The following is a 44,911-nucleotide window of genomic DNA, read 5'->3' on the forward strand; positions in this document are numbered from 1 at the left end:
CACGCCGCCAACCGCCCCCCTGCCTCGCCTCGTGGGCCCGGACATGCGTAAACCCGCCCGGGGGACGCGGGGCGGGCGGAACGAAACCGGTATCCATGAACTGCCTCTGCTTCATCCTGAGGCAAGGATAACCACTGATTCGTTAATAAATGGTTGAAAGGAAAGTCAGAGCAAAAATAGCCTTTGGCACGATACGCCGCCGGCAATCACGCCGGTTCCGCGTGTTTCCGGGTTACCCTTTCGCCGACCCTCCGACCGTCAATCCGCCAATCATCAGCGTGGGTTGGCCAACCCCGACCGGCACCCATTGTCCCTGCTTGCCGCAATTGCCGATTCCGGGGTCAAGCGCCATGTCATTGCCGACGGCGCGAATATGCTGCAACGCGGTCGCGCCGTCTCCGATCAGGGTCGCGCCACGAATTGAGTCTCCGATCTGGCCGTTATGCACACGGTAGGCCTCGGTGCAGGAGAAGACGAATTTGCCGTTGGTGATATCAACCTGTCCGCCGCCGAAGCCCACGGCGTAGATGCCATCCTTCAGATCGGAAAGGATCGCCGCGGGATCGGCGTCGCCGCCGGGCATATAGGTATTGGTCATGCGTGGCATGGGGGCATGGGCATAGCTTTCGCGACGGCCATTGCCGGTCGGCTCGACCCCCATCAGCCGGGCGTTCTGGCGGTCCTGCATGTAGCCGACAAGGATACCGTCCTCGATCAGCACGTTCCGGGCCGGAGGGGTTCCCTCGTCATCGACGCTGAGAGAACCGCGGCGGTCGGGAATGGTCCCGTCATCCACGACGGTCACCCCCGGGGCGGCCACGCGCTGCCCCATCAGCCCCGCGAATGCCGATGCTTTCTTGCGGTTGAAATCCCCTTCCAACCCGTGCCCCACGGCCTCGTGCAACAGGATTCCGGGCCAGCCCGGCCCCAGCACCACGTCCATCACCCCAGCGGGTGCAGGCACCGAGCGCAGATTCACAAGGGCGATCCGCAGGGCCTCATCTATGGCGGGCTGCCAATGCGCGGGCTCCATCAACCCGTTCAGCGATACGCGTCCGCCGCCTCCGTGATTGCCGGATTCGCGGCGATCGTTATTCTCGACGATGACTGCGACATTCAGTCGCGCCATCGGCCGGATATCGGTGACCAGTCCGCCTTCAGGGCGCAGGATCGTCACCTCCTGCAGTGACGAGGCGATGGAGGCGGTCACCTGTACGACCCGGGGATCCCTGGCCCGTGCATAAGCGTCGATTTCCCGCAGCAGCTCGATTCTCCGGGCGATCGGAATACCCCCCGCCGGGTCGATCGGGGCATAAAGCGACGTGGCCCGCATCGGTGCGGGATCAGCCAGTTTGCCGCCACCCGAGCCCACGGCAAGCCGTGCGGTTTCTGCCGCCCTTCGTAAAGATTCCTTAGTGATTTCAGTAGAATGAGCGTAGCCTGTAACCTCGCCCCGCACTGCTCTTAGGCCAAAGCCGCGATTCGCCGTATAGCTGGAATTGCGCAACCGGCCGTCATCGAACACCAGCGTTTCGGCGGTGGTTCTTTCGAAAAACAACTCGCCATCATCTGCGCCGGCAACGGCGTCCTGCAGGATTGTCAGGGCTTCGTCCCGATCAAGAGACTGGGCAAACGGGTCGAACTGGTCGCGATTCATGGGCGGGCAACTCCGTTGATGGCGGGCCGTGTAATTTTGTTCTTTCGCAGCGAGATGCGGTGAATTTCGCTTCAAATACCGATGTATCACTTGCCCGAGAGGCTGAGATATGGTCATAGAACGGTCTATGTGAAAGGGAAAGGGGCGGCCTTGCGCGGCCCCTGCGGCCATACCGGCCTCACCAAACGCGACGGGATGGAATGATGGCAAAAGCGATGATTCGGCGTGCAGCTGCAACAGTAACGGGACTGGCAGGAACAGGCTTACTGACCAGTGCGGCTTTCGCGCAGGATGTTTTGGGAGAGCTGCCGGTGATCGGCAAGCCGGTCGCCAAGGGTACGGGCTTTCAGCCCGCTGTGACCGAACTGGCGCGGGACCAGCAATGGCTGGATCATTTCGTGCTGATCATTATTGCGGTGATCACGCTTTTCGTCTGCGCTCTGCTGCTGATCGTCATCCTCCGCTACAACAGCCGTTCGAATCCGGTTCCGGCGAAATTCACCCATAATACCCCGGTCGAGATCGTCTGGACGCTGGTGCCCGTGCTGATCCTTGTCGTGATTGGCGCCTTCTCGCTTCCGGCGCTGTTCCGCAGTCAGGAAATGCCGCCGAACCCGGATGTGGTTATCAAGGCGATCGGTAACCAGTGGTACTGGTCCTATGAATATCCCGACAATGAAGTCAGCTTCGATTCGATCATGCTGACCAAGGAGGAACTGGCCGATAACGGTTACAGCGAGGATGAATACCTTCTCGCTACCGATACCGAGGTCGTGGTGCCCGTCGGCAAGACCGTTCTTCTGCAGGTCACCGCGAATGACGTGATCCACAGCTGGACCATTCCCGCTTTCGCGATCAAGCAGGACGCCGTTCCGGGCCGGATCGCGCAAGCCTGGTTCAATGTCGAGGAAGAAGGCGTGTATTTCGGTCAGTGCAGCGAGCTTTGCGGGATCAACCATGCCTATATGCCCATCGTCGTGAAAGCCGTCGCGCCCGAGAAATATATCGCCTGGGTAGAAGAACAGGGCGGTTCGCTCAGCGAAGAAGAGCAGGCTGCCCTGATGGATGATTCCGGGGTCGCAGTGGCCTCGGCCAACTGATCTCCTAATACAGAAACGCGCAGGAATGTCTGATACCCACGCATATGATCACACCCCCGAGGCAGAGTTCGGCGACTTTGTCGCGCTGCTGAAGCCTCGGGTGATGTCACTTGTGGTGTTCACGGCTTTTGTCGGGCTGTGGGTCGCGCCTGTGCCGATGCATCCTTTCCTTGTTTTCTGCTCGGTCCTTTTCATCGCCCTTGGGGGCGGTGCGTCGGGCGCATTGAACATGTGGTATGATGCAGATATCGACGCCGTGATGAATCGCACGCGGGGGCGCCCGATTCCTTCGGGTCGCGTGTCAGGGGGAGAGGCGCTTGGCCTTGGCCTTGGCCTGACGGTGATCGCGGTCATGATGCTGGGGCTGACGGCGAACTGGTTTGCCGCCGGGTTCCTGGCCTTCACCATATTCTTCTATGCCGTCATTTACACGATATGGCTGAAACGCTGGACGCCGCAGAACATCGTGATCGGCGGTGCCGCAGGGGCATTTCCTCCGATGATCGGCTGGGCCAGCGCAACTGGCGGAATCAGCGTCGAGTCGTTCCTGATGTTCGCGTTGATCTTCTTCTGGACGCCGCCGCATTTCTGGGCGCTCGCGCTGTTCATGAAAGAGGATTATCACAAGGCGGGCGTTCCGATGCTGACGGTCACGCATGGCCGCGCCGTCACTCGCCGCCATATCTTTGGCTATACGCTTGTATTGGCGCCTTTCGCGCTTTGGCTTGGGCTGACCTCGGTCGGCGGTCCGATCTATCTTGCGGTGGCCCTGGTGCTGAACGTGCTGTTCATTCGTGGCGGCTGGCAGATCATGCGCCGGAGCGAAGAAACGGCGATTGCCGATAATTACGCTGTCGAAAGACGGGTGTTCAAACTGTCGCTATATTACCTGTTCCTGCATTTCCTGGCCCTTATGGTCCAGCATTGGGTGGGGGCATGGTGATGCGGCAGTTTCAGACCGAACATGAACTGCACCGCCGCCGGCGCTCGCGCAATGTGGGGCTTGGGCTGGTGTTGGCCGCATTTGTCGCATTGGTTTTTGCTCTGACCGTGGTCAAGGTGCGTCAGGGCGACCTGATGGAGGCTTTCGACCATCAGCCGCGCACATCAATCGTGCCACAGGATGAGGCAAGCGAATGAACCGTGATACCCGCACCCTATTCGGCCTTGTCGCCGTCGTGTTGACGATGGGCGCGCTCGCATGGGCGGCCGTTCCGTTCTATAACTGGTTCTGCAGGGTCACAGGCTTTGCCGGAACGACACAGGTTTCAACCCAGGCGCCCGATGACGTGCTGGAGGAAGTCGTTCGTGTTCGCTTTGACGCTAATGTCGACGGCGATCTTGGCTGGACCTTCCGTCCCATGCAGACAAAGATGGATGTTCGCATCGGTGAGAATGCGATGGCCTTCTACGAGGCCGTGAACAATACAGACGAGACAATCACCGGTACGGCCAGTTATAATGTTGCGCCGGATGTGGCGGGATATTATTTCAGCAAAATCCAGTGCTTCTGCTTTACCGAGCAAACGCTGGAGCCGGGTGAACGGGTGGAAATGCCGGTCAATTTCTACGTCGATCCGGAAATGGTCGGCGATGCCGATGCAAGCTGGGTGCGGGACATCACACTGTCCTACACCTTCCACCGGACCGAACCGAAGCAGGCCGCGCTTGACGCGGAACCGGCAAGTAACGTCAACTGATCCGAGGAGCCGACGGGGACTCACATATGGCGCACGCAAAGAACCACGATTATCATATTCTTCCGCCCTCTATCTGGCCCGCTATCGGCGCGTTGTCGGCGTTTCTGATGCTGTACGGTGCCGTTGGCTGGATGCATGCCGATGAAGTGCATCTTTTCAAGATCCCGGTCTCGGGCCCCTGGCTGTTCCTGATCGGTCTTGCCGGTGTGCTGTATGTCATGTTCAGCTGGTGGTCCGATGTCGTCCGCGAAGGCGAAAGCGGTGATCATACGCCAGTGGTCCGCATCGGCCTGCAATATGGTTTCCTCCTGTTCATCATCTCGGAAGTGATGTTCTTCGTCGCCTGGTTCTGGAACTTCATCAAGAACGCGATGTATCCGATGGGCCCGGAAAGCCCGCTGAAGGATGGCGTCTGGCCACCGGAAGGTATCGTGACCTTTGACGCCTGGCATCTGCCGTTCATCAACACGTTGATCCTGCTGCTGTCCGGTGTGGCCGTTACCTGGGCGCACCATGCATGGGTGCATGAGGGGGATCGCAAGACCGTTATTCGCGGCCTCATCGTTGCGGTTGTTCTGGGCGTGTTCTTCTCGATCCTGCAGGCATATGAATACAGCCATGCCGCATTCGGACTGGCTGATACCGCCTATGCCGGCGCGTTTTACATGGCGACGGGCTTCCATGGTTTCCACGTCATCATCGGAACGATCTTCCTGCTGGTCTGCCTGATCCGCTTTTCGCGTGGACAAATGACCCAGGAGCAACATGTCGGGTTCGAGGCCGCGGCCTGGTACTGGCACTTCGTCGATGTGGTCTGGCTGTTCCTGTTCGCTGTGGTCTATATCTGGGGAAGCTGATCCCCGGCAGACAATTCCGACGGCGCGGGGTATCTTCCCGCGCCGTTTTCTTTTGGGCCAGGCCCTTTATCGAAGGCTTTTCCGTTATTCATGCGCCGCTATCTCTTTCCCCTGATCCTTGGTATCCTTGGATGTGCCATCCTGATCGCTCTTGGCGTCTGGCAGTTGCAGCGTCTGGATTGGAAAGAGGGAATGCTGGCCGAGATCCAGGCCAAGATCGACGCGCCGGCCGCGCCGTTGCCCGAAAATCCCGACCCTTCGATGAAATATCTGCCGGTCACGGTCAGCGGCACCACAAGCGGCGATGAGATCGATATCCTGTCTCATACCAAGGATCAGGGCGGCGGTTATCAGATCGTGTCGCGTTTCATCACCGATGACGGACGGGCGATTATGGTCGACCGGGGCTTCATTCCTCAGGAGGCGCGACATCAGAAGCGTGGCCCGGTGCGGATGGAGATTCGGGGGAATCTGCATTGGCCGGATGAGAAAAGCAGCTCCACGCCCGCGCCAAATCTGGAAGAAAACATCTGGTTCGCCCGCGACGTGCCCGCCATGGCCGAGATATTGAGGACCGAACCGATCCTTGTTGTCGCCAGCTTTGTCAGGGGCGATGCGCAGGGGGCAGAGCCGATCCCGGTCGCGATAGAGGGCATACCGAACAACCACCTGTCTTACGCGGTACAATGGTTCATGATCGCCGTTGTCTGGGCAGGGATGACAGCCGGGCTGATCTGGCGTATCAGACAGCGGACTTATTGAAGGAATGCGAATGCGTTACGTCTCGACGCGGGGACAAGCCCCGGTTCTGGATTTCGAGCAGGCTATGTTGTCCGGACTGGCCCGTGACGGTGGGTTGTATCTGCCCGAGTCCGTGCCGGAACTGACGGATATCGCTGCGCTCGAGGGGCTGCCCTATGAAGAGGTCGCGTTCCGGGTGATCCGGCCCTTTACCGGCGAATGCTTTACGGATGATGAATTGCGGGGCGCAATTTCCCGCGCATACGGGCGCATTAATCATGCGGCCCGGGCGCCACTGAAACAGCTAGCACCCGGTCATCACCTTTTGGAGCTGTTCCACGGCCCTACACTGGCCTTCAAGGATTTCGCGATGCAGCTTATCGCGCAACTCTTCGAGATTGCGTTGAAGCGTTCGGGACAGCGGATCACGATCGTGGGGGCGACTTCGGGCGATACAGGCAGCGCGGCGATCGAGGCGTTCAAGGGGATCGACAATGTCGAGGTCTTCATCATGTTCCCGCATGGCCGCGTCTCCGAGGTGCAGCGGAGGCAGATGACCACGCCCGACGCCGCCAATATCCATGCGCTTGCCGTCACCGGTCATTTCGACGATTGTCAGGCACGGCTGAAGGATTTGTTCAACGACCACGATTTCCGCGACACTGTCGGACTTGCGGGTGTGAACAGCATCAACTGGGCGCGTGTCGTCGCGCAGATCGTTTATTATTTCACCGCCGCCGTCAGCCTTGGCGCGCCGGGCCGCCTGCTTGATTTCACCGTGCCGACCGGCAATTTCGGCGATATTCTGGCCGGTTCATTCGCGCGTGAGATGGGCTTGCCGATCCGTCGTCTGATCGTTGCCACCAATCAGAATGACATCTTGCACCGGGCGCTAACCAGTGGTGAATACCGGGTCGGTACGGTTGAACCCTCGATCTCGCCCTCGATGGATATCCAGATCAGTTCCAATTTCGAACGGGCGCTGTATCTGGCTTATGGTAAGGATAGCGGGGCGATCCGGCAATTGATGGATGAGTTGAAATCCGGCGGTTTCACCATCAGTCAGGGCGCGTTGCAGGCTTTGCGCGAACTCTATGCCTCGGGCCGGGTCTCCGAGGATGAGACATTGGCGATGATCCGCACCATCCGCGAGGAAACCGGCGAGGTTCTCTGTCCGCATAGCGCCGTTGGCGTGGCCGTGGCCCGTCAGCATATGGAGCAGGGCGTGCCGATGGTGACACTGGCGACTGCGCATCCGGCGAAATTTCCCGATGCGGTCGAAAAGGCCGTCGGCTTCCGGCCTGCGCTGCCTCCGCATATGGCTGGTCTGTTCGACCTGCCCGAACATGTAACCCGGGTCGAGAATGATACCGAAGCGCTCAAATCCCTGATTCTTGAACGGAGAACGAATTGACCACCGATCCCCATCTTCGCCTGACGACCCTTTCCAACGGTTTGCGGATTGCCACACGGCAGATGCCGGGGCTGCATTCCACCGCCCTTGGCGTCTGGGTCAATGCGGGCGGGCGGAATGAGCGGGTCGAGCAGAACGGCATTGCCCATTTCCTTGAGCATATGGCCTTCAAGGGCACCAAAACCCGCAGCGCCTTGCAGATCGCCGAGACGATCGAGGATGTGGGCGGCTTCATCAATGCCTATACGTCGCGCGATGTGACCGCCTATTATGTGCGGGTGCTGGAGGCCGATGTCGATCTGGCTTTCGACGTGATCTCGGATATCGTGCTGAACCCGGTTTTCGACTCCCGCGAGATCGAGGTAGAGCGTGGCGTGATCCTTCAGGAGATCGGGCAATCTCTGGACACGCCCGATGATGTGATCTTCGACTGGCTGCAAGAGGCAGCCTATCCCGATCAGGCCATCGGCCGCCCGATTTTGGGCCCGGCAGAGAAGGTCAGCAGCTTTGGCCGCACCGATCTGGCCGGTTTCGTGGCCGAGAATTACGGCCCCGGACAGATGATCGTCGCAGCGGCGGGGGCGGTCGACCATGACCGCATGGTGAAACTGGCCGAAGCGGCTTTTGGGCATCTTGTTCCGATCCTTCAGCCACAGCGGGAAGCCGCTGTCTGGCAGGGGCGCGAGGTCCGGAACGTCAAGCAGCTTGAACAGGCGCATTTCGCCCTTGCGCTGGAAGGCCCGGGTTATCTTTCGCCGGATTTCTATGCCGCACAGATATTCTCGGCCGGGCTTGGCGGAGGCATGTCCTCGCGCCTGTTCCAGAAAATCCGGGAAGAGCGTGGCCTGTGCTATACGATCTTTGCGCAGGCGGGTTTCCATGACGATACGGGCATGATGACGATCTATGCGGGCACCGGCGGCGATGATGTCGCCGATCTTGCCCGGCTGACCATCGATGAGATCAAGCGCGCCGCCGAGGATATGTCGGAAACCGAAATCGCCAGAGCCAAGGCGCAACTTCGCGCCGGATTGCTGATGGGGCTGGAAAGCCCCTCGGCGCAGGCAGAACGCATTGCGCGGGTGCTGGCGATCTGGGGCCGGGTGGCGGATCCGGCCGAAGTGGCGGAACGGGTTGCGGCGGTTACCCTGAACGATGTTCGTGATCATGCGTCGCGCCTGATCGCCCGGGCGCGCCCGGCATTGGCGCTTTATGGTCCTGTATCCTCTGCTCCTGCGCGCGAGGAGTTGGCGGACAGACTGGCTGCGTGATGCTGTTCAGGCGACGTCCCATCCGGCTGGAAACAGAACGGATGACGCTGCGTCTGCCTGCGCATTCCGATTTCAAGGCATGGCGCGACCTGCGGGTGGAAAGCCGTGATTTCCTGACCCCTTGGGAGCCGGTCTGGTCACCCGATCACCTGACGCGCAAAAGCTTTACCAATCGGGTTTATTGGGCGGCACGGGCAAGCCGGAACGGGACCGCCCTGCCATTGTTCCTGATGCGTCGGGACGGGGCCATCCTGGGCGCGATCACGCTGGACAATATCCGTCGCGGGCCGGCACAGATGGGAACCATCGGCTATTGGGTCGGGCAGGGCTTTGCGCGGCAGGGCTATATGCGCGAAGCGATCGGCGCCCTTGTCCATCACGCTTTCACGACGCTGGACCTGTCCCGGATCGAGGCGGCATGCCTGCCTGAAAACGCCGCATCGCGCGGCGTGTTGGAGCGTTCGGGCTTCAAATATGAAGGCGTCGCGCAAAGCTATCTGCAGATCAATGGCCGCTGGCGAAACCATGTGCTTTACGCCAATCTGCGTGGCGACAGGCGGGGGCGTAGCGAAGCGCGTTGACCGCCGCCCGACCAGCAAGGAGATGAACATGACCCTGAACCCCGCCGATGACAGGCTGGCTGCACGCCTTCCCCAAGGAGTTCTGCGGGAGGTCACGCCCGCCTATACCGAAGAGGCGCGCGGGTTGTTCATCGGTCAGGCGGGGCTGGTTGCCGCGCCCCGGGATAGCGGCGAAGTGGCCGCAATCCTGCGAGTCTGCGCCGAAATGCGGGTGCCAATCGTGCCGCGTGGCGGGGGAACCGGGCTTGTCGGTGGGCAGGTCATGCCTGATGGGCCTGCGCCGCTGGTCCTGTCACTTGAGCGCATGAATGCGATCCGCGAGATTTATCCGGATGAGAACGTGATATTGGCCGAGGCGGGCGCTACGGTGCAGCAGACCCGCGATGCGGCGGCCGGGGCGGGGCGGCAGTTTCCCTTGTCGCTTGCGTCGCAGGGAACGGCGCAGATCGGCGGGGTGCTTTCCACGAATGCGGGCGGCGTGAATGTCCTGCGCTATGGCAATGCGCGGACCTTATGTCTTGGCATCGAGGCTGTCCTGCCATCGGGCGAGATCATGCGCGACCTCAAACGGTTGCGGAAGGATAATACCGGCTACGATCTGCGCGATCTTCTGATCGGGGCCGAGGGGACGCTGGGAATCATTACCGCCGCCTCGCTGGTCATGGCGCCGGTTCCGGCCGAGTCCGGCGTGGCCATGCTGGTTGTGGAAAGCCCGGATGCGGCGCTGCAGCTTCTTTCGATCGCGCAATCGCGCATGGCCGGGGGAGTGTCCGCGTTTGAACTGATCTCGGGCGTGGGGCTTGATTTCCTGCAAGAGCATTTCCCAAATCTGCGGCAACCCTTTGCATCGCCTCCCGAATGGGTCGTGCTGATCGAGGTCGGCCTGCCTGCGGGCCTTGCCGCCGATGAGGCGTTGGAAGGTCTGTTCATGGCCGGATCCGAAGCGGGGCTGGTCAGTGACGGCGTCATCGCGCAATCCGGGCAACAGGCGGCGGAACTGTGGAATATACGCGAAGATATTCCCCACGCGAATCGCGCGGTGGGTGCCATCGCCAGCCATGATATAAGTCTGCCCTTGTCCGAAATCGCCGGTTTCATCCGGGATGCGGGTGCCATGCTGGCGGATCGCGGCGATATGCGGATCAATTGTTTCGGCCATCTGGGTGATGGAAACCTGCATTACAATCTGTTTCCGGCCCCGGGCCGAACACGCGCGGAATATGCCGATATCCGCAGCGGGTTATCTTTTGCCGTGCATGAAATGGTGCTTGCGCGTGGCGGTTCATTCTCGGCCGAGCATGGGGTAGGGCGTCTGAAGGTTGCCGATCTGGAACGCTGGGGCGATCCGACCCGACTTGCCGCGATGCGGGCAATCAAACAGGCACTCGATCCGTACGGGATTATGAATCCGGGGGCGGTATTATCTGCATCACGCTGAACAGATGCGACGTGCTTTATTCCCGCATGTCACGGTCGGTACTGTCATTTTCCGTGCCGTTTCCGACAAGGCTGCGCTCGGCTGAAGCGCCATAGGTCGCCCAGTTCTGATCCTCGCCGCAATCCGGCAATTCATCGGCGCGCCAGCTCAGATGCATATGGGATTTGGCGATCATCAGGCCGGTGATCGGCGCGGTCACAAAGAGGAACAGCGTGATCAGTAATTCATGCCAGCTTGGATGTTCTCCGAAAAAGGCGAACCAGGCAAGCGACGCCAGAAGAACACCGCCGACGCCAAGTGTCGCGGCCTTCGTCGGCGCGTGCAGACGGGTCATCTGATCGGGAAGTTTGACCAGCCCGTAAGAACCGATCACCCCGAACAGACCGCCAATGACCAGAAGGGCACTGATAAGGATTTCCGCAATCATGCTCATGTCCGTTCCCTCATTCGATCACATCGCCGCGCAGGATGAATTTCGCATAAGCCACGGTCGAAACGAAGCCGACCATGGCCAGAAGCATCATGATCTCGAAATACATCGTCGTATCATGCAGGATCCCGAACAGCGCGATCACGGCGATCATATTGACGGTCATCGTGTCCAAAGCCAGAATCCGATCGCTGACCCCGGGGGCGAACAAGATGCGATACAGGCAGAACAGAAGGCCAAGCCCAAAGCAGCAGAAGGCGAAATAAAGCGCGTATTCGATCATCCGAAAATCTCCATCAGCCGTGCTTCGTAACGGGTCTTGATATCCTCGATCACCGATTCCGGATCGGGGGCGTGCAGACAATGCACCAGCAGGGCATGGCCATCCTGTGACAGGTCCGCACTGACTGTTCCGGGTGTCAGGGTGATCGTCGCGGCCAGCACGGTAATCGCTTCGGGCGAGCGCAATTCCAGAGGAATGGTGACCCATGCCGGTTGCAGATCGCGGTTGGGTTTGAACAGCACGATCATTGCCACCTGGATATTGGCGACGACGATATCCCAGAATACCAGTGTGATATAGGCCAGCAGCTTGCGCGGATTGCGGATTCTGGCGCGGTCCGGCCAATAGGGCTCTGTCAGGGCAGGGATGGCAATGCTGAGGATCACCGCAAAAACCAGTGAACCCCATGCAAAGCGATTGACCAGCAGCATCCAGACCAGAACCAGAAGCGCCGACAGATAGGGGTGAGGAAAGATGCGGCGGATCATCTGGCGCCCTCCTGCATGCGCAGCACGGAATCATAATAGAGTTCGGGCTGGGTCAGTTGCTCGGCCATGTGCTGAAGATAACCGGTCAGAGGTCCGGCGAAGACCGTCATGGCCACACTGCCCGCCAGCAATCCGCCAACGGCAAGAAAGGCCAGCCACGGTGCCGCGGAATCATCGACATCCTGAATCGGCTCGTCGGATTCCAGCTTTGTCGGGATCGGACCTCGCACGGGGCGCTCGCCTTCGTCGGTGTCGTTTCCGGGTTCCGGATCTAGTTCATGTGCCTTCCAGAACAGGATCGAGCCGGCGCGGCCGAAGCCGACCAGCGAAATCACCGAGGTGACAAGGATCACGGTCCAGATCACTGCCACCCAGGGATCCGTGGCGGTGGCCCGGATGATCAGCAGTTTGCCAAGGAAGCCCGATAGCGGCGGCAATCCGACAACGGCAATCGCCGTGACGAAGAAAAGCGCCGAGACAAGGCCGGTATTGCGGATCGCGGGGCGTTGGCGCAGCCAGAAATCGCCTCCGCGACGGGCGGCGACAAGATCGACGACCAGAAACAGCGCCGCCGCCGCCAGCGTCGAATGCAGCATGTAATACAGCCCCGCTGTCAGCCCCTGCACGTCAAACCGCGCGATCGAGATAACTAACGTCCCGATCGAGGCGATGGCGGCAAATGCTGCAAGCCGTGTCAGGCTTCGTGTCCCCAGCACCCCGAGCTGTCCCAGGATCAGGGTGATGAGGGCGGCGGGCAGCAGAAGATCGGTGGCGATGGTCTCGACCACGGAATCGCTTGGAAAGACCAGCGTGAAGAACCGGATGATCGCATAGATCCCGACCTTGGACATGATCGCGAACAGCGCTGCGACCGGCCCGGGGGCATTGGCATAGGTCGAGGGCAGCCAGAAATGCAGCGGCACGATGGCCGCCTTGATCGCGAAGACCAGCATCAGCAGCACCGCGCCGGTCCGCAGCAACGCGGTATCCTGTGGCTCCATCATGGCGACACGCTCGGCCATGTCGGCCATGTTCAGTGTGCCCGTCACCGCATAAAGCGTGCCGAGCGCGGCAAGAAACAATGCCGATCCGGCAAGATTATAGCCGATATACTGTACCCCTGCGCGCAGACGCATCGGGCCGCCGCCATGAGTCATCAGACCATAGCTGGCGATCAGCAATATCTCGAAGAACACGAACAGGTTGAAAGCGTCGCCCGTCATGAAGGCGCCGTTGATGCCCATCAGCTGGAACATCCAGAGCGAGTGGAAATGCCAGCCTTTGCGATCCCAGCCAGAGCCGATACCGTAAAGCTGCACGATCACCGCCAGAATGCCCGTCAGCAAAAGCATCAAGGCCGCCAGCTTGTCCAGCATCAGTACGATACCGAAGGGCGCGGGCCAGTTGCCCAGCCGATAGACGATAACCTCTCCGCCCGCCGCCATGACGTTCAGCTTGATGGCGACGATCAGTGTCAGCAGGCTGCCGATGACCCCGAATACCCGCTGTTGCAGCAAATCGTGACGCATCCAGAGGATCATCAATGGCCCGAGAATGGCCGGGACGAGAACCGGAGCGATCAGCCAGTGGGGTGTCATGCGCGCTCTTCCTCGGGCTGGTCGTTAACGGTCTTGAGAGGAGGCATCTCCCTGTCATCCGGGGGCATGTTGATATGATCGTCCCCACCCTCGATAAACGCGCCCAAAGACATCATCACCACGACAGCGGTCATCCCGAAGGAGATCACGATCGCAGTCAGAACCAGAGCCTGCGGCAGCGGATCGGTATAGGCGGCGGCATCGCCGTCATGCAGGATCGGCGGCAGGTTCACGACCAGCCTTCCCGTCGCGAACAGGAAGGTATTGATCGCATATGTGATCATGGTCATGCCAAGAACCACCGCAAAGGTACGTAGACGCAGGATAAGGTAAATTCCGGCGGCCATGCAGGCGCCGATACCGCTCGCGACGAGAAGCTCCATCAATGGGCTCCTTTCTGTTCTTCACTCAGGTCAATATCCATTGGTTTTTCGTTCACGGTCTCTCCGGCCTGCCGGGCGATCCGGCTTAGCGAGTTCAGGGCAAGCATCACCGCGCCCACGACGCAAAGGAACACGCCAAGGTCGAAACCCATCGCCGTGGCAAGTTCGAATTCTTCAAGGAAGGGCAGTTTCACATAGCCATAGGCAGAGGTCAGGAAGGGCTTGCCGTTGAACCATGCGCCGATGCCGGTCACGCCCGCGGCAACCACGCCGGCACCGATCAGGGCATGAAAGGGAATGTTTTGCCGGTCCTGCGCCCATGCATAGCCCGAGGCCATATATTGCATCAGAAGGGCAATGGCGACGACCAGACCGGCGATGAATCCGCCACCCGGCTGATTATGGCCGCGCAGGAAGATGAACAGGCCGACGACCAGAGAGATCGGCAGGATTACCCTTGTGGCGATCACCAGCATCATCGGATGCCGATCTCCCGCGCGACGCTGATCGTGCACCCAGTTTTTCAGTCGCGCCGAGGATTTGCCCTGTAGCAATGTTTGCGTCAGTGCGAAAATCGCAAGCGCTGCAATGCCCAGAACGGTTATCTCGCCAAATGTATCATAGCCGCGAAAATCCACGAGGATGACATTGACGACATTATCGCCTCCGCCCAGCTTATGACTGTTTTCAAGCATATAGCCCGAGATCGAGTCAAAGGCGAAATCGCGTCGCAGAATGGCATAGCACAGCCCGCCAAAGCCCAGCCCCGCCAGCGTGGCGATACAGGCGTCCCAGCCGCGGCGATGCGTGCTTGTCTCTATCAGCGTGCGCTTGGGCAGGAAGTTCAATGCCAGCAGCAGCAGGATCACCGTGACCACCTCGACCGAAATCTGGGTCAGAGCAAGGTCGGGGGCCGAGAAATAGGTGAAGAAAATCGAGGTGATCAGCCCGACAATGGCGATCAGCACAAGCGCCAGCAGCCGTACCCGGTGGAAAAACACCATGCTGCCGGTCGCGAACATTGCCAGCAGCCAGCCGATGAAGGGTACCGGGCCGACGGGCAGCATGGGCCGCGTAAGCGGTCCCGCATCGCCCGTGTACCAGGCCAGAGCGCCCGCAAACAGCGATGTCAGAGTAAAGAATGACAATGCACGGGGCATCGAGCCGTTATTGAACTTGTCCGTGATCCAGCGTCCCGCCAGCACCGATGCCTGCACGATGGTATCGAAGATCACCTTTGCTTCCGGGCGCGGCGCCGATTCCCATGATTTCAACGCGGGTTCATGCCGCCTCAGCAGGATGATACCGCCCGCTATGGCGATCAGCGACATGATCAGTGCGGCATTCAGCCCGTGCCATAATGCGAGATGGGCATGTTCGGATTCTCCCGTCACGGCGCTTGCAGAGGCATCGACAAGCCAGCCGGCCATCGTATTCGGGAACAAACCGATCAGCACGACCAGAACGGTCAGCAAGGCCGGGCCGGCCCACATGCCGAACCCCGGATCGTGGGGGTGGTGGGGATAATCGTCCCGCTCGGGGCCGGTGAAGACGTGAAAGACGAAGCGCAGCGAATAGCCGACCGAGAACAGCGCCGCCACGGTCGCCACCACCATGAAGAACAGCCGCGCGGTCTCCAGATGGCTTGCCTCGTACAGCATCATCTCCTTGGACAGGAAGCCGTTGAGCGGCGGTATCCCGGCCATGGACAGCGCGGCCACCGTGCCGATGGCGAAGGTTACGGGCATCAGTTTGCGCAACCCTCCAAGACGCCGGATCGAGCGGGTTCCGGCCTCGTGATCGACGATCCCGGCAGTCATGAAAAGCGCGGCCTTGAAGGTGGCGTGATTGATGATGTGGAAGACGGCGGCGATGGCAGCTTCCCGGGTGCCGAAGCCCAGCAGCATGGTGATCAGCCCCAGATGACTGACGGTCGAGAAGGCCAGCACCGCCTTGAGATCGTCCTTGAACAGCGCGATCACAGCGCCGATCAGCATGGTGACCAGACCTGTCGTCGCGACGATCCAGAACCATTCCGGCGTACCTCCCAGCACTGGCCATAGCCGCGCCATCAGGAACAGGCCCGCCTTTACCATGGTTGCGCTGTGCAGATAGGCCGAAACCGGCGTGGGTGCGGCCATGGCATGCGGCAGCCAGAAATGGAACGGGAACTGGGCGGATTTGGTAAACGCGCCCAGAAGGATCAGGATCAGGGCAGGCAGGTACCATTCGCTTGACTGGATCGCCTCTTTCGACCGAAGAATATCGCTGATGTCATAGCTGCCCGCGATCTGGCCGAGGATCATCATCCCGGCGATCATCGCCATGCCGCCCATGCCGGTGACGGTTAGTGCCATGCGTGCGCCCTGGCGACCTTCGGGAAGATGCCGCCAATAGCCGATCAGCAGGAAGGACGACAACGATGTCAGTTCCCAAAACACCAGCAAAAGCAGGATGTTATCCGACAGAACGATGCCCATCATCGCGCCCTGGAACAGCATCAGATAGGTGTAGAATTTGCCGACCGGATCCGTGCGCGACAGGTAGAATCGGGCATAGGCGATGATCAGCAGCCCGATCCCGAGAATGAGTGTTCCGAACAGCAGCGACAGCCCGTCGATCCGAAAATTCGCATTAAGCTGGATCATCGGAAGCCATTCGATACGGGCGGTGATCACCTCGCCCCGCATGACGGCCGGGATATGCAGAAGCAGCCCCAGAAGTGCGACCAATGTCACTGTTCCGCAAGCCATTGCGGCGACCGAGCGACCAGAGCGAACCAGCAAACCTGGCAGCAATGCCCCGATGAAAGGCAGCAGGGCGATGAGGGCTGGCGACATGGGTCCTCGTTCCTGTTGGTGTTTGTTTATGGGTTCTTTGCCTTTGTGTTTCCAATCAGGGACAAGGAGTCAAGTAAATGACCCGAGAAACGGTAACTTCCCCTAGGCGATGTTCCCGTTTCGTGCTAGTTCTTGAAAAAAGAGAAGGGGCAGATATGCGAGTTCTGGGCATCGATCCCGGGTTAAGGAATATGGGCTGGGGCGTGATCGCGGTGGACGGGCCGCGTTTGCGGCATGTGGCGAACGGGGTGATCCGCACGTCGGGATCCTCGGATGCCGGCGATCTGGCGGCGCGACTTCTGGTGTTGTTTCAAGGGCTTTCGGCAGTTATTTCGGAACATGGACCTGACGTTGCCGCGGTCGAACAGACCTTCGTCAACAAGGACGCGGTCGGGACGCTGAAACTGGGGCAGGCACGCGGTATTGCCTTGCTGGCACCGGCGGCGGCCGGGATCACGGTCGGGGAATACGCGCCGAATGCGGTCAAGAAAACCGTGGTCGGTGTCGGCCACGCCGCAAAGGAGCAGGTGCAGCATATGGTTCGCGTTCAATTGCCCGGTGTACAGTTCGACGGACCTGATTCCGCGGATGCCCTGGCCATCGCAATCTGCCACGCGCATCACCTGCAAGGGCGCTCGCTTCGGGTAGCAGCGATGCGACAAGGTGTCGCATGATTGGTCGTGTCGCCGGAATCATTCTCCATCGCGCTCGGGATCATGTGCTGATCGACGTGCGCGGAGTGGGATATATCGTCCATGTCAGCGATCGTACCGCAATGAATCTGCCTCCGGTCGGGCAGGCCGTCGCGCTTTATACCGAATTGCTGGTGCGCGAGGATTTGTTGCAGCTTTTCGGGTTTCCGACATTGCTTGAAAAGGAATGGCACCGTCTGCTGACCTCGGTGCAGGGGGTGGGGGCCAAGGTCTCGCTTGCCATGCTTGGCACGCTTGGGGCCGAAGGATTGTCGCGAGCGATTGCGCTTGGCGATTGGGCGGCAGTGCGCAAGGCGCAGGGTGTCGGCCCCAAGCTGGCGCAACGTGTCGTTCTGGAACTGAAGGACAAGGCGCCGGCGATCATGGCGCTTGGTGGCGATCTGACAGTCGATGCCGGAGCGGAGGCGGCGGCCGGTCCGGGTATCGAACCCGACCAACTCGCCACCAATCCGATTTCACAGGACGCAGCCAGCCCAACCCCTCCGGCGCAACCCGCCGGAGGAACAGCCAGGGCCGCGGCCGAGGCTCTGTCGGCGCTTGTCAATCTGGGCTATGCCCATTCCGAGGCCGCCTCTGCCGTGGCCGAGGCCCAAGCGCGGGAGAATGGGGCCGATACTTCCGGTCTGATCCGTGCGGCACTGAAATCGCTCGCTCCGAAAGGATAACATGAGCCAGCCCGATCCAACCCTGCGACCCGAACCCATGGAGGGCGAGACCGAGGATCGCGCCCTGCGCCCGCAAGCACTGACCGAATTTATCGGACAGGCCGAGGCGCGGGCCAATCTGCGGGTCTTTATCGAAAGCGCAAAGATGCGCGGCCGGGCAATGGACCATACCCTGTTCTTTGGCCCACCCGGATTGGGTAAGACCACTCTGGCACAGATCATGGCGCGCGAACTTGGCGTGAATTTCCGCATGACCTCGGGTCCGGTTCTGGCCCGTGCGGGCGATCTTGCGGCGATCCTGACCAATCTGGAAGCGCGCGACGTGCTGTTCATCGATGAGATTCATCGTATGAACCCGGTGGTGGAAGAGGTGCTTTACCCGGCGATGGAAGATTTCGAACTTGATCTGGTTATCGGCGAAGGGCCGGCGGCGCGGACCGTGCGGATCGAATTGCAACCCTTTACCCTTGTTGGGGCGACCACCCGGCTTGGCCTGCTGACCACGCCCTTGCGCGATCGTTTCGGCATCCCGACGCGGCTGCAATTCTATGAGACCGAGGAACTGGACCTGATCGTGCAGCGCGGTGCCCGGAAACTGGGGATCGAAGCCGACCCCACAGGCACGCGTGAGATCGCTCGCCGCGCCCGTGGCACGCCTCGCATTGCAGGGCGTTTGCTGCGCAGGGTGATCGACTTCGCTCTTGTCGACGGAGACGGGCGCCTGACTCGTGACATCGCGGATTCCGCGCTAACGCGGCTTGGCGTGGATGATATCGGCCTGGATGGGGCGGATCGGCGCTATCTCAAGGTGATCGCCGAACATTACGGCGGTGGGCCGGTCGGGGTCGAGACGCTGTCGGCGGCTCTGTCCGAAAGCCGCGATGCGATCGAAGAAGTGATCGAGCCTTTCCTTCTGCAACAAGGGCTGATCGCGCGGACCCCACGCGGAAGGCAGCTTGCGCCGCGTGCGTGGCGGCATCTGGGACTGGCGGCGCCGGTATCACCCGGCCAGTCGGATCTGTTCGAGGAGTAATCCCTGAAGCGGGCTCGGTCGCATCCGATTCGGGAAAGACCCGTTTTCGAGATTGTCTTCTGACGAAAGCCGGGCCGTTCAGGGCGTCAGCCCTTCGGGATCAGGCAGACCGTTGGCGCGGGCTGTCGCGGTCAGGGTATTCGCCAGCAGGCATGCGATCGTCATCGGACCGACGCCACCGGGAACCGGAGTGATCGCGCCTGCAACTTGCGACGCCGTGGCGAAATCGACATCCCCGACAAGGCCGTCATCGGTGCGGTTGATGCCGACATCCACGACGGCCGCACCGGGCTTGATCCAGTCCCCATGCACAAAATTGGGGCGGCCGACGGCCGCGACGACGATATCGGCCTGACCGCACAGCTCGGGCAGGTTGCGCGTGCGGGAATGCGCAATCGTCACCGTCGCACTGTCACGCAGCAAAAGCTGGGCCATCGGCTTGCCCACGATATTGCTGCGTCCGATGACCACCGCGCTTTTGCCCGACAGATCGCCCAGCAGGTCGCGCAGCAGCATCAGGCAGCCAAGCGGGGTACAGGGGACCATGGCTTTCTGCCCGGTGGCCAGTCTTCCGACATTCAGAATGTGGAAACCATCGACATCCTTCTCGGGCCGGATCGCATTGATGACTGCCGCTTCGTCCATATGCGCGGGCAGGGGAAGCTGCACCAGAATCCCGTTCACAGCAGGATCGGTGTTCAATTGCTCGATCAGGGCAAGCAGCTCGGCTTGCGGGGCTTCCGCGGAAAGGCGATGGGCGAAGGAATTCATGCCGGTTTCGCGGGTCTGCTTTTCCTTCGAACGCACATAAACCTGACTTGCCGGATCTTCGCCGACCAGCACCACGGCCAGACCGGGCGTGATCCCCTGCGCTATCATCGCGGCTGTCTGGAGTTTGATCTGTTCACGTAAACCAGCGGCAAAGGCTTTCCCGTCGATCACTTTGGCAGTCATTCGCTGTCTCCCTTCAGGTGGCGGTTTTCCTGTGCAATGGCGGCTTCGACAAGCTGGCGCCAGATCGAGCCGATCAGATTCGGGTCCAGCCCATTCTCGGCCGCATGTCGGCTTGCATTCGCGATGACCTCTTCGACACGCCAGTCGATACGGGCGGGCAGGTTCCGGACCGCCTTGATCTGTGCGGCACGGTCGATCATGGCGCGGCGACGGGCAAACAGGCGGATCAGCTCTGCGTCAAGCGCATCGATTTCCGCGCGCAGCGCGGGCATGTCGGGAATGTCATCGATCTCTGTCATCGTGACAAGGACATGCAACGGCAGAGCGGCGGTTGCAAGAGAGACGGGGTAATACTTTATGGTTCCTATGCCCGTGGCCCGGCGTTAACATCCCATTGCGTGCAGCAGATCAAAAGGAGATCGCAATGCCGACGAATAATGTTCTTTACCGCACCAGCGCGACCGCGACAGGGGGCGGGCGCGACGGCAGGTCACAGGTGGATGATGGCAGTTTCACCGCGGATCTGACCGTCCCGAAGGAACTGGGCGGGCCGGGTGGCGACGGGCTCAATCCCGAAAAGCTGTTTGCAACCGGCTATGCTGCCTGTTTCATGGGGGCCATGCGGCATTATGCGGCCTCGAAAAAGATCAAGGTTCCCGAAGATGCCAGCGTTCAGGTCAGCGTCGGGATCGGCCCGCGCGAGGATACGGGCTTCGGGCTGGAGGTTCAGATCACCGTCAGCCTGCCGGGAGTCGAGCAGGCAGTGGCCGAAGATCTGATCGCGGGCGGACATCAGGTCTGCCCTTATTCCGATGCGACGCGGGGATCGTTGCAGATCACACCGAAACTCGCCTGACAAGATGATGGCAGGATGCGGGTTCAGCTTTTCGCGGCGACCCGCATCCTGATTGAATGCCTGCCGCGTTTTCCCGAACCCGCCCGACTTCTTCACTTAGATATCCCGCCGTCGCGGGGCGCCTCTCAATAACGAGTCCGATACGGCCTGTTCTCGGAATATTGTGATAACGCAATGAAAAGCCCCGGCCTTTTGAAAGCCGGGGCTCGCATTGTTCGGGATAAGGAAGATCAGGCAGGGGCCGGGGTGCCGCCGGGCGCGGATTTTCCTGCCTTCGGAACAGAACTGACGGACGGCACCAGGCTGCCCGGTGCATCATCATCGTCGCCATCCAATGCATCGCCACGGATGATCTTGCCGATCTCTTCGCCGGTCAGGGTCTCGTATTCCAGAAGCCCTTTGGCGAGCTTCTCGAATTCTTCTTCCTTTTCGATCAGGATGCTGCGGGCTTTCTGATAACCTTCCTCTATCAGTTCGCGGACTTCCTGTTCGATCAGTTCCTTGGTCGCGGCCGAGATCGAAAAGCCGCCGGTCGAGCCGTTATACCCCTCATGCGCCTCGGCATAATCGATATTGCCGACCTTGTCCGACATGCCCCACCGCATGACCATGGCGCGGGCAAGCTGGCTGGCTTGCTGGATATCGCCCGCAGGCCCGTTGGACACGCCTTCTTCACCATATTTCAGGATCTCGGCGGCCTTGCCGGCCATGGCCATGGCCAGTTTCTGTTTAACCTCGTCCTTGTGATAGTTCAGCCGGTCCATCTCGGGCAGGCTGACCACCATGCCAAGCGCGCCGCCGCGCGGGATGATCGTCGCCTTGTAGACGGGATCGCATTTCGGAAGAGAAAGGCCGACGATCGCGTGTCCCGCCTCGTGATAGGCGGTCTTTTCCTTTTGCTCGGGGGTCAGCACCATGCTGCGCCGCTCGACCCCAAGCATGACCTTGTCCTTCGCGTTCTCGAAATCGACCATCGAGACGAAACGCCGCCCGATCCGCGCCGCCATCAGGGCAGCCTCATTCACGAGATTCATCAGATCCGCACCCGAAAAACCCGGTGTGCCACGCGCGATCAGGCGCAGGTCGACATCGGGACCGACCGGGACTTTGCGAGCATGGACCGAGAGGATCTTCTCGCGGCCCTTGATATCGGGATTCGGTACATGGATCTGCCGGTCGAAGCGCCCCGGGCGCAGCAATGCCGGATCCAGCACATCCTTGCGGTTCGTGGCGGCGATGATGATGATACCTTCATTCGCCTCGAACCCGTCCATTTCGACAAGAAGCTGGTTCAGGGTCTGTTCGCGTTCGTCATTGCCGCCGCCGATGCCGACCCCGCGCGAACGACCCACGGCGTCGATCTCGTCGATGAACAGGATGCAGGGAGCGGATTTCTTGGCCTGCTCGAACATATCGCGGACCCGGCTTGCGCCGACACCCACGAACATTTCGACGAAATCGGAACCCGAAATGGTGAAGAACGGCACGCCAGCCTCGCCCGCGATCGCGCGGGCCAACAGGGTCTTACCGGTACCCGGAGGGCCAACCAGCAGCGCACCTTTCGGGATTTTCCCGCCAAGACGGCTGAATTTCTGCGGATTGCGGAGGAATTCGACGATTTCTTCCAGCTCTTCCTTGGCCTCATCGATGCCGGCCACATCATCGAAAGTGACACGCCCATGCTTTTCGGTCAGCAGCTTGGCGCGGGATTTACCGAAACCCATGGCTCCGCCGCGACCACCGCCCTGCATGCGGTTCATGAAGAAGATCCAGACGCCGATCAGCAGGATGAAGGGAAGATAGACCCCCAGGAGAGACATGAAACCCGATTGTTGCTGTTTGACGACATCGACCTTGACGCCCTTGTTGATCAGCTTGTCGGCGATTTCTTCGCCCACGGGGCGGATGGTCGTGTATTGTTGCTGATCACTACCCATGATCGACAATTCTTCGCCGTCAATGGTGACAGATGTAACCTCGTCCTTGTCGACGCGCTCGATGAAGTCCGAGTAGCTGATTTGCCGGGCATTCATATTCGCGGCGCCGTCGCTGAACAGGTTGAACAGCGCCACAATCATCAGGAACAGAACTACCCAAAAGGCGAGGTTACGTGCATTGCCCAAATCGGGTCCTCCGGCAAAAATCGGTTCTAGATGAAAATAGGGATTATTGGCGGAGGTTCAATGTACCAAAAGCAGTCTGCGCAAATCAGTCGCATTCCGAAGCGGCTCTGCGATGTATCGGTCGCAATCCCGCAAGAGAGGTGCGGCGATCAATTTCGTACCGTTCCAAACGGCCGGACTCGAGGCGGCTTCGTCTCTGCTTAGACTGCTATCACGCCAGGGCAGGTCGATAAGCGGGGCAAATCCAAGGGCCGCGATGTGTTCGCCCTTTTGCAGTCCCTTGATATTCCACCGGTTATCCCAGTCCGGGCCATGACTTTCGCCAGCTTTTTTTGCTGCGGCGGGTTCACGGATCAATCGCAGCATATCCTTCATCGGCTCGATCAGGACACCGTCCAGCGTGACGCGGTTATGCGCGGCAATGGATTCGAGCGCATTCAGAACCGTTTGACGACGGGGGGGATAATTCGCGCCGGTGATCCAGCGACAGCCCGCAATCAGAAGCCGCCGGAAAATTTCAGGCGGTGCATCTTGCAGGGGCGCATGGGGAAGATGCAACGAGCCGTGACCGATAATCGCCTGTTCCGCCAGCCGTGCCGTATAGTGGTTAAGTGCCGCGCGCGCCTTGCCGAGATTCGTGGCTGAAAGCGCAATAGCTTGCGGATCCAGCGCCAATGCCGTCATTGCGTGGCGGATCCGGACGCGGTCATAGTCGGTATTCTCGTTACTGGGATCGTCAATCCAGTCAAGCCCGTGATCTGTCAGCCAGCGGCGCAATTCCTCTCTGGTGGTTTGCAGCATCGGGCGCAGCCAGCGAATGTCGTGAAATTGACGCGTTTCGGCCATGCCGGAAAGCCCATCGATACCCGCCCCGCGCGCGAGCCGCATCAACAGGGTTTCAGCCTGATCATCTGCCGTATGGCCAAAGGCGATGGCGGGCAGATCATGCCTTTTCGCCCAATCCGACAGCAACCGCATGCGCCCTTCACGCGCATTCGCCATAAGATTGCCGCCTTCCGATGTCTCACGCTGCCAAAGCAACACGTCATGGCGCAATCCCAGTTTCGCCGCGTTTCTGGCAACCTTCTGCGCTTCGGATGCGCTTTCCGCCCGAAGACCGTGATCCACCGTGGCCACCTGGATCCGACGACCGGCGGCCCAATTGGCGATCATATGCATCAATGCGGTTGAATCTCCGCCGCCTGACACCGCCACGCCCAGGGCGGGCAGGTCCTTCGCCTGACGATCAAGCGCCGCGCATACCCGGGATTCGAGATCGGCCGGAGATGCAGTCACCTATCGCCTCATTCCTGGTTTACCAGATCCGCAGCCGCCTCGGGGTTTACTGTCGCGTCTTGTTCGGCTCCCAGCACCTTGCTGGCGCAGTCAAGCGCCGTCAGGCGGTGTTCGGCCTCCTGGGATTGCGCGGTACCCGGAAAGCGTGCCGGGATTTCGGCAAGATACAGGCAGGCAGCGACAGGATCGCCATCGGCCTCGATCACCCGGGCGATGCCCAGCAGACTATCCGCCGCCCGGGAACCGTCGGGATCGGCGGTGAAACCTTCAAGCCATGCCGTCGCTGCGGCCCGGGGCTGTCCGATATTGTCCAGCGCCGTTCCCCGCAGATAATAGGCTTGTGCGGTCAAAGGTCCGCCTGCATGGTTTTGCGCCACCGCCGCGAACATATCTGCCGCGCGCCGGAACTCGCCCGCATTCAGGGCCTTGTAAGCGGCATCGAAATCCGCCTGCTCTTCGGAAGACGCCGTGTCATTTTCCCCGTCAGGCGCTGTTGCGCCATTGCCGACCTGTGGAATAATCTCGACCCCGGTACCTTCCGCGCCCGTATCTGGCGCCATCAGGGCACCAAGATCGCAGGTTTCGTCCATCTCGCACAGACGGAATTCCAGATCGTCCATGCGTGCGGTGCTTTCCCTGATGACCGTCCGGATGCGATTCTGAAGCTGTTCTGTCTGATCGGTCAACTGGTTAAGACGGTCTTCCATGGCATTCATGCGATCGATGGCATTCGCGCCGCCGGCCTCCTGATAGCCCTCGGATCCGGCGGCGCTCAACTCGCCGCGCAGGCTTTGCAACTGATTGCGCAGATCCGAGATGGTGGCCCGCAATCCGGCAAGGGTCGGCTCCTGTGCTTGCACAGGCAATACCGTCATCGCGATCAAAAGCGCGGCGGCGGCGGTTTGCTTGATCACGATCCAACCCCGGATGCACTGACTACGGTAACGGCCCGCCGGTTTTTCGCGTAGCAGCTTTCTTCCGAACAGACCTCTGCCGGGCGTTCCTTGCCGAAACTGAGTGTGCGGATGCGGCCCGATTCGACACCATTGGCGACCAGATATTCCTGTACAGCGCCTGCCCGCCGCGCGCCCAGTGCAAGGTTATATTCGCGGGTGCCGGTCTCTTCGGCATGCCCCTGCACGACAGCCGAGAATTCCTGATGCTTCGTCAGCCATTCGGCCTGACGGTTGAGAATCGCGCGGGCCTCGGAATTCAGGGCGGTCTGGTTGGTCGCGAACAGGATGGTGTCGCCAACCTGGCTCGAAAAATACTGGGCGGTCGCCTCTCCGGTAAGAGCGCCGCTGGCCAGGTCACCCTGATACAGCGCTCCGTTGCCCAGATTGGCGTAAGGGTCCTGAACCTGCTGGGCAGGAGGCTGCTGCGCGCAGGCGGCAAGCATAACGGCTGATAGTGTGAGAGGAAGAAGATATGGTTTCATTGCAGGGTTCCTATGGCAACAAGGGACCCCAGGATGGGTCCGACGCGGCAGAATTGAGTTCGAGCGGACGCATATTCCGTCCACTGATATCAACCGAGTGGAGGCGCGGCTGTCCATTTCCGCCCGGTGTCACTCGGGTAAACATGATGACTCGTCCATTGGGGGCCCATGTCGGACCTTCGTCAAGAAACGAATCGGTCAGGGTTTTCTCTTCCGAGCCGTCGCTGCGCATGACGGCGATATGAAAACGATCCCCGAGCTGCTTTGTAAAGGCAATCATGTCGCCTTTCGGGGACCAGGTGGGATCGCCATAGCGGCCTTCGCCAAAGCTGATGCGGGTCGGCTCTCCGCCCTCTATGGGCACGACATATAGCTGCTGAGTGCCCGAGCGGTCCGATTCAAAGACGATACGCTTGCCATCGGGACTGAATGAGGGCGAGGTATCTATCGCATGGGTCTTGGTCAACGGACGCCCGGTCCCCGTCGCGGCGTCCATCAGCCACAGATCGGTATCGACGCCATTATCCTGCGCAAAGGCGATCCATCGGCCATCGGGCGAAAAGACCGGCGAAAAGGCCATGCTGTTGCCGCCCTGCGTCAGAGGTCGCGAGGAAACGCTTGCGACATCAAGAATCTGAAGCTGCGGAAAACCGCTTTCAAAGCTGGTATAAACGATCTTCTTTCCGTCAGGGGAAAATTGCGGCGCCAGCACCAGCGATGAACTGTCTGTCATCCACAGGATATTCGCGCCGTCGTAATCCATGACTCCGATCCGCTTGATACGGGCATCCTTCGGACCGGTTTCCTGCACGAAGGCCACCCGGCTGTCGAAATAGGCGGATTCGCCGGTCAGCCGGGAATAGATCTGGTCTGCAATCTTATGGGCTGCGCGCCGCCAGTCGCCCGAGCGCGCGACGAATTGCATTCCGTCGCCCAGCGGCTGGCCGGCGAAAATGTCGAACAACCGGAACTTGACGTTGATCTCTTCGCCCTGACCGCTGACATCGGCGGTGACCAGCGCTTGCGCATTGATCGCCCGCCATTCCTCATAGGCGACGGCATCGTTGAAATCGTCATGGCTGGAGACATGCGCGTCCCGGGCGATCTCGCGGAACAGGCCGGTGCCGGTCAGGTCATCGGCGACAACCTGCCGAATTTTTCCGGCGAGATCGGAATCGCCGTAGAAATCGGGGATGGCGATGGCAACCGGATCGGTTACGCCGTCGGTGATTTCGATTCGCAACGGTCCGTCCTGCGCCAATGCGGGCAGTGCAGTCACGGCGGCAGCGCCTGTCAGGCCAAGCGCAAGAACGAGGGCAGGGGTCAGATTATGGAACATGCTTTCCTCTTTAACGTCATTGACGGATGGGAAAAAGGGCGAGTCATGGCTGTTCCCCTTGTTCAAATCGTATTCCATCCGGGCGAAAATCAACGATCACGTTGCGCCAGCGGCCGTATTTCTCGCGCGGTAGGGGAAAACCCGCCCGTCCGCAATTCAGAATCGCGCGACGTGCGGTTTCATATGCGATCTGTGTCGAGGTCTGCGACGAGCCGCCCTGCGAATCGATAAGCTGAAGGCTGTTCAGTTCGGGGCGACCGTCAGGCGACATCTGGAATTCGATCGATACCGCCACGCGCGAGGCATCCACCGAAAGCGCGCCACGTTGCCAGCATCCTTCAAGCGCGATCCGAAAACCCTCGCGTTCTGACATGGAAAGGGGCTGGCCAAGCGGCGCAGCCCCCGTTGTCGTTTCGCTCGCATCCGACTGCTGGTCTGTCCGCTCATCCGGTTCCGGCAAGGGGGTCGGCGTGATCGGGGTCGGTGTCAGCTGGTTCGGCTCGGGGGGCGGATCCTGCCGGGGTTCGGCGGATTGATTCTGCGACATGGCGTCGGAAAGCGCAGCGGAAAGCGGATCCTGTTCCGCCGAAGCACCGCTGCCACCCTCGATGCGCTGGACATTGCCACCGGCCGTTTCACCGGTAGAAGCCGTATCTTCGCCCTCCGATCCGGATTCGCCTTGCTGTGCCTCGCGCAGGGCATCCTCGACCGACTGGCGGCTTTCGGCTTCCCGTTCGGCCTCGCGGGCGGCGTCCTCGGCGGCTTGCCGTTCTTCCTCCCTGCGAGCTTCTTCTTCGGCTTGCCGCCGTTCTTCCTCGGCCCGTGCTTCTGCCGCTGCGGCTTGCCGTTCGGCCTCTTCCCGTTCCGCCTGTTCTGCCGCGCGGCGTTGCTCTGCTTCCCGTTCGGCTTGCTCGGCGGCACGGCGTCGTTCGGCTTCCTGCGCCGCTTCTTGGGCGGCCTGGCGTTCTTCTTCCCGCTGCCGGGCTTCTTCCGCGGCCTGTTGCCGTTCCTCTTCGGCGCGCCGCGCGTCTTCTGCGGCTTGCCGTTCAGCGGCTTCCCGTTCGGCCTGCTCGGCGGCGCGTTGCTGTTCTTCTTGCGCGGCCTGTTCCGCCGCCCGCCGTTCTTCTTCGGCCTGCGCGGCTTCCTGGGCGGCTCGCCGTTCCTCGGCCTCGCGTGCTGCCTGGGCTGCTGCCTGTTGCGCGCGTTCAGCCGCCTGCTGGGCTGCAATCCTCGCATTATAATCTTCGACCAGCCCATCGGGGCGGTTGCGCGGGCGTGTGGAACTGTCCAACGCCAGTGCCGATACGGGTGCGCTGGGCTCTATAGTTTCATCCTGTTCCGAGGGTTCCGGGCGTGCCGGCTGCTCGGGCGCCTGCGGCTGTGTACTGGCCGCGGGTGCGGCGGGCGCCGCCTCTTCCTGCTCGGGTATATCGGGGGCATCGGGCAGATCGGTGGCGACATTGACCGGTTCACGATTCTCGAAATCGCTCAGGTCAGGTTCGGCCTCCGATGCATCGGGCTCCGCGAGTTCCTGCGCTTCGGATTCTGAATTCGGCGCTGGCGTCTCTTCGGGTGCCTCTGCCTGAGTGCTTTCAGTTTCGGGTTCGGTGATTTCCGTGACCGCCGTGGCATCCGGGTTAACCGGCCCTGCGCCGCGAGAGGCGGCGGCATATTGCTCGAATTCGGCGCCGCTCATAGTTGCGACCTCGGTCATGCGCACCGGCTGCGAGGGCTGCGGCCGGAACAGAACACCGCCCAGCAACGCCCAGAGGATCAGTGCGGCATGCGCGATCCCCGAAATCCACCATCCGATGCGTTCTTCCCGGTCGGACATGTATCAGCCGTCCATCCGTGGGCCGCCGGTATCGGTCACCAGAACGATATTGGTGAAGCCGGCAGCGTTCAAAGCCCCCATGATCTGCACGACGCGCGCATAGGGAATACCGCCATCGGCGCGCAGGAAGATCTTGTCGGATTGCCGCTCTTCCAGAACCGAGCGAAGGCGCGTCAAAATCTCGTCATCCGCGACCGGATTATTCATCAGCGTGACCTGCCCTTCGGCCGGAATCGAAATGACCAGAGGCTCTTCCGGTTCGGACGGCACGGCCGTTGCGGCAGTGCGGGGCAGGTTCAGCGGCACGCCTGCCGTCATCAGCGGTGCCGCGACCATGAAGATCACCAGCAGAACCAGCATCACATCCACAAAGGGCGTGACGTTGATCTCTGACATCGGGGCGTTGCGCCTGCGCCCGCGACCCTTGCGCGTTACCCGTTTGACGACATCCGCCATGGCTCAGCTTTCATCCATCTGCCGCGACAGCAGGGTCGAGAATTCATCGGCAAACGCTTCCCAGTTGCCAACGACCCTTTCGGCATCGCCCGACAGCTTATTGTAGAAGATCACCGCCGGGATGGCGGCCAACAAGCCAAGCGCCGTGGCCAGAAGCGCCTCGGCGATGCCGGGTGCGACGACGGCAAGGCTGGTATTCTGCGACATGGCGATTCCTTCGAACGCGGTCTTGATCCCCCAAACGGTGCCGAACAGCCCGATAAACGGTGCCGTCGCGCCGACTGTGGCAAGGAAGGACAGGCCGCGGAACAGCCGGGTTTCCTCGCGCTGGATCGCTACATTCATGGCACGGTCGATGCGCTGTGCGCCCCCGGGGATCAACGCTCCGTCATCGCGGTGACTGCGCCGCCATTCGGTCATGCCCGCCGCAAAGATCCGTTCGGACGCACCCGAAGGCGTTTCGCCCAGCCGGTCATACAGATCGTCCAGGGGTTCGCCCGACCAGAAGGAGCGGTCGAACCGCGACGCCTCACGTTTCGCATTGGCGAAGGTCAGGAATTTCTGAATAATGATCGCCCAGCCCCAGAAAGAGGCAATGATCAGGATGATCATCACGATCTTTACGGTCAGAGAGGCGCGGAAAAACAGCGCCATCAGCGAAAAATCAAGGGCCTGCGCGGCCTGAATGGGTTCCATTGTCACTGCCTCATATGGATCGGGCGCGTTTTGGGCCTTCTAGCGCCTGTTTTACAGGAGTTTTACCCCCCACGACAACACAATGCTGTCAATCTCCCGTGTCGGACGGGATCATCGGATCGCAAGCCGGTGTGCCGCGATTTTCTCATATGCTGGCCGCAGCTTATCCGCCAGACGCGCCAGGTCGCCACCCAGTTCCGGCAACGCCCCCTCGGCCCCGGCAAATCCGGTCGAGCGGTTGACCGCGTCATACCATACCTCACCCCAGACCCCATCCTCGGAATGCGGGCCGGGCTGCCATGACAGCATGCTTTCGCGGAATACGATGCCGATCCCGTCGCATAGCGCCTTCAGGGCAGGCGCGGGGGCGCGGCGGATATCGGCGCTGTCGATGACCAGAGGGACGGGGCCACGGGCGGCCATCTCCTGAAACATCTCCCATTGCCTATCGAAACCCAGTTCGTCCGGATCGGGCAGCCCCCGCTTGGCCGCAAAAGAGGCGGCGACCCGTTCGGGTTCGCGGATCAGGAAGACATTGGTCATCGCGGCGGTCCAGCCCAAATCCATATCGGGCAGCATATGCTGAACCATGTGCTTCTGATATTGGATCGGCTGCCCGCAAGGTTCCGTGGTCAATCCGGGCAGAACCTCGCGCCAGTCGGCTGGCTGGCTGGCGATCACCTTGTCGCGGACGGGATGGGGCAGACCGGTCCGGATCAGGTAATGCGCATAAAAGGGTTCATCCACGCAGGCACAATCGCCGCGTGCGCCGAATGATCGCATCATCGCGGTAGACAGATTCCGTGGCCCAGACCACATGGCGATCCGGTGCGGCTTAGTCATTCGTATCTTCCTTCAGGGCCGTGATCAGGGGCGCCGGCAGCCGGGCAGGGCGGCCGGAGGGGCCCAGGCAGACGATGGTGACGCGGGCGGTGAACAGAATCCGGCCATCCCGCAGCACCGCCTGATCCAGAACCACCCGTGCCGGGGTCGCGGTGACGGTTTCGGTCGTAACCTCCAGAAGATCATCGAATTTCGCCGGGTGCAGGTAGTCGGCCTCGACCCGCCGCACGGCAAAGACATGCCCGGTATTGTCCTTAAGCGCCGCCTGATCCAATCCGAGTTGCCGCAACCATTCAGACCGGCCGCGCTCGATGAATTTCAGATAATTGGCGTAATAGACGATCCCGGCAAGATCTGTGTCTTCGTAATAGACCCTTATGGTCAGGCGATGTGCCATATCGGTTCCTTTCGGTCTGCGCAGCCTGTTTTGCCGTTCACTCTGCATATTGTGCAATGACGTCGAACACAGAAAGCGAAAAATCGCGCCTAATCATTCGGATGAGCAGCCATATTTCAATGTCACAAAACAGACGCATTTACGCGCCGCATTTCAGAAGGAGAAGAAAAAATGAAAGTCCTTACAGCGTCTTTGCTTGCCTTGGGTCTTGTCGCCAGTGCCGCTTCGGCGGGCCAGTACCCCGGAACCAGCAGGAATTCGACTGTCGAGCGCCCGGCACCGAATACCCAGCAGATCGAGGTCAGAGCCGGCTCCGTTCTGACGGCGCCCGAACTTAAAAGGGCCAATCTTGCAGCAGAGGACCTGATCACGGTGACGAGTTTCCCAAGCCCGGAAAACGCTCGGTTAACCAACGAGCGCTAATTCCTTTCGCGAGGCATCCGTAATTGTACGGGTGTCTCGTGTTCGGCTGCCTGTGACCGATACCGCCCGCTTTGGGCGGTATTTTTTTGTCGTGATCTTGTCAAACCTGCCCTGCGGAAACATTTCCCTAGTCATGGACACGACCGTTCTTCGCACATTCATCAGCATCCTTGACGAAGGCAGCTTTTCCGCAGCCGCCAGACGCATGGGAATTTCCCGCAGCCTTTGCAGCAAATATATCTCTGATCTCGAGTCCGATCTGGGTGCAAGGCTGTTGACGCGCACGACGCGCGCACTGCGTCCGACCGCGCTGGGGACCGAATATGCCCAGCATATCCGAGAGGTCCTGAACAAGCTGGACAACGCGAATGAAATGGTGCGCAGCGCCTCGGGTCACCCGGCTGGGGCGCTCAAGATCGGGGCGCCGTCAGCCTATGTCCATAAAGTGTTTCATCCGCATATCCTGCGTTTCATGGACGATCACCCCGATATCCAGATGGAGATGGTGCTGGATGACGGCGTCACCAATCTGGTCGCGGGCGGTTTCGACGCGATGATCCGCATCGGCATTCTGGGGGATTCCACTCTGCATGCCCGCAAGCTGCATGAAGCGACGATCCTGCTGGTTGCCTCGCCCGATTATCTGGACCGGCAGGGTATTCCGGAAAGCCCCGCGGATCTGTCCCGCCACAGCTGCCTGCATTACACCAATCTTCGCGGATCGGGCACATGGCCCATGCGCTGCGGCGACCAGACCTTTCATCAGAAGGTTCAGCCGGTCTTTTCGACCAATAATACCGAACTGCTAAAGTCTTTGGCCGTCAGTGGAAAAGGGATTGCGCTTCTGCCGCGCTTCATCGTGGCAGAAGATCTCGCGGCGGGCCGGCTGGTGCAACTGCTGACCAATTTCACGCTGCCGGATATCCCGGTGAATCTTGTCTATCCGACGGGCAAGCTGATGACGGCGGCGATGCGCAGTTTTCTGGACTTCACCACCCAACTGCGTCTGCTCTGAAACGGGTGTTTCCGGCTCAGCACTGCGCCATACGCGCGGCCAGACGCATTGCATGGGCGGGCTGATCCGTGGCGACCGGCAGTACCGGGTCATAGGCCGCCCGGATCAACGCGGCCAGTTCCGGCGAAGGTGCGATCTCGCGGGCGAAACTCAATGCGCTGCGCATCATGAGCGCCTCGGCAAGTGCGGCCGGATGCGCTTTGGCTAATGAGCCGGACATACGCAGAAAGATCATGCAGGCCCGGATGCCCCCATCGGGATCAAAGCGGAACAGACGATATTGATCGGCCTTTCCGCCTTGCAGTCGGGCAGGCAGGCCGGGTTGTCCTGTCAGATGGTCAAGATCGGGAACGCCATCCATCTCTGCCCAATCCCGCATGAAAAACAGCATCAGATTGCTACCCATCTCGGGATCGGTATCGATGACCGGATGCCTTGCATGCGCATATCCCGCGCGGATCGCACTGCGAAAAATATCGAGACTTTCATCCGCCAGCCCAAAAATCACCGGTGCAACCGGCCGTCCCCAGCGGGCGCAAAGAAAGGCTCCGTCCTCGCCTGTGAACAAGGTGGCGATCCGCTCGGGTGTCATGCCTGCCAAAGCCTTTCTACTTCATGAAAATATCCCGGGGGGAGCCATCGTATAAACCATGACGGGGGGCAACGCCCCCCGTTTGACAGCCCAGGATGACGGCCAGTCACAATGTCAGCTGACGATCGTCGCCTCGGTCGCCGCGCGAAGCTCGTCTTCCGTCACGCCATCGGCGGTCTCGACGATCTTGAGCCCGCCCGGGACGACATCCAGAACCCCCAGATTGGTGATGATCCGGTCGACGACTCCCTTGCCGGTCAGCGGCAGGGTGCAGGTTTTCAGCAGCTTGGATTCGCCGGCCTTGTTGGTGTGGTCCATGACCACGATCACCCGGCCCACGCCTGCGACCAGATCCATCGCACCGCCCATGCCCTTGACCAGCTTGCCCGGAATCATCCAGTTCGCCAGATCGCCATTCTCGGCCACTTCCATCGCGCCAAGGATCGCCGCGGCGATCTTGCCGCCGCGGATCATCCCGAAACTCATCGCGCTGTCGAAATAGGATGTCCGCGACAATTCGGTTATGGTCTGCTTGCCGGCATTGATCAGGTCGGGATCCTCCTCGCCCTCATAGGGGAAGGGGCCCATGCCAAGCATGCCGTTTTCGGATTGCAGGGTAATGTCCTTGTCGCCGACATAATTTGCCACCAGCGTCGGAATCCCGATGCCGAGATTCACATACATGCCGTCTTCCAGCTCTTGTGCGGCACGTTCGGCCATCTGGTTGCGATCCCACCCTTTCATCTCACTGGGCATTACGCGGTCTCCTTCTTGCGGGTGGTACGCTGCTCGATGCGCTTCTCATGCTGTCCCTGCACGATCCGGTGCACATAGATGCCGGGCAGGTGGATCAGATCGGGATCAAGGCTGCCGCGCGGCACGATTTCCTCGACCTCGGCCACGCAGACACGCCCGCACATCGCCGCCGGAGGATTGAAATTACGCGCCGTCTTGCGGAATACCAGATTGCCTGTGTCATCGGCTTTCCACGCCTTGACGATCGACAGATCGGCGAAAATGCCGCGTTCGAGGATATAATCCTCGCCGTCGAAACTCTTGACCTCCTTGCCCTCTGCGATCTGGGTGCCGACGCCGGTTTTGGTGTAGAAGCCGGGAATGCCCGCACCGCCCGCGCGCATCCGTTCGGCCAGCGTACCCTGTGGGTTGAATTCAAGCTCCAACTCACCGGACAGGTATTGCCGCATGAATTCGGTATTCTCGCCGACATAGGAGGACATCATCTTGCTGATCTGCTTCGTGTCCAGAAGCTTGCCCAGCCCGAACCCGTCGACGCCGCAATTATTGCTGGCCACGGTCAGATTCCTGACCCCGCTTTTGACGATCGCGTCAATCAGCAATTCGGGAATCCCGCAAAGGCCGAAACCTCCGGCTGCGATCAGCATCCCGTCCTTCAAGAGGCCATCAAGCGCCTCGTCCGCATTGGCATAGACCTTTTGCATCGGTCCTCCTTTGATACATCGCTGCGTTGTATCTTAACTGACGGGTCCGCACGGCCAAGTCAATCTGGCGCGGCCGGAATCACCAAGCCTGTCAGACGTTAACATTTTCATATGTGAAGAATTTGCTTGAGCGGGCATCGCGCGAGCAAGTGGAAAGACCCGGTTTCAGGGCAAGATTGCCAGCCACATCCAGATGCTTAGGATCGACAGCGCGGTGCCGATCAGCACCGTGGAAGCGGCGACGCGACGGGCTGCTCCGTAGAAATTGGCGAAGAGATAGGCATTGACGCCCGGCGCCATCGATGCGGTCATGACGCCGGAGCGCATGCCCGCCGTATCGAGTCCGACAAGCGAGCCAATCCCGAAGACAATGGCCGGATGCAGGATCAGCGAGCAGGCGCAGCACATGACGATTGCGGATATGTCTCCTTCCGGGCGATAGCGATACAGGACTCCCCCAAGGCCGAACAGGGCCGCAGGCAGTGCCGCATGCGAGATCATCCCGACCGCCTCCCAGAAGCTGTCGGGCATGACGAGTCCGGCATGTATCAGCAGGTTCATCGCAAACCCGCAGAGTATCCCGATAACCATCGGCGTGCGCAGCGTTCCCGACAAGGCACGCAAGGCCACCCGGCCCAGGGACATCCCGCTGCCCTTGGCGCGGGTGAACTCCATGAAGCTGATCCCGAATGTGTAAAACAGCGGCGAGTGCAGCGCGATGATGGTCCAGTTCCCGGCAAGCGCTTCGGGGCCATAGGCGCGTTCGGTGATGGGAATTCCCAACAGCACCGTGTTCGAGAACAGACAGGTGAAGCCGATCACCACGCAATCCTGAGGCGCGCGTTTAAGCAGATATTTCGCGGCCGCCCATCCTGCGAAAAAGCTGATCCATGCGCCCAGGTAGAATGAAATCAGCATGGATGGACGGAACTCTGCCCCCAGATCCAGCCGGGCCATCGATGAAAACAGCAGGACCGGAACCGCGAAATTCTGGGCGAATATCATCAGCCCGTCCACGGCGCTTTCGCTGAACCATTTTCTCCAGCTGACAAGATAACCGAAACCGACCACCAGGAAGACCGGCAGGATGATCGTCAGAAGCGCGTTCACAGCAGCGCGGCCATTGTCGCGGGAAGCTTGGGATCGTCGGACAGGGTTTCAAGCACCATCCCGTCATGTGCGGGAACAACGTGATCCGGGGTCTCCGCCATGACCCTATCGTAATCCATGTCGATATGCATATTGGTCAATACGCCACGCCTACAGCCGGAACGCGTGATCCATTCCAGCGCCTGCGCCATATGGGCGTGGCTGGGATGCGGCTGAGGACGCAGCGCGTCGATCACGAAGATATCCGCGCCCTCGATCAGCGTCCATGCCGCGGCGGGGATCTCTGAGACATCGGGCAGATAGACCAGACCGCCGATGCGAAAACCCAGCGCAGTGATGCCGCCATGCTGCACCCGGAACGGGTGGAAGGTGATCGAACCTCCCGGCCCGTCGATGGTGACCGGGCCATCGATCGGATGCAGCTCTGCGATCGGGGGATAATGGCTTCCCTCGGGCGCCGCGAAGATATAGCGGAAACGCTCCATCAGGGCTTCGGTCGTCGGTTGATCGGCCCAGACCGACATGATGCGGCGGGCATTGTAAACCGGTTGCCGCAGATCATCGATGCCGTGGATATGATCGGCATGGGGATGGGAATAGATCACCGCATCCAGTGTGCTGACCCCGGCATCCAGAAGCTGCGCTACCAGATCGGGACCGGTATCGATCAGCACCTGTGTCACACCCTTGTCCCCATGCCGTTCGACCAGCAGTGAACAGCGTCGGCGGCGGTTCTTTGGGTTGTTCGGGTCGCATGCCCCCCAACGCCCCCCGATTCGCGGCACCCCGCCCGACGAGCCGCAGCCAAGGATGGTCGCGCGGATCACGCCTTGCCTCCGACGGCCTTCCAGAACAGCCGGTCGAAATTCTCTGATGTCTGGCGGGCGAAATCAGGGTAATCCATGCCGAACAGCCCGGCCCCGACTGCGGCGGTTTTGGCGGTATAGGCCGGTTCGTTCCGTTTGCCGCGATAGGGCGGCGGGGCGAGATAGGGGCTGTCTGTCTCGACCAGAATGCGGTCAACAGGCGCGGCGGCAAAGATCTCGCGCAGGTCCGCCGATTTCGGAAAGGCGGCGATTCCGGACATGGACAGATAGAAGCCAAGATCAAGCGCCGCCTGTGCAAGTGCCGGCCCCGAACTGAAGCAATGCATGACGCAGGTGAAGGCACCGGCGCGGTATTCATCCGACAGGATGCGGGCCATATCCTCATCGGCGGCGCGGGCATGGATGATCAGCGGCAGGCCGGTGCGGCGCGCGGCCTCGATATGGATGAGCAGGCTTTCCTGCTGAAGCTTCGCGCTTTCGGCGGTGTAATGATAATCAAGGCCGGTTTCGCCGATGCCCACGAATTTGGGATGATCCGCCAATGCGACCAGTTCCCCGACCGTCGCCATCGGCTCTTCCGCTGCACTCATCGGATGGGTGCCCGCAGCATAGAACACTTCGTCATAGGCTTCCGACAGGGCGCGGACCTGCGGCTCGTTCCGCAATCGGGTGCAGATCGTGACCATGCGGGTGACGCCGGCCTCGCGCGCGCGGGCGACCAAAGCGTCGCGTTCGCCGTCGAAATCGGGAAAATCCAAATGGCAGTGGCTATCGACGATCGGCGAGGCAGGGGCCGCTTGGGTCATGGGGCAGGTCAACTCTTGGCTGGGCGTGCGGATTGCGCAGGCGGCAGATGCGCCAGTTCCGTCAGCATATCCATCACCAGAGCGGCAGGGTCAAGGTTGACCGCCCGTCCCGCGCGGGCACGTGCCGACAGCCTTGCCTGCGCATCGGCCCAGTCCCGCGCTGCGAGATCATCGGGCGAAATCCGTGTCAGCAGAGCGCCTTCGCCATTTGCCGCCTGCGGAAGCGGCGCGCCCATCAGCCCGGTGCGGGCGGTCCGGGTCAGGAAGCGATCCAGCAGAGTAGTCGTCAGATCGAAGGGATCGCCATTGGCATTGGCTCGCCCCGCCGCCTGATCGGACAGTTTCGCCGCCGCCAGCCGGTCCAGCCGGGGCAGGGTGGCGAACAGGTCGACAATCTGCTGATAGCGGGCGAGCCCGTCCTGCCCGGAAAGCCTGAGCGCCTCGCCGACGGAACCATCGGACAGTGCTGCCAACGCCTCGGCATCTTCCTTTACGTCCAACCCGCCCAGCACATCGGTCATCAGCTCCGGCGTCAGCGGGTTCAGGCGCAGCAGCCGGCAACGTGATCGGATGGTCGGCAGAAGCCGCGCGGGTTGATGCGCGATCATCAGGATCAGCCCGTTTGCAGGGGGCTCTTCCAGCACTTTCAGCAACGCATTGGCGGCAGCGGTATTCATCTCGTCGGCGGCGTCGACAATGGCAATGCGCCAGCCGCCTTCGGAGGACGACAGATGAAAGAAAGACAGAAGTTTCCGGATCTCGTCCACGGTGATCTCGGTCCGCAATCGGCCCGCCTTGTCATCCCAGGGGCGGCGGACCAGTTGCAGCCCCGGCTCGGACAGCGCGCGAATCCGGCGCGCGGCGGGATCTTCCTCCGCGACGCTGAGATCGCCGCTTTCTGCACCCGAGATCAGCCAGCGGGCAATCGCCCAGGCAAGCGTGGCCTTGCCAACGCCGCGCGGCCCGGTCAGCAGCCATGCGTGATGCAGCCGCCCTCCCTTGGCTGCCTCGATAAAATCGGCGATGGCGTGATCCTGACCGACGATCCGGTTGGTCATGCGCGGATGCGGCGCGCCAGGAACCCGGTCGGGTTCGGGGATATCCTGCGGATCCGTACTCATAACGCGGCCCGGACGCGGGCGGCGACATCAGCGATATTGCCGCTGCCGTCGATCAGTCGTACCCGTTTGGGATATTCCCGCGCCAATGCCCGGAACCCCGTCGCCAGCTTTTCCTGAAAATCGAGGCCAAGGCTTTCGAAGCGATCCTCGGTTCCGCCACGTGCCTTGCCGCGGGCTAAAGCGGTTGCCGGGTCGATATCGATCACGAAGGTCCGGTCCGGTTCGGTCATGATCATCAGATCATGCAGCCGGTCAACCAGTTCGCGCAGGTCACCACGCGCCACGCCCTGATAAATCCGGGTCGAATCCGCGAAACGATCCGTAACGACGACTTGCCCTTGTTTCAGCGCCGGAAGGATCCGGCGTTCAAGGTGATCGCGGCGGGCAGCGGTGAACAGCAGGCATTCAGTCTCGGGTGACCAGCGCTCGCCTGCACCCTCGACCAGAAGCCTGCGGATTTCTTCGGCCCCGACGCTGCCTCCGGGTTCGCGGGTCAGCACGACATCACGTCCCTCGGCCCGCAACGCATCTGCCAGCATTTGCGCCTGAGAGGATTTCCCGCAGCCGTCGATTCCCTCGAAGCTGATGAACATCAGCCGCCCACGGCGTCGATGGCCTTGGAGCCCAAACGCAGAACCGCGCCTTTCATCCTGCCCATGAAACCCGCTTCCGGCACATCCTGCGCGGCAAGCAAAGGCGTGACCGCGTTCTTGGCCCCCGGAACCGTCACTACAAGCTGCCCCAGTTGATCACCCTTGGCGATCGGCGCGGGAATGGGGGAATTGTATACCGCTTCGACCTTCACCTGATCCTGAGCACCTGCCGGAACCAGCACATTCGCCCCGTCCTTCGTCGTCAACCCTACTTTGGGCAGGGTACCCAGCCAGACCGGAGCCTCGATCACGGTTTCCCCCGCCGGAACCAATGTCTCCATCGTGAACTGGCGGAATGCCCAGTTGACGATCCGTTCCGCCTCTTCGGCGCGGGCGGCATCGCTTTGCAGTCCGGTGATGACGAAAATGACCCTGCGACCATCCTGAACAGCCGACCCGACCAGCCCGTAACCGGCCTCCTGGGTGTGGCCGGTTTTCAGGCCATCCGCCCCGATGCCCAGCTTCAATAGCGGGTTACGATTGAACCGATTCGCCGGCGCGCGATTGTCGAACGGGAATTCGGTCAGGGCGAAATTCTTATAAAGCTCGGGGAAATCGCTGATCAGATGCATCGCCAGAATGCCCAGATCATGGGCGGTCATGCGATGTCGCGGATCGGGCCAGCCCGAGGAGTTGGCGAAGACGGAATTGGTCAGCCCCAGTTCCTTGCCCTTTTCGGTCATCTGCCGGGAAAATGCCTCTTCAGTGCCTGCCAGTCCTTCGGCGACGACCACGCAGGCATCATTGCCGGACAGAACGATGATTCCCTTGATAAGCTCATCGACGGTCGGCCGGTCCTGCTCGTTGAGGAACATGGTCGAACCGCCCATCTGTCGCGCCTTTGTCGAAACCGGCAGGCGGGTATCCGGTTGCACCCGCCCTTCGTGGATCGCCTCGAACAGCATATAGGTCGTCATCAGCTTGGACATCGATGCCGGGGGAATCGGCTGGTCGGCATTCTTTTCCATCAACACCGTGCCGGTCGCCATGTCGTAAACCCACGCCGTTTGGGCATTCGTATCGAATGCCTGAGCCGGAGCGGACAAAGCCAGCAGGGCAATTAGCTTCAGCAGGAATGCGCGCATGGGATGTCCTTTGCCAGTTACGTATCGATGGTTACTATATGGGCGATCATGCCGCAACGCGGCTGCGCTATTCGCGCCCTGATTTGAACGGATTTTTATCGCGACGATATGAAGCGATCCCGTTCGATACGAATCCCCTCCGGGCGATTATGACCTTTCACCGAATTACCTCCTTTGGAATCGGTGATACCACCCAGCTTCGAGATTGCAGAGGGCGCGTCATTCGGTCGCAGCAGGTAACCGGGCGCCACGCCTGTCCGAGCGCCGGGAATCTTCATGAGCGATTTTTTGCTGACCGCTCTGTCCCCCTGCTTTTGTTCACGAAAACGTTAATCTCGACCCGTAATATCGTCTATGTGGGGCAGAAGGTAAAAATTTACCACTTCCGCGGGAAAGATTCGCGTTATGGTAAACATCTGCTCACCCATACTTTGAGGAGGCTGCCATGCCCCATTTTTCGTGCTTTGGCATCAATAGATATCCGACGCGCCTTTTCGCGCCGGATGACGTCATGTCCGGCAACCCCTGGGCCGAATTCGAGGAAGAACTGACCAGACTGGACGCTGTCATCACCGATATCAACATATCCGGCAGCGATCCCACATTGCAGGTCCGGGCCAGCAATGGCGTGAACTGGACCATCGAACTGGGTGATCGTAGCCGTAATCGCGAGGCCGGACTGGAGGATGCCTCGGCCATCATTGGCGATCCGGTTTCGGTTACCGGGCGGCAGACGCATCATTTCAGCGAAAACCGGATCAAGGCTATCGAACTGACCATCAATAATCGCGATTACAAACTTTACCCCGAGGAGCGGAACCGCGGGTTCTGAATTTCTTGGCAGATATAACCTTCGGTCCTGCGCCAGCCATCGAGTTGTCATTTTACCGTCAGGGAAGGGGCGCTGCCTCTTTCCAACCGCCGCCGCAGGGATTAGCTTGCCGCCATGCGCTGGACCGTTCCGAATATCCTCACTCTCTTGCGGCTGATCGCGGCACCTGCCGTGCCGCTGATGTTCCTGTATTTCCACCGCCCCTGGGCGGATTGGGCGGCGCTTGCGCTGTTTCTGGTCGCGGCGATAACTGACTGGTTCGACGGTTATCTGGCGCGCGCCTGGCAGCAGGAAAGCCGCTTTGGTGCCGCCATGGACCCGATCGCCGACAAGGCGATGGTGGTGATCGCCATCGTCGTGATCACCGGCTATTCGGGCATGAACCCCTGGCTGATTCTGCCGGTGACGGTGATCCTGTTCCGCGAAGTATTCGTTTCGGGCCTGCGCGAGTTTCTGGGCGCGAATGCCCGGCTGTTGAAAGTCACCAGGCTGGCGAAATGGAAAACGACCTGTCAGATGGTCGCGATCGCGGTGCTGTTCCTGGGTACCGGGCTGGCTTACGTGGAACATGGCCGTCCGCCGCTGGTGGGTGAAGGGCATCTGCCCTGGTCCGATAGTTGGTCAGACCTGGCAACGCAGCTTGGCCTTGTGCTGATCTGGCTGGCAGCGATCCTTACCGGATGGACCGGCTGGGAATATTTCACCAAGGCGCGACCTTATCTGCGGGAGCCGAAAGATGACGCTTGATGTCCTGTATTTCGCATGGCTGCGCGAACGTATCGGCCAGCCCCGCGAGCGGATCGAGACCGATGCCGCCACGGTTCGCGATCTTGTGGCCGAACTGGCCGCGAAGGATGAATGGCACGCTGCCGCATTCTCTGACATGTCGGCGGTGCGCTGCGCCGTGGATCAGCAACTCGCCGAGCTGGATACATCGCTGAACGAGGTTCGCGAAGTCGCTTTCTTCCCCCCCATGACCGGAGGCTGAGCCATGTCCGCCCACGTCCAGACCGCGCCTTTCGATCTTGCCGCCGAACTGCGCGGCTTCGGAAAGGGCGCTGGCGCGGTCGTTACCTTTTCGGGCGTGGTGCGTGATGATACGGGGCAGATGACAGGTCTTGAGATCGAGCATTATCCCGGCATGACCGAACGGATCCTGAACGATTACGGCCAGCAGGCCGCCAGCCGGTTCAAGCTGACCGATTGGCGGATCCTTCATCGCCATGGCCGTTTGGCGGTGGGCGAGCAGATCATGATGGTCGCTACCGCCGCCCGCCACCGCCGCGCGGCATTCGACTCGGCGGATTATCTGATGGACTGGCTGAAATCCCGCGCGCCCTTCTGGAAACGCGAGCTTTCCGCTGATGGCGGCGGGACATGGGTCGATGCAAGGGACAGCGACGAAACCTCGCTGAAACGCTGGTGATTTTCGTCTTTGCCCAGATACCTGTCCGGGATTGTCACCAGTGATCCGTCCGGAATTGCGCAAATTTCTTTCGCGCTGGTCCGAGCCGCTGGTCGCGGGGGGCATATCCCTGGCCGGTCTGTGGCTGGCGTTTCGTGGCGGCTGGTTTCTTGCCCTGCTTGGGGGGATGATCATTCTGGTTGGGGCGGCGCTGCTGATCGGCGCATGGCAAAGAATGCCCTTCCGCCGCAGGATCGCGGCACCTGGCGTGGTCGAGATCGATGAGGGAACTGTCCGCTACTATGACGTTACGGTTCCGGGGGGCGAAATTGCCCTGCGGGATCTGACGGAAATCCGGCTGCTGCGTCTGAATGGGCGCGGCTATTGGCGGTTGCGTTCCGATTTGAACGAGGCGCTGCTGGTTCCGGTCGATGCGGCGGGTGCCGAAGCGCTGGCGCACGCCTTCACCGCATTGCCCGGATTGGATATGGGGCTGCTCTCTGCCGCATTGGCGCATCTGGGGGAACAGCGGGACGCCATGCGCACCGTTTGGACGAGGCCCGGTCGTGGCGGGTTGACTCGGCCGGGTCCTGTTGCCACCTGTGACACGGATCAATCTTGAAAGGGCCTCATCGCCATGTCCATTCCACAGCAGGGCGGTGGCCCGATCGAGCACCGCGATCAACTGGTCAACTATATCGCCTCGGGTGAGAAACCCCGTGACGCATGGCGAATCGGCACAGAGCACGAGAAATTCGGTTACTGCAAAGACAAGAAGCTGCCATTGCCCTATGAGGGCGACTGCTCGATCAAGAGCATGTTGACCGGGTTGCAAGAGCGTTTCGGCTGGCAGCCGATTTTCGAGCAGGACAATATCATCGGGCTGGAACGGAACGGCGCTAATATCAGCCTTGAACCGGGCGGACAGCTTGAACTGTCGGGCGCGCCGCTGGAAACGATTCACCAGACCTGCGACGAGGTGAATCAGCATCTGGCCGAGGTGAAGACGGTTGCCGATTCCATCGGTGCCGGGTTCATCGGGCTGGGAGCCGCCCCGATCTGGTCGCAAGACCAGATGCCGATGATGCCCAAGGGGCGTTACCGGCTGATGACCGATTACATGGGACGCGTAGGTACTTTGGGTACGCAAATGATGTACCGGACCTGCACGGTGCAGGTGAATCTCGATTTCGGCTCGGAAGCGGACATGGTGCAGAAACTGCGCGTCGCGCTGTCGCTGCAACCGGTCGCGAATGCGCTTTTCGCCAATTCTCCCTTTCTCGATGGCAAGCCCAACGGCATGAAAAGCTGGCGTGCGCATATCTGGCAGAATCTCGACGATGCGCGGACAGGGATGCTGCCTTTCGTTTTCAAGGATGGTTTCGGCTATGAAGCCTGGGTCGATTACGTTCTGGATGTGCCGATGTATTTCGTCTATCGCGACGGCAAATATATCGATGCGCTTGGCCAGAGCTTCCGCGATTTTCTGAATGGCCGCCTGCCTGCGCTTCCGGGCGAGATCCCGACGCTGTCGGATTGGGCCGATCACCTGACCACGGTTTTCCCCGAAGCCCGCGTGAAGAAATTCATCGAGATGCGCGGCGCGGATGGCGGGCCGTGGCGCAGGCTTTGCGCATTGCCGGCCTTCTGGGTCGGGTTGATCTATGATCAGCAGGCGCTTGATGCAGCTTGGGATCTGGTCAGGGGATGGGATGACGGGACCCGTGAAGGCTTACGGCATGCGGCGGGCAAGGATGCGCTTGCCGGAGTTGTCGGAAACCTCCGGATTCACGATCTTGCGCGTGAGGTGCTGGCGATTGCAGAGCAGGGGCTGAAACGCCGCGCGCGGGCCGGTGCCGGCGGGCTGGTCCCGGATGAAACGCATTTCCTGAATGCACTTCGGGAAAGCGTCGATACGGGCAAGGTTCCGGCCGATGAATTGCTGGAACGCTATCATGGTGACTGGCAGGGCGATCTGTCGCATATCTATGCGGAATATTCCTATTAACGCAAATTATCCGCGTAAGGGGGGGGGGGGGGGGGCCCCCCCCCCCCCCCCGCCGTTTTTTTTTTTTTTATAACCCGCGGGGGGGGGGGGGGGGGGGGGGGGGTGTTTTGGGACGGGGGGCGGCGGGCGAGGGGGAGAATAGGGTAGGTG

50 protein-coding genes are annotated in these 44,911 nt (G+C 60.7%); 22 read left to right on the plus strand and 28 right to left on the minus strand.

The window, feature by feature from the left end; all coding sequences use genetic code 11:
* Positions 1–232: 232 nt before the first annotated feature.
* Positions 233–1,657, minus strand: coding sequence for a metalloprotease TldD (tldD, locus tag Q0601_RS21515; RefSeq protein ID WP_305291975.1), 1,425 nt, complete (start codon positions 1,655–1,657; stop codon positions 233–235).
* A gap of 200 nt (positions 1,658–1,857) precedes the next feature.
* On the opposite strand from tldD, the gene coxB reads away from it, so the two are divergent.
* The 10 genes from coxB (at position 1,858) to Q0601_RS21565 (ending at position 10,759) form a co-directional block, all read left to right on the plus strand.
* A complete protein-coding gene (gene coxB, locus Q0601_RS21520) occupies positions 1,858–2,757 on the plus strand; it encodes a cytochrome c oxidase subunit II (RefSeq protein ID WP_305291977.1) in 900 nt (299 codons plus the stop codon).
* 25 nt (positions 2,758–2,782) lie between these two features.
* Positions 2,783–3,700, plus strand: a complete 918-nt coding sequence (gene cyoE / locus Q0601_RS21525) for a heme o synthase (RefSeq protein ID WP_305291979.1) — start codon at positions 2,783–2,785, stop codon at positions 3,698–3,700.
* Positions 3,700–3,897 carry a hypothetical protein gene (locus Q0601_RS21530; RefSeq protein WP_370656161.1) on the plus strand — a complete coding sequence of 66 codons (198 nt, stop codon included), beginning with the start codon at positions 3,700–3,702 and terminating at the stop codon, positions 3,895–3,897. Before cyoE ends, Q0601_RS21530 begins: the two co-directional genes overlap by 1 nt.
* Positions 3,894–4,457, plus strand: coding sequence for a cytochrome c oxidase assembly protein (locus Q0601_RS21535; RefSeq protein WP_305291982.1), 564 nt, complete (start codon positions 3,894–3,896; stop codon positions 4,455–4,457). The genes Q0601_RS21530 and Q0601_RS21535 overlap by 4 nt, the downstream gene beginning before the upstream one ends.
* Before the next feature lie 26 nt (positions 4,458–4,483).
* Positions 4,484–5,314, plus strand: coding sequence for a cytochrome c oxidase subunit 3 (locus tag Q0601_RS21540; protein WP_305291983.1), 831 nt, complete (start codon positions 4,484–4,486; stop codon positions 5,312–5,314).
* 90 nt (positions 5,315–5,404) lie between these two features.
* Positions 5,405–6,076, plus strand: coding sequence for an SURF1 family protein (locus Q0601_RS21545; protein WP_305291984.1), 672 nt, complete (start codon positions 5,405–5,407; stop codon positions 6,074–6,076).
* A gap of 10 nt (positions 6,077–6,086) precedes the next feature.
* Complete coding sequence (gene thrC / locus Q0601_RS21550; protein ID WP_305291985.1) at positions 6,087–7,469, plus strand: threonine synthase; 1,383 nt, start codon at positions 6,087–6,089, stop codon at positions 7,467–7,469.
* Positions 7,466–8,740 carry a M16 family metallopeptidase gene (locus tag Q0601_RS21555; protein ID WP_305291986.1) on the plus strand — a complete coding sequence of 425 codons (1,275 nt, stop codon included), beginning with the start codon at positions 7,466–7,468 and terminating at the stop codon, positions 8,738–8,740. The genes thrC and Q0601_RS21555 overlap by 4 nt, the downstream gene beginning before the upstream one ends.
* Positions 8,740–9,321, plus strand: coding sequence for a GNAT family N-acetyltransferase (locus Q0601_RS21560; protein ID WP_305291987.1), 582 nt, complete (start codon positions 8,740–8,742; stop codon positions 9,319–9,321). The genes Q0601_RS21555 and Q0601_RS21560 overlap by 1 nt, the downstream gene beginning before the upstream one ends.
* 28 nt (positions 9,322–9,349) lie before the next feature.
* On the plus strand, positions 9,350–10,759 hold the full coding sequence (locus tag Q0601_RS21565) for an FAD-binding oxidoreductase (protein WP_305291988.1): 1,410 nt from the start codon (positions 9,350–9,352) through the stop codon (positions 10,757–10,759).
* Between the two features lie 16 nt (positions 10,760–10,775).
* On the opposite strand, the gene Q0601_RS21570 is transcribed toward Q0601_RS21565, so the two are convergent.
* The 6 genes from Q0601_RS21570 to Q0601_RS21595 are packed head-to-tail and all read right to left on the minus strand — an operon-like array spanning position 10,776 to position 16,781.
* The gene (locus Q0601_RS21570) at positions 10,776–11,192 is read right to left on the minus strand and encodes a Na+/H+ antiporter subunit G (RefSeq protein ID WP_370656162.1); all 417 of its coding nucleotides are present in this window, start codon (positions 11,190–11,192) and stop codon (positions 10,776–10,778) included.
* A 10-nt stretch (positions 11,193–11,202) separates the two neighbouring features.
* Positions 11,203–11,472 carry a K+/H+ antiporter subunit F gene (locus Q0601_RS21575; RefSeq protein ID WP_119750944.1) on the minus strand — a complete coding sequence of 90 codons (270 nt, stop codon included), beginning with the start codon at positions 11,470–11,472 and terminating at the stop codon, positions 11,203–11,205.
* A complete protein-coding gene (locus tag Q0601_RS21580; protein ID WP_305291990.1) occupies positions 11,469–11,960 on the minus strand; it encodes a Na+/H+ antiporter subunit E in 492 nt (163 codons plus the stop codon). Before Q0601_RS21580 ends, Q0601_RS21575 begins: the two co-directional genes overlap by 4 nt.
* Positions 11,957–13,558 (minus strand): monovalent cation/H+ antiporter subunit D, encoded by a 1,602-nt coding sequence (locus Q0601_RS21585; RefSeq protein ID WP_305291992.1) that lies wholly within the window; start codon positions 13,556–13,558, stop codon positions 11,957–11,959. The genes Q0601_RS21580 and Q0601_RS21585 overlap by 4 nt, the downstream gene beginning before the upstream one ends.
* Complete coding sequence (locus tag Q0601_RS21590) at positions 13,555–13,941, minus strand: Na+/H+ antiporter subunit C (protein ID WP_305291994.1); 387 nt, start codon at positions 13,939–13,941, stop codon at positions 13,555–13,557. Before Q0601_RS21590 ends, Q0601_RS21585 begins: the two co-directional genes overlap by 4 nt.
* On the minus strand, positions 13,941–16,781 hold the full coding sequence (locus Q0601_RS21595) for a monovalent cation/H+ antiporter subunit A (RefSeq protein ID WP_305291996.1): 2,841 nt from the start codon (positions 16,779–16,781) through the stop codon (positions 13,941–13,943). The genes Q0601_RS21590 and Q0601_RS21595 overlap by 1 nt, the downstream gene beginning before the upstream one ends.
* Positions 16,782–16,936: 155 nt before the next feature.
* Between Q0601_RS21595 and ruvC the strand changes: the two genes are divergently transcribed.
* Genes ruvC through ruvB form a run of 3 tightly spaced genes read left to right on the plus strand, consistent with a single transcriptional unit; the run spans position 16,937 to position 19,192 of the window.
* Positions 16,937–17,455 (plus strand): crossover junction endodeoxyribonuclease RuvC, encoded by a 519-nt coding sequence (ruvC, locus tag Q0601_RS21600; RefSeq protein ID WP_305291999.1) that lies wholly within the window; start codon positions 16,937–16,939, stop codon positions 17,453–17,455.
* The gene (ruvA, locus tag Q0601_RS21605) at positions 17,452–18,159 is read left to right on the plus strand and encodes a Holliday junction branch migration protein RuvA (protein ID WP_305292001.1); all 708 of its coding nucleotides are present in this window, start codon (positions 17,452–17,454) and stop codon (positions 18,157–18,159) included. The genes ruvC and ruvA overlap by 4 nt, the downstream gene beginning before the upstream one ends.
* Position 18,160: 1 nt before the next feature.
* Positions 18,161–19,192 (plus strand): Holliday junction branch migration DNA helicase RuvB, encoded by a 1,032-nt coding sequence (gene ruvB / locus Q0601_RS21610; protein ID WP_305292003.1) that lies wholly within the window; start codon positions 18,161–18,163, stop codon positions 19,190–19,192.
* 78 nt (positions 19,193–19,270) lie between these two features.
* Here the strand turns inward: ruvB and folD are convergent, their stop codons facing one another.
* Both folD and Q0601_RS21620 read right to left on the minus strand, forming a co-directional pair.
* Positions 19,271–20,146 (minus strand): bifunctional methylenetetrahydrofolate dehydrogenase/methenyltetrahydrofolate cyclohydrolase FolD, encoded by an 876-nt coding sequence (gene folD / locus Q0601_RS21615; protein ID WP_305292005.1) that lies wholly within the window; start codon positions 20,144–20,146, stop codon positions 19,271–19,273.
* A complete protein-coding gene (locus Q0601_RS21620; RefSeq protein ID WP_305292008.1) occupies positions 20,143–20,445 on the minus strand; it encodes a chorismate mutase in 303 nt (100 codons plus the stop codon). The genes folD and Q0601_RS21620 overlap by 4 nt, the downstream gene beginning before the upstream one ends.
* 125 nt (positions 20,446–20,570) lie before the next feature.
* On the opposite strand from Q0601_RS21620, the gene Q0601_RS21625 reads away from it, so the two are divergent.
* Positions 20,571–21,002: an organic hydroperoxide resistance protein gene (locus Q0601_RS21625; protein ID WP_305292010.1), complete on the plus strand. Its 432-nt coding sequence runs from the start codon at positions 20,571–20,573 to the stop codon at positions 21,000–21,002.
* A gap of 230 nt (positions 21,003–21,232) precedes the next feature.
* On the opposite strand, the gene ftsH is transcribed toward Q0601_RS21625, so the two are convergent.
* The 10 genes from ftsH to ybgC form a co-directional block, all read right to left on the minus strand.
* Positions 21,233–23,125, minus strand: coding sequence for an ATP-dependent zinc metalloprotease FtsH (gene ftsH, locus Q0601_RS21630; protein WP_305292012.1), 1,893 nt, complete (start codon positions 23,123–23,125; stop codon positions 21,233–21,235).
* Between the two features lie 57 nt (positions 23,126–23,182).
* Positions 23,183–24,421, minus strand: a complete 1,239-nt coding sequence (tilS, locus tag Q0601_RS21635; protein WP_305292014.1) for a tRNA lysidine(34) synthetase TilS — start codon at positions 24,419–24,421, stop codon at positions 23,183–23,185.
* A gap of 8 nt (positions 24,422–24,429) precedes the next feature.
* Entirely contained in the window at positions 24,430–25,335 is a 906-nt protein-coding gene (locus Q0601_RS21640; RefSeq protein WP_305292015.1) for a tetratricopeptide repeat protein, read from the minus strand.
* A complete protein-coding gene (gene pal, locus Q0601_RS21645; RefSeq protein WP_305292017.1) occupies positions 25,332–25,859 on the minus strand; it encodes a peptidoglycan-associated lipoprotein Pal in 528 nt (175 codons plus the stop codon). The genes Q0601_RS21640 and pal overlap by 4 nt, the downstream gene beginning before the upstream one ends.
* A 10-nt stretch (positions 25,860–25,869) precedes the next feature.
* A complete protein-coding gene (tolB, locus tag Q0601_RS21650; RefSeq protein ID WP_305292020.1) occupies positions 25,870–27,198 on the minus strand; it encodes a Tol-Pal system beta propeller repeat protein TolB in 1,329 nt (442 codons plus the stop codon).
* Between the two features lie 43 nt (positions 27,199–27,241).
* Complete coding sequence (locus tag Q0601_RS21655) at positions 27,242–29,032, minus strand: prolipoprotein diacylglyceryl transferase (protein ID WP_305292022.1); 1,791 nt, start codon at positions 29,030–29,032, stop codon at positions 27,242–27,244.
* 3 nt (positions 29,033–29,035) lie between these two features.
* The gene (locus tag Q0601_RS21660; RefSeq protein WP_119750968.1) at positions 29,036–29,488 is read right to left on the minus strand and encodes an ExbD/TolR family protein; all 453 of its coding nucleotides are present in this window, start codon (positions 29,486–29,488) and stop codon (positions 29,036–29,038) included.
* 3 nt (positions 29,489–29,491) lie between these two features.
* Positions 29,492–30,184: a protein TolQ gene (tolQ, locus tag Q0601_RS21665; protein WP_305292026.1), complete on the minus strand. Its 693-nt coding sequence runs from the start codon at positions 30,182–30,184 to the stop codon at positions 29,492–29,494.
* Between the two features lie 111 nt (positions 30,185–30,295).
* Positions 30,296–31,027 (minus strand): sulfotransferase-like domain-containing protein, encoded by a 732-nt coding sequence (locus Q0601_RS21670; protein WP_305292027.1) that lies wholly within the window; start codon positions 31,025–31,027, stop codon positions 30,296–30,298.
* Positions 31,020–31,424 (minus strand): tol-pal system-associated acyl-CoA thioesterase, encoded by a 405-nt coding sequence (gene ybgC, locus Q0601_RS21675; RefSeq protein WP_305292031.1) that lies wholly within the window; start codon positions 31,422–31,424, stop codon positions 31,020–31,022. The genes Q0601_RS21670 and ybgC overlap by 8 nt, the downstream gene beginning before the upstream one ends.
* A gap of 171 nt (positions 31,425–31,595) precedes the next feature.
* Here ybgC and Q0601_RS21680 point away from each other — a divergent pair, with 171 nt between their 5' ends.
* Together Q0601_RS21680 and Q0601_RS21685 are read left to right on the plus strand one after the other, a co-directional pair.
* A complete protein-coding gene (locus Q0601_RS21680; protein WP_305292033.1) occupies positions 31,596–31,847 on the plus strand; it encodes a hypothetical protein in 252 nt (83 codons plus the stop codon).
* A gap of 133 nt (positions 31,848–31,980) precedes the next feature.
* Positions 31,981–32,862 (plus strand): LysR family transcriptional regulator, encoded by an 882-nt coding sequence (locus tag Q0601_RS21685; protein ID WP_305292035.1) that lies wholly within the window; start codon positions 31,981–31,983, stop codon positions 32,860–32,862.
* 16 nt (positions 32,863–32,878) lie between these two features.
* Here the strand turns inward: Q0601_RS21685 and Q0601_RS21690 are convergent, their stop codons facing one another.
* The 9 genes from Q0601_RS21690 to Q0601_RS21730 all read right to left on the minus strand — a co-directional run bounded on the left by Q0601_RS21690 (position 32,879) and on the right by Q0601_RS21730 (position 40,516).
* Positions 32,879–33,454 (minus strand): hypothetical protein, encoded by a 576-nt coding sequence (locus tag Q0601_RS21690; RefSeq protein WP_305292037.1) that lies wholly within the window; start codon positions 33,452–33,454, stop codon positions 32,879–32,881.
* 114 nt (positions 33,455–33,568) lie between these two features.
* Positions 33,569–34,210: a CoA transferase subunit B gene (locus tag Q0601_RS21695; RefSeq protein WP_305292038.1), complete on the minus strand. Its 642-nt coding sequence runs from the start codon at positions 34,208–34,210 to the stop codon at positions 33,569–33,571.
* Positions 34,210–34,914 carry a CoA transferase subunit A gene (locus Q0601_RS21700; protein ID WP_305292039.1) on the minus strand — a complete coding sequence of 235 codons (705 nt, stop codon included), beginning with the start codon at positions 34,912–34,914 and terminating at the stop codon, positions 34,210–34,212. Before Q0601_RS21700 ends, Q0601_RS21695 begins: the two co-directional genes overlap by 1 nt.
* 165 nt (positions 34,915–35,079) lie before the next feature.
* On the minus strand, positions 35,080–36,024 hold the full coding sequence (locus Q0601_RS21705; protein WP_305292041.1) for an AEC family transporter: 945 nt from the start codon (positions 36,022–36,024) through the stop codon (positions 35,080–35,082).
* Complete coding sequence (locus Q0601_RS21710) at positions 36,021–36,851, minus strand: MBL fold metallo-hydrolase (protein WP_305292043.1); 831 nt, start codon at positions 36,849–36,851, stop codon at positions 36,021–36,023. Before Q0601_RS21710 ends, Q0601_RS21705 begins: the two co-directional genes overlap by 4 nt.
* Positions 36,848–37,657: a TatD family hydrolase gene (locus tag Q0601_RS21715; RefSeq protein ID WP_305292045.1), complete on the minus strand. Its 810-nt coding sequence runs from the start codon at positions 37,655–37,657 to the stop codon at positions 36,848–36,850. Before Q0601_RS21715 ends, Q0601_RS21710 begins: the two co-directional genes overlap by 4 nt.
* Before the next feature lie 8 nt (positions 37,658–37,665).
* Positions 37,666–38,778 carry a DNA polymerase III subunit delta' gene (locus Q0601_RS21720; protein ID WP_305292046.1) on the minus strand — a complete coding sequence of 371 codons (1,113 nt, stop codon included), beginning with the start codon at positions 38,776–38,778 and terminating at the stop codon, positions 37,666–37,668.
* The gene (gene tmk, locus Q0601_RS21725) at positions 38,775–39,371 is read right to left on the minus strand and encodes a dTMP kinase (protein ID WP_305292047.1); all 597 of its coding nucleotides are present in this window, start codon (positions 39,369–39,371) and stop codon (positions 38,775–38,777) included. The genes Q0601_RS21720 and tmk overlap by 4 nt, the downstream gene beginning before the upstream one ends.
* On the minus strand, positions 39,371–40,516 hold the full coding sequence (locus tag Q0601_RS21730; RefSeq protein ID WP_305292048.1) for a D-alanyl-D-alanine carboxypeptidase family protein: 1,146 nt from the start codon (positions 40,514–40,516) through the stop codon (positions 39,371–39,373). The genes tmk and Q0601_RS21730 overlap by 1 nt, the downstream gene beginning before the upstream one ends.
* A gap of 445 nt (positions 40,517–40,961) precedes the next feature.
* Between Q0601_RS21730 and Q0601_RS21735 the strand changes: the two genes are divergently transcribed.
* The 6 genes from Q0601_RS21735 to Q0601_RS21760 all read left to right on the plus strand — a co-directional run bounded on the left by Q0601_RS21735 (position 40,962) and on the right by Q0601_RS21760 (position 44,761).
* Positions 40,962–41,348, plus strand: a complete 387-nt coding sequence (locus Q0601_RS21735) for a hypothetical protein (RefSeq protein ID WP_305292049.1) — start codon at positions 40,962–40,964, stop codon at positions 41,346–41,348.
* A gap of 114 nt (positions 41,349–41,462) precedes the next feature.
* Complete coding sequence (gene pgsA / locus Q0601_RS21740; RefSeq protein ID WP_305292050.1) at positions 41,463–42,095, plus strand: CDP-diacylglycerol--glycerol-3-phosphate 3-phosphatidyltransferase; 633 nt, start codon at positions 41,463–41,465, stop codon at positions 42,093–42,095.
* Complete coding sequence (gene moaD, locus Q0601_RS21745) at positions 42,085–42,336, plus strand: molybdopterin converting factor subunit 1 (protein WP_305292051.1); 252 nt, start codon at positions 42,085–42,087, stop codon at positions 42,334–42,336. Before pgsA ends, moaD begins: the two co-directional genes overlap by 11 nt.
* Positions 42,337–42,339: 3 nt before the next feature.
* On the plus strand, positions 42,340–42,774 hold the full coding sequence (locus tag Q0601_RS21750) for a molybdenum cofactor biosynthesis protein MoaE (protein WP_305292052.1): 435 nt from the start codon (positions 42,340–42,342) through the stop codon (positions 42,772–42,774).
* Between the two features lie 40 nt (positions 42,775–42,814).
* Complete coding sequence (locus tag Q0601_RS21755; protein ID WP_305292054.1) at positions 42,815–43,375, plus strand: hypothetical protein; 561 nt, start codon at positions 42,815–42,817, stop codon at positions 43,373–43,375.
* A 15-nt stretch (positions 43,376–43,390) separates the two neighbouring features.
* Positions 43,391–44,761 (plus strand): glutamate--cysteine ligase, encoded by a 1,371-nt coding sequence (locus Q0601_RS21760; protein WP_305292056.1) that lies wholly within the window; start codon positions 43,391–43,393, stop codon positions 44,759–44,761.
* Positions 44,762–44,911: the final 150 nt, after the last annotated feature.

It is taken from the genome of Paracoccus wurundjeri (assembly GCF_030678915.1).
Classification (GTDB): Bacteria; Pseudomonadota; Alphaproteobacteria; order Rhodobacterales; family Rhodobacteraceae; genus Paracoccus; species Paracoccus onubensis_A.

Coding starts and splice junctions, on each gene's coding strand:
- Q0601_RS21670 (WP_305292027.1), bottom strand. CDS start 31,027: ATGACTAAGCCGCACCGGATCGCCATGTGGTCTGGGCCACGGAATCTG.
- pal (WP_305292017.1), bottom strand. CDS start 25,859: ATGAAACCATATCTTCTTCCTCTCACACTATCAGCCGTTATGCTTGCC.
- moaD (WP_305292051.1), top strand. CDS start 42,085: ATGACGCTTGATGTCCTGTATTTCGCATGGCTGCGCGAACGTATCGGC.
- Q0601_RS21595 (WP_305291996.1), bottom strand. CDS start 16,781: ATGTCGCCAGCCCTCATCGCCCTGCTGCCTTTCATCGGGGCATTGCTG.
- Q0601_RS21575 (WP_119750944.1), bottom strand. CDS start 11,472: ATGATCGAATACGCGCTTTATTTCGCCTTCTGCTGCTTTGGGCTTGGC.
- ruvB (WP_305292003.1), top strand. CDS start 18,161: ATGAGCCAGCCCGATCCAACCCTGCGACCCGAACCCATGGAGGGCGAG.
- Q0601_RS21685 (WP_305292035.1), top strand. CDS start 31,981: ATGGACACGACCGTTCTTCGCACATTCATCAGCATCCTTGACGAAGGC.
- Q0601_RS21565 (WP_305291988.1), top strand. CDS start 9,350: ATGACCCTGAACCCCGCCGATGACAGGCTGGCTGCACGCCTTCCCCAA.
- ybgC (WP_305292031.1), bottom strand. CDS start 31,424: ATGGCACATCGCCTGACCATAAGGGTCTATTACGAAGACACAGATCTT.
- Q0601_RS21585 (WP_305291992.1), bottom strand. CDS start 13,558: ATGACACCCCACTGGCTGATCGCTCCGGTTCTCGTCCCGGCCATTCTC.
- thrC (WP_305291985.1), top strand. CDS start 6,087: ATGCGTTACGTCTCGACGCGGGGACAAGCCCCGGTTCTGGATTTCGAG.
- Q0601_RS21560 (WP_305291987.1), top strand. CDS start 8,740: ATGCTGTTCAGGCGACGTCCCATCCGGCTGGAAACAGAACGGATGACG.
- ruvC (WP_305291999.1), top strand. CDS start 16,937: ATGCGAGTTCTGGGCATCGATCCCGGGTTAAGGAATATGGGCTGGGGC.
- Q0601_RS21660 (WP_119750968.1), bottom strand. CDS start 29,488: ATGGCGGATGTCGTCAAACGGGTAACGCGCAAGGGTCGCGGGCGCAGG.
- tolB (WP_305292020.1), bottom strand. CDS start 27,198: ATGTTCCATAATCTGACCCCTGCCCTCGTTCTTGCGCTTGGCCTGACA.
- Q0601_RS21690 (WP_305292037.1), bottom strand. CDS start 33,454: ATGACACCCGAGCGGATCGCCACCTTGTTCACAGGCGAGGACGGAGCC.
- Q0601_RS21680 (WP_305292033.1), top strand. CDS start 31,596: ATGAAAGTCCTTACAGCGTCTTTGCTTGCCTTGGGTCTTGTCGCCAGT.
- coxB (WP_305291977.1), top strand. CDS start 1,858: ATGATGGCAAAAGCGATGATTCGGCGTGCAGCTGCAACAGTAACGGGA.
- cyoE (WP_305291979.1), top strand. CDS start 2,783: ATGTCTGATACCCACGCATATGATCACACCCCCGAGGCAGAGTTCGGC.
- Q0601_RS21530 (WP_370656161.1), top strand. CDS start 3,700: ATGCGGCAGTTTCAGACCGAACATGAACTGCACCGCCGCCGGCGCTCG.
- Q0601_RS21620 (WP_305292008.1), bottom strand. CDS start 20,445: ATGACAGAGATCGATGACATTCCCGACATGCCCGCGCTGCGCGCGGAA.
- Q0601_RS21580 (WP_305291990.1), bottom strand. CDS start 11,960: ATGATCCGCCGCATCTTTCCTCACCCCTATCTGTCGGCGCTTCTGGTT.
- pgsA (WP_305292050.1), top strand. CDS start 41,463: ATGCGCTGGACCGTTCCGAATATCCTCACTCTCTTGCGGCTGATCGCG.
- tmk (WP_305292047.1), bottom strand. CDS start 39,371: ATGTTCATCAGCTTCGAGGGAATCGACGGCTGCGGGAAATCCTCTCAG.
- Q0601_RS21750 (WP_305292052.1), top strand. CDS start 42,340: ATGTCCGCCCACGTCCAGACCGCGCCTTTCGATCTTGCCGCCGAACTG.
- tldD (WP_305291975.1), bottom strand. CDS start 1,657: ATGAATCGCGACCAGTTCGACCCGTTTGCCCAGTCTCTTGATCGGGAC.
- Q0601_RS21720 (WP_305292046.1), bottom strand. CDS start 38,778: ATGAGTACGGATCCGCAGGATATCCCCGAACCCGACCGGGTTCCTGGC.
- Q0601_RS21545 (WP_305291984.1), top strand. CDS start 5,405: ATGCGCCGCTATCTCTTTCCCCTGATCCTTGGTATCCTTGGATGTGCC.
- Q0601_RS21535 (WP_305291982.1), top strand. CDS start 3,894: ATGAACCGTGATACCCGCACCCTATTCGGCCTTGTCGCCGTCGTGTTG.
- Q0601_RS21590 (WP_305291994.1), bottom strand. CDS start 13,941: ATGGAGCTTCTCGTCGCGAGCGGTATCGGCGCCTGCATGGCCGCCGGA.
- ruvA (WP_305292001.1), top strand. CDS start 17,452: ATGATTGGTCGTGTCGCCGGAATCATTCTCCATCGCGCTCGGGATCAT.
- Q0601_RS21570 (WP_370656162.1), bottom strand. CDS start 11,192: ATGAGCATGATTGCGGAAATCCTTATCAGTGCCCTTCTGGTCATTGGC.
- tolQ (WP_305292026.1), bottom strand. CDS start 30,184: ATGGAACCCATTCAGGCCGCGCAGGCCCTTGATTTTTCGCTGATGGCG.
- Q0601_RS21735 (WP_305292049.1), top strand. CDS start 40,962: ATGCCCCATTTTTCGTGCTTTGGCATCAATAGATATCCGACGCGCCTT.
- folD (WP_305292005.1), bottom strand. CDS start 20,146: ATGACTGCCAAAGTGATCGACGGGAAAGCCTTTGCCGCTGGTTTACGT.
- Q0601_RS21655 (WP_305292022.1), bottom strand. CDS start 29,032: ATGTCCGACCGGGAAGAACGCATCGGATGGTGGATTTCGGGGATCGCG.
- Q0601_RS21730 (WP_305292048.1), bottom strand. CDS start 40,516: ATGCGCGCATTCCTGCTGAAGCTAATTGCCCTGCTGGCTTTGTCCGCT.
- Q0601_RS21760 (WP_305292056.1), top strand. CDS start 43,391: ATGTCCATTCCACAGCAGGGCGGTGGCCCGATCGAGCACCGCGATCAA.
- Q0601_RS21700 (WP_305292039.1), bottom strand. CDS start 34,914: ATGCAAAAGGTCTATGCCAATGCGGACGAGGCGCTTGATGGCCTCTTG.
- Q0601_RS21540 (WP_305291983.1), top strand. CDS start 4,484: ATGGCGCACGCAAAGAACCACGATTATCATATTCTTCCGCCCTCTATC.
- Q0601_RS21715 (WP_305292045.1), bottom strand. CDS start 37,657: ATGACCCAAGCGGCCCCTGCCTCGCCGATCGTCGATAGCCACTGCCAT.
- Q0601_RS21625 (WP_305292010.1), top strand. CDS start 20,571: ATGCCGACGAATAATGTTCTTTACCGCACCAGCGCGACCGCGACAGGG.
- Q0601_RS21695 (WP_305292038.1), bottom strand. CDS start 34,210: ATGCCCAGTGAGATGAAAGGGTGGGATCGCAACCAGATGGCCGAACGT.